53 protein-coding genes and 1 pseudogene (1 of these 54 running past the window's edge) are annotated in these 55,946 nt (G+C 69.1%); 31 read left to right on the top strand and 23 right to left on the bottom strand.

Annotation, left to right across the window (positions count from 1 at the left end):
• Positions 1–589 carry the 3' portion of a Na+/H+ antiporter gene (locus tag WS96_RS29255; protein ID WP_059837299.1) on the top strand. Its footprint begins 1,079 nt before the window's first position, so 589 of the gene's 1,668 nt are visible here — the last part of the coding sequence; its start codon lies beyond the left edge, outside the window; its stop codon occupies positions 587–589.
• Between the two features lie 92 nt (positions 590–681).
• Here WS96_RS29255 and WS96_RS29250 read toward each other — a convergent pair whose 3' ends face one another.
• Together WS96_RS29250 and WS96_RS29245 are read right to left on the bottom strand one after the other, a co-directional pair.
• A complete protein-coding gene (locus WS96_RS29250) occupies positions 682–4,254 on the bottom strand; it encodes an indolepyruvate ferredoxin oxidoreductase family protein (RefSeq protein ID WP_059837297.1) in 3,573 nt (1,190 codons plus the stop codon).
• Between the two features lie 2,517 nt (positions 4,255–6,771).
• Positions 6,772–7,329 carry a DapH/DapD/GlmU-related protein gene (locus tag WS96_RS29245; protein WP_059821967.1) on the bottom strand — a complete coding sequence of 186 codons (558 nt, stop codon included), beginning with the start codon at positions 7,327–7,329 and terminating at the stop codon, positions 6,772–6,774.
• A gap of 362 nt (positions 7,330–7,691) precedes the next feature.
• On the opposite strand from WS96_RS29245, the gene WS96_RS29240 reads away from it, so the two are divergent.
• A complete protein-coding gene (locus tag WS96_RS29240) occupies positions 7,692–8,306 on the top strand; it encodes a glutathione S-transferase family protein (protein ID WP_034208533.1) in 615 nt (204 codons plus the stop codon).
• 32 nt (positions 8,307–8,338) lie between these two features.
• Here WS96_RS29240 and WS96_RS29235 read toward each other — a convergent pair whose 3' ends face one another.
• Together WS96_RS29235 and WS96_RS29230 are read right to left on the bottom strand one after the other, a co-directional pair.
• The gene (locus tag WS96_RS29235) at positions 8,339–9,307 is read right to left on the bottom strand and encodes an ion channel (RefSeq protein WP_059837295.1); all 969 of its coding nucleotides are present in this window, start codon (positions 9,305–9,307) and stop codon (positions 8,339–8,341) included.
• Between the two features lie 166 nt (positions 9,308–9,473).
• On the bottom strand, positions 9,474–10,493 hold the full coding sequence (locus WS96_RS29230; protein WP_059837293.1) for a sulfate ABC transporter substrate-binding protein: 1,020 nt from the start codon (positions 10,491–10,493) through the stop codon (positions 9,474–9,476).
• A gap of 451 nt (positions 10,494–10,944) precedes the next feature.
• Here WS96_RS29230 and dapA point away from each other — a divergent pair, with 451 nt between their 5' ends.
• Positions 10,945–11,838, top strand: a complete 894-nt coding sequence (gene dapA, locus WS96_RS29225; protein WP_059837291.1) for a 4-hydroxy-tetrahydrodipicolinate synthase — start codon at positions 10,945–10,947, stop codon at positions 11,836–11,838.
• A gap of 57 nt (positions 11,839–11,895) precedes the next feature.
• Here dapA and WS96_RS29220 read toward each other — a convergent pair whose 3' ends face one another.
• The 3 genes from WS96_RS29220 to WS96_RS29210 all read right to left on the bottom strand — a co-directional run bounded on the left by WS96_RS29220 (position 11,896) and on the right by WS96_RS29210 (position 13,651).
• Positions 11,896–12,276, bottom strand: coding sequence for a type II toxin-antitoxin system VapC family toxin (locus WS96_RS29220; RefSeq protein WP_059837289.1), 381 nt, complete (start codon positions 12,274–12,276; stop codon positions 11,896–11,898).
• On the bottom strand, positions 12,276–12,503 hold the full coding sequence (locus WS96_RS29215; protein WP_059837347.1) for a hypothetical protein: 228 nt from the start codon (positions 12,501–12,503) through the stop codon (positions 12,276–12,278). The genes WS96_RS29220 and WS96_RS29215 overlap by 1 nt, the downstream gene beginning before the upstream one ends.
• A 95-nt stretch (positions 12,504–12,598) precedes the next feature.
• Complete coding sequence (locus WS96_RS29210; RefSeq protein ID WP_059837287.1) at positions 12,599–13,651, bottom strand: LysR substrate-binding domain-containing protein; 1,053 nt, start codon at positions 13,649–13,651, stop codon at positions 12,599–12,601.
• Between the two features lie 106 nt (positions 13,652–13,757).
• Between WS96_RS29210 and WS96_RS29205 the strand changes: the two genes are divergently transcribed.
• The gene (locus tag WS96_RS29205) at positions 13,758–15,098 is read left to right on the top strand and encodes an MFS transporter (protein ID WP_059837285.1); all 1,341 of its coding nucleotides are present in this window, start codon (positions 13,758–13,760) and stop codon (positions 15,096–15,098) included.
• 74 nt (positions 15,099–15,172) lie between these two features.
• Here WS96_RS29205 and WS96_RS29200 read toward each other — a convergent pair whose 3' ends face one another.
• Complete coding sequence (locus WS96_RS29200) at positions 15,173–15,811, bottom strand: glutathione S-transferase family protein (protein ID WP_034208541.1); 639 nt, start codon at positions 15,809–15,811, stop codon at positions 15,173–15,175.
• A 113-nt stretch (positions 15,812–15,924) separates the two neighbouring features.
• Here WS96_RS29200 and WS96_RS29195 point away from each other — a divergent pair, with 113 nt between their 5' ends.
• Complete coding sequence (locus WS96_RS29195; RefSeq protein ID WP_059837284.1) at positions 15,925–16,845, top strand: LysR substrate-binding domain-containing protein; 921 nt, start codon at positions 15,925–15,927, stop codon at positions 16,843–16,845.
• Positions 16,846–16,863: 18 nt separating this feature from the next.
• Here WS96_RS29195 and WS96_RS29190 read toward each other — a convergent pair whose 3' ends face one another.
• The 3 genes from WS96_RS29190 to WS96_RS29180 are packed head-to-tail and all read right to left on the bottom strand — an operon-like array spanning position 16,864 to position 20,861.
• Entirely contained in the window at positions 16,864–19,089 is a 2,226-nt protein-coding gene (locus WS96_RS29190; RefSeq protein ID WP_059837282.1) for a xanthine dehydrogenase family protein molybdopterin-binding subunit, read from the bottom strand.
• On the bottom strand, positions 19,086–20,087 hold the full coding sequence (locus WS96_RS29185; RefSeq protein WP_059837280.1) for an FAD binding domain-containing protein: 1,002 nt from the start codon (positions 20,085–20,087) through the stop codon (positions 19,086–19,088). Before WS96_RS29185 ends, WS96_RS29190 begins: the two co-directional genes overlap by 4 nt.
• An 18-nt stretch (positions 20,088–20,105) precedes the next feature.
• On the bottom strand, positions 20,106–20,861 hold the full coding sequence (locus WS96_RS29180) for a (2Fe-2S)-binding protein (protein WP_059837278.1): 756 nt from the start codon (positions 20,859–20,861) through the stop codon (positions 20,106–20,108).
• 553 nt (positions 20,862–21,414) lie between these two features.
• Here WS96_RS29180 and WS96_RS29170 point away from each other — a divergent pair.
• Entirely contained in the window at positions 21,415–21,699 is a 285-nt protein-coding gene (locus WS96_RS29170; RefSeq protein WP_059837276.1) for a hypothetical protein, read from the top strand.
• 234 nt (positions 21,700–21,933) lie between these two features.
• On the opposite strand, the gene WS96_RS29165 is transcribed toward WS96_RS29170, so the two are convergent.
• A complete protein-coding gene (locus WS96_RS29165; RefSeq protein ID WP_034208547.1) occupies positions 21,934–22,557 on the bottom strand; it encodes an RBBP9/YdeN family alpha/beta hydrolase in 624 nt (207 codons plus the stop codon).
• Positions 22,558–22,861: 304 nt separating this feature from the next.
• On the opposite strand from WS96_RS29165, the gene WS96_RS29160 reads away from it, so the two are divergent.
• Genes WS96_RS29160 through WS96_RS29145 form a run of 4 tightly spaced genes read left to right on the top strand, consistent with a single transcriptional unit; the run spans position 22,862 to position 25,503 of the window.
• The gene (locus WS96_RS29160; RefSeq protein WP_059837274.1) at positions 22,862–23,803 is read left to right on the top strand and encodes a 2-hydroxyacid dehydrogenase; all 942 of its coding nucleotides are present in this window, start codon (positions 22,862–22,864) and stop codon (positions 23,801–23,803) included.
• Positions 23,804–23,834: 31 nt separating this feature from the next.
• Complete coding sequence (locus WS96_RS29155) at positions 23,835–24,767, top strand: hydroxymethylglutaryl-CoA lyase (protein WP_059821985.1); 933 nt, start codon at positions 23,835–23,837, stop codon at positions 24,765–24,767.
• Positions 24,768–24,793: 26 nt separating this feature from the next.
• On the top strand, positions 24,794–25,300 hold the full coding sequence (locus WS96_RS29150) for a YbaK/EbsC family protein (protein ID WP_034208550.1): 507 nt from the start codon (positions 24,794–24,796) through the stop codon (positions 25,298–25,300).
• A complete protein-coding gene (locus tag WS96_RS29145) occupies positions 25,297–25,503 on the top strand; it encodes a DUF1289 domain-containing protein (RefSeq protein WP_059837273.1) in 207 nt (68 codons plus the stop codon). Before WS96_RS29150 ends, WS96_RS29145 begins: the two co-directional genes overlap by 4 nt.
• Positions 25,504–25,745: 242 nt before the next feature.
• Here WS96_RS29145 and WS96_RS29140 read toward each other — a convergent pair whose 3' ends face one another.
• The gene (locus tag WS96_RS29140) at positions 25,746–26,648 is read right to left on the bottom strand and encodes a DMT family transporter (protein WP_059837271.1); all 903 of its coding nucleotides are present in this window, start codon (positions 26,646–26,648) and stop codon (positions 25,746–25,748) included.
• Positions 26,649–26,760: 112 nt separating this feature from the next.
• Between WS96_RS29140 and WS96_RS29135 the strand changes: the two genes are divergently transcribed.
• Positions 26,761–27,252: an Lrp/AsnC family transcriptional regulator gene (locus tag WS96_RS29135; RefSeq protein WP_034208553.1), complete on the top strand. Its 492-nt coding sequence runs from the start codon at positions 26,761–26,763 to the stop codon at positions 27,250–27,252.
• A gap of 185 nt (positions 27,253–27,437) precedes the next feature.
• Here the strand turns inward: WS96_RS29135 and WS96_RS29130 are convergent, their stop codons facing one another.
• Positions 27,438–28,334 (bottom strand): alpha/beta fold hydrolase, encoded by an 897-nt coding sequence (locus WS96_RS29130; protein WP_059837269.1) that lies wholly within the window; start codon positions 28,332–28,334, stop codon positions 27,438–27,440.
• A 237-nt stretch (positions 28,335–28,571) separates the two neighbouring features.
• Here WS96_RS29130 and WS96_RS29125 point away from each other — a divergent pair, with 237 nt between their 5' ends.
• Entirely contained in the window at positions 28,572–29,531 is a 960-nt protein-coding gene (locus tag WS96_RS29125) for an NAD(P)H-dependent flavin oxidoreductase (protein WP_059837267.1), read from the top strand.
• Positions 29,532–29,644: 113 nt separating this feature from the next.
• Here WS96_RS29125 and WS96_RS29120 read toward each other — a convergent pair whose 3' ends face one another.
• From WS96_RS29120 to WS96_RS29110, 3 genes are all read right to left on the bottom strand, one after another.
• On the bottom strand, positions 29,645–30,607 hold the full coding sequence (locus tag WS96_RS29120) for a LysR family transcriptional regulator (RefSeq protein ID WP_059506450.1): 963 nt from the start codon (positions 30,605–30,607) through the stop codon (positions 29,645–29,647).
• A gap of 183 nt (positions 30,608–30,790) precedes the next feature.
• Positions 30,791–31,867, bottom strand: a complete 1,077-nt coding sequence (locus tag WS96_RS29115; RefSeq protein ID WP_034208557.1) for a porin — start codon at positions 31,865–31,867, stop codon at positions 30,791–30,793.
• Positions 31,868–32,210: 343 nt separating this feature from the next.
• On the bottom strand, positions 32,211–32,702 hold the full coding sequence (locus WS96_RS29110) for a hypothetical protein (protein ID WP_059837266.1): 492 nt from the start codon (positions 32,700–32,702) through the stop codon (positions 32,211–32,213).
• 347 nt (positions 32,703–33,049) lie between these two features.
• On the opposite strand from WS96_RS29110, the gene WS96_RS29105 reads away from it, so the two are divergent.
• From WS96_RS29105 to WS96_RS29080, 6 genes are all read left to right on the top strand, one after another.
• Positions 33,050–34,078, top strand: coding sequence for a bile acid:sodium symporter family protein (locus tag WS96_RS29105; RefSeq protein ID WP_059837346.1), 1,029 nt, complete (start codon positions 33,050–33,052; stop codon positions 34,076–34,078).
• Positions 34,079–34,472: 394 nt separating this feature from the next.
• Entirely contained in the window at positions 34,473–36,317 is a 1,845-nt protein-coding gene (locus WS96_RS29100; protein ID WP_059837264.1) for an EAL domain-containing protein, read from the top strand.
• 413 nt (positions 36,318–36,730) lie between these two features.
• A complete protein-coding gene (locus WS96_RS29095) occupies positions 36,731–37,750 on the top strand; it encodes a LacI family DNA-binding transcriptional regulator (protein WP_059782423.1) in 1,020 nt (339 codons plus the stop codon).
• Positions 37,747–39,027 (top strand): AGE family epimerase/isomerase, encoded by a 1,281-nt coding sequence (locus tag WS96_RS29090; RefSeq protein ID WP_059837263.1) that lies wholly within the window; start codon positions 37,747–37,749, stop codon positions 39,025–39,027. The genes WS96_RS29095 and WS96_RS29090 overlap by 4 nt, the downstream gene beginning before the upstream one ends.
• On the top strand, positions 39,024–39,932 hold the full coding sequence (locus WS96_RS29085) for a carbohydrate kinase family protein (RefSeq protein ID WP_059821993.1): 909 nt from the start codon (positions 39,024–39,026) through the stop codon (positions 39,930–39,932). Before WS96_RS29090 ends, WS96_RS29085 begins: the two co-directional genes overlap by 4 nt.
• Positions 39,933–40,029: 97 nt before the next feature.
• Positions 40,030–40,251: a hypothetical protein gene (locus WS96_RS29080; RefSeq protein WP_034208564.1), complete on the top strand. Its 222-nt coding sequence runs from the start codon at positions 40,030–40,032 to the stop codon at positions 40,249–40,251.
• A gap of 111 nt (positions 40,252–40,362) precedes the next feature.
• On the opposite strand, the gene WS96_RS29075 is transcribed toward WS96_RS29080, so the two are convergent.
• Together WS96_RS29075 and WS96_RS29070 are read right to left on the bottom strand one after the other, a co-directional pair.
• Complete coding sequence (locus WS96_RS29075) at positions 40,363–40,557, bottom strand: DUF2905 domain-containing protein (RefSeq protein ID WP_059782428.1); 195 nt, start codon at positions 40,555–40,557, stop codon at positions 40,363–40,365.
• Between the two features lie 12 nt (positions 40,558–40,569).
• Positions 40,570–41,760: a class I SAM-dependent methyltransferase gene (locus WS96_RS29070; RefSeq protein WP_059837261.1), complete on the bottom strand. Its 1,191-nt coding sequence runs from the start codon at positions 41,758–41,760 to the stop codon at positions 40,570–40,572.
• 13 nt (positions 41,761–41,773) lie between these two features.
• On the opposite strand from WS96_RS29070, the gene WS96_RS29065 reads away from it, so the two are divergent.
• The 8 genes from WS96_RS29065 (at position 41,774) to WS96_RS29030 (ending at position 48,607) form a co-directional block, all read left to right on the top strand.
• A complete protein-coding gene (locus WS96_RS29065; RefSeq protein ID WP_059837259.1) occupies positions 41,774–42,517 on the top strand; it encodes an SDR family oxidoreductase in 744 nt (247 codons plus the stop codon).
• A gap of 75 nt (positions 42,518–42,592) precedes the next feature.
• Positions 42,593–42,997 carry a dihydroneopterin aldolase gene (locus WS96_RS29060; RefSeq protein WP_027785625.1) on the top strand — a complete coding sequence of 135 codons (405 nt, stop codon included), beginning with the start codon at positions 42,593–42,595 and terminating at the stop codon, positions 42,995–42,997.
• Entirely contained in the window at positions 42,994–43,989 is a 996-nt protein-coding gene (gene ttcA, locus WS96_RS29055) for a tRNA 2-thiocytidine(32) synthetase TtcA (RefSeq protein WP_059837257.1), read from the top strand. Before WS96_RS29060 ends, ttcA begins: the two co-directional genes overlap by 4 nt.
• A 135-nt stretch (positions 43,990–44,124) precedes the next feature.
• Positions 44,125–45,486, top strand: a complete 1,362-nt coding sequence (gene glmU / locus WS96_RS29050) for a bifunctional UDP-N-acetylglucosamine diphosphorylase/glucosamine-1-phosphate N-acetyltransferase GlmU (RefSeq protein ID WP_059837255.1) — start codon at positions 44,125–44,127, stop codon at positions 45,484–45,486.
• 54 nt (positions 45,487–45,540) lie between these two features.
• On the top strand, positions 45,541–47,358 hold the full coding sequence (glmS, locus tag WS96_RS29045; RefSeq protein ID WP_059837253.1) for a glutamine--fructose-6-phosphate transaminase (isomerizing): 1,818 nt from the start codon (positions 45,541–45,543) through the stop codon (positions 47,356–47,358).
• Between the two features lie 173 nt (positions 47,359–47,531).
• Positions 47,532–47,852, top strand: a complete 321-nt coding sequence (locus tag WS96_RS29040; protein ID WP_059837251.1) for a helix-turn-helix domain-containing protein — start codon at positions 47,532–47,534, stop codon at positions 47,850–47,852.
• A gap of 69 nt (positions 47,853–47,921) precedes the next feature.
• Entirely contained in the window at positions 47,922–48,389 is a 468-nt protein-coding gene (locus tag WS96_RS29035) for a hypothetical protein (protein ID WP_059837249.1), read from the top strand.
• On the top strand, positions 48,389–48,607 hold the full coding sequence (locus tag WS96_RS29030) for a hypothetical protein (protein ID WP_059837248.1): 219 nt from the start codon (positions 48,389–48,391) through the stop codon (positions 48,605–48,607). Before WS96_RS29035 ends, WS96_RS29030 begins: the two co-directional genes overlap by 1 nt.
• A gap of 85 nt (positions 48,608–48,692) precedes the next feature.
• Here the strand turns inward: WS96_RS29030 and WS96_RS29025 are convergent, their stop codons facing one another.
• Positions 48,693–49,529: an FTR1 family iron permease gene (locus tag WS96_RS29025; RefSeq protein WP_059837246.1), complete on the bottom strand. Its 837-nt coding sequence runs from the start codon at positions 49,527–49,529 to the stop codon at positions 48,693–48,695.
• Between the two features lie 12 nt (positions 49,530–49,541).
• Complete coding sequence (locus tag WS96_RS29020; RefSeq protein WP_059837244.1) at positions 49,542–49,874, bottom strand: cupredoxin domain-containing protein; 333 nt, start codon at positions 49,872–49,874, stop codon at positions 49,542–49,544.
• A gap of 329 nt (positions 49,875–50,203) precedes the next feature.
• Between WS96_RS29020 and WS96_RS29015 the strand changes: the two genes are divergently transcribed.
• The gene (locus tag WS96_RS29015; RefSeq protein WP_034208574.1) at positions 50,204–50,404 is read left to right on the top strand and encodes a heavy-metal-associated domain-containing protein; all 201 of its coding nucleotides are present in this window, start codon (positions 50,204–50,206) and stop codon (positions 50,402–50,404) included.
• A gap of 72 nt (positions 50,405–50,476) precedes the next feature.
• Here the strand turns inward: WS96_RS29015 and WS96_RS29010 are convergent, their stop codons facing one another.
• Both WS96_RS29010 and WS96_RS29005 read right to left on the bottom strand, forming a co-directional pair.
• On the bottom strand, positions 50,477–51,967 hold the full coding sequence (locus WS96_RS29010) for an aldehyde dehydrogenase (protein ID WP_059837241.1): 1,491 nt from the start codon (positions 51,965–51,967) through the stop codon (positions 50,477–50,479).
• An 88-nt stretch (positions 51,968–52,055) separates the two neighbouring features.
• On the bottom strand, positions 52,056–52,607 hold the full coding sequence (locus tag WS96_RS29005; protein WP_034208777.1) for a cupin domain-containing protein: 552 nt from the start codon (positions 52,605–52,607) through the stop codon (positions 52,056–52,058).
• A 454-nt stretch (positions 52,608–53,061) separates the two neighbouring features.
• Here WS96_RS29005 and WS96_RS34670 point away from each other — a divergent pair, with 454 nt between their 5' ends.
• The 4 genes and pseudogenes from WS96_RS34670 to WS96_RS28990 all read left to right on the top strand — a co-directional run.
• On the top strand, positions 53,062–53,244 hold the full coding sequence (locus WS96_RS34670; RefSeq protein WP_006488040.1) for a hypothetical protein: 183 nt from the start codon (positions 53,062–53,064) through the stop codon (positions 53,242–53,244).
• Positions 53,245–53,527: 283 nt separating this feature from the next.
• Complete coding sequence (locus tag WS96_RS29000) at positions 53,528–54,313, top strand: gamma-glutamyl-gamma-aminobutyrate hydrolase family protein (RefSeq protein ID WP_059837239.1); 786 nt, start codon at positions 53,528–53,530, stop codon at positions 54,311–54,313.
• A 28-nt stretch (positions 54,314–54,341) separates the two neighbouring features.
• Entirely contained in the window at positions 54,342–55,679 is a 1,338-nt protein-coding gene (locus WS96_RS28995) for a glutamine synthetase family protein (RefSeq protein WP_059837344.1), read from the top strand.
• A 34-nt stretch (positions 55,680–55,713) separates the two neighbouring features.
• Positions 55,714–55,946: pseudogene (locus WS96_RS28990) on the top strand (aspartate aminotransferase family protein); the annotation flags it as partial.

The raw sequence follows: 55,946 nt of genomic DNA, 5'->3' as shown, positions 1-55,946 counted from the left end.
GATCGCGGTGATGACGGTCGGCGGCGTGCGCGGCGCGGTCACGCTCGCCGGCGTGCTGTCGATTCCGGTCGCGCTGTCCGACGGCGCGCCGCTGCCGGGCCGCGACACCGCGGTCTTCATCGCGTCGGCCGTGATCCTGGGCTCGCTGATCGTCGCGGTGATCGGTCTGCCGCTGCTGCTGCGCGGCGTGCGCTCCACGCGCAACCCGCTCGGCGACGAGGAGCGCCTCGCACGCTCGGCCGCCGCGCAGGCCGCGATCCGCGCGGTCGATTCGTCGCACGACGCGATCTCGGCCGATCTCGACGAATCGGGCGCGGCACGCTGCGCGGACATCTCCGCACGCGTGATGGACCAGTACCGCCGCCGGCTGGCCGCGCTGGCCGAAGACGGCCCCACGCCGCGTGCGCAAGCGCAGCAGGCCGAAACGATGGAGCTGCAGATGCGGATCGCGGCCGTGCGCGCGGAACGCTCGGCGCTGTATCGGCTGCGCAGCGACAGCAAGATTTCCGACGAGACGCTGACGAAGCTGCTTCGCGAGATCGACCTGTCCGAAACCGCGCTGTCGACGCGCAAGAAAGGCATTCTTTGAGCGACCGGCCGCGGCCTGCGCACCGCCGCCCGCGGGCATGAAAAAACGGCGACGCATCGGCGTCGCCGTTTTCGCCTCCGCTCGCGATCGCGTTACTTCGCGACGACGACCGGAATCCCCTTCAGCATCCCCGCGCCCTTCATCTCGTCGAGCGCGTGCTGCACGGCCGCGCTCGTCGCCGCGTCGATGCCGAGCTGCAACGCGAGCTCGCGTTCCGCGCGCTTCACGCCGGCGAGGTTACGCACCTTCACGTGGCCGAAGCCGCGCACGCGCGCGTGCAGGTCGGCCAGTTGCACCACCTGCGCCGCATTGCCGGGCGTCATCGCGGCGAACGCACGCGCGAGCGTGGTCTCATAGTCGTCGACCAGCGCGCGCTCCATCTTGCGCTCGACCGTGCGGCCGAACGGATCGAGCCACGTGCCGCGCAGGCTGCGCACGCGCGCCAGCATGCCGAGCACCGGCCACATCCACTGGCCGAACATGCGCTTCTTCGGCGTGCCGCCGTCGCTGCCGGCCTTCGCGACCGTCGGCGGCGCCAGGTTGAACTTCACGCGGTACGCGTGGCCCGGCACGCCTTCGAACTGCGCTTCGAGCGCCGAGCGGAACGCGTCGTCGGTGTACAGCCGCGCGACTTCGTATTCGTCCTTCACCGCGAGCAGCCGGTAGAACGTCGTCGCGACCGCGCGCGTGAGCGCGTCGTCGCCCTTCGCGCGCGCCGCGTTCACCAGCGCACGGTAGCGCTCGACGTAGCGCGCGCCGCCGTATGCGTCGAGGCGCGCTTCGCGATCGGCGATCAGCTCGGCGAGCGTCTCCGGCGCGGCGTGGGCGGCCACCGCATGCCGCGCGTTCCACAACGCATCGAGGCCCGCCGCGTCGCCGGCCGCCATCCGGCCGATCGAGAACGCGAGCTTGTTCATCGGCACCGCGACGTTGTTCAGCTCGATCGCGCGCATCATCGCGGCGAGCGACACCGGTACGAGGCCGAGCTGCCACGCGTAGCCGAGCATCAGGATGTTCGCGCCGATCGAATCGCCCAAGAACTTCGCGGCGAGCGCCTGCGCGTCGCAGCTCGACAGGTAGCCGTCGCCGGCCGCGTGGCGCATCTTCTCGAGCAGCGCATCCGCGTGCAGGTTCGCGTCGGGGTTCTGCACGAACGACGCATTCGGGATCCGGTGCGTGTTGACGACGATTCGCGAACGCGCGTGGCGCACCGTCTGCAGCGCTTCGGCGCTCGCGCCCACGACCATGTCGCACGCGAGCAGCACGTCGGCTTGCTGCGTGTCGATGCGCACCTGGTTCAGCCAGCGGTCGCTGGACGCGATCCGCACGAACGACAGCACCGAGCCGCCCTTCTGCGCGAAGCCCATGAAGTCGAGCACCGATGCGCTCTTGCCTTCGAGGTGCGCGGCCATGCTGATCAGCGCGCCGACCGTCACGACGCCGGTGCCGCCGACGCCCGTCACCAGCATGTCGAACGGCGCCGCGTCGAGATGCGTCGCCGGCACCGGCAACGCGTCGACGCGCGCGGCGAGCGCCGCTTCGTCGAATGCGGCGCCGGCCGCCTTCTTCAGCGCCGCGCCTTCGACCGTCACGAAGCTCGGGCAGAAGCCGTTCACGCACGAATAGTCCTTGTTGCACGACGACTGGTCGATGCGGCGCTTGCGGCCGAGCGGCGTTTCGAGCGGCTCGACCGACAGGCAGTTCGACTGCACGCCGCAATCGCCGCAGCCTTCGCACACCGCGTCGTTGATGAACAGGCGCTTGTCCGGGTCGGGGAATTCGCCTTTCTTGCGGCGGCGGCGCTTCTCGGCCGCGCAGGTCTGGTCGTAGATCAGCACGGTGACGCCCGGCGTCTCGCGCAATTCGCGCTGCACCGCGTCGAGTTCGCTGCGGTGATGGAACGTCGTGCCGGCCGGGAACTGCCCGTGATGGCCGTCGTACTTCTGCGGCTCGTCGGACACCACGACGAAGCGCGACACGCCTTCCGCCTCGACCTGCCGCGCGATCTGCGGCACCGAGATGCTGCCGTCGACCGGCTGGCCGCCCGTCATCGCGACCGCGTCGTTGTAGAGGATCTTGTACGTGATGTTCGCTTTCGCGGCGACCGCCTGGCGGATCGCGAGGATGCCCGAGTGGAAGTAGGTGCCGTCGCCGAGGTTCTGGAACACGTGCTTCGTGTTCGTGAACATCGCGTGCGCGGCCCAGTCGACGCCCTCGCCGCCCATCTGGATCAGCCCGGTCGTGTCGCGTTCCATCCACGACGCCATGAAGTGGCAGCCGATGCCGGCCTGCGCGATCGAGCCTTCCGGCACCTTCGTCGACGTGTTGTGCGGGCAGCCCGAGCAGAAGTACGGCGTGCGCTTCACCGCATCGGCCTCGTTCGACAGGATCTGCGGCGCGACGAGATCGACGACGCGCTCGCGGCGATCGAGCGCCGGCTTGTGCCGTGCGAGCCAGTCGGCGAACACCGGCAGGATGCGCGACGGACGCAGCTCGCCGAGCTCGGACAGCAGGCACGCGCCGGCCACGTCATGCTTGCCGAGCACGCGCGGGCGCGCGCCTTCGGTGCGGTTGTACAGGTAATCCTTGATCTGCTGCTCGATGACCGGGCCTTTCTCCTCGATCACCAGCACTTCGGCAAGCCCGTCGACGAAGGTCTCGAGCCGCGTCATTTCGAGCGGATACGACAGGCCGACCTTGTAGATCCGCACGCCGGCCGCGTCGAGATCGGCGACCGTCAGGTCGAGGCGGCGCAGCGCTTCCATCAGGTCGAGGTGCGCCTTGCCGCAGGTGACGATCCCGACGTTCGCGTGCGCGCTCGGCGCGATCCACTTGTCGATGCTGTTGGCGCGCGCGAAATGGCGGACCGCGTCGAGCTTCGCCGCGAGGCGCGCCTCGATCGTGAGGCTCGGCAGGTCGGGCCAGCGGTTGTGCAGGCCGCCCGCGGGCGGCGTGAACCCTGCCGGCGCCGGCCAGCGCGTCTGCAATGCATCGAGGTCGACGGTCGAGCCCGACTCGACCGTTTCCGAGATCGCCTTGAAGCCGACCCACGCACCCGAGTAGCGCGACAGCGCCCAGCCGTACAGGCCGAATTCGAGCATGTCGGCGATGTTCGACGGGTTCACGACCGGCATGTGCCACGCCATCATCGCGAAGTCGCTCTGGTGCGGCATCGACGACGACACGCAGCCATGGTCGTCGCCCGCGACGACCAGCACGCCGCCGTGCGGCGACGAACCGTACGCGTTGCCGTGCTTCAGCGCGTCGCCCGCGCGATCGACGCCCGGGCCCTTGCCGTACCACATCGCATACACGCCCTCGACCGTGCGCTCGGGGTCGGCCTCGACCCGCTGCGTGCCGAGCACGGCCGTGCCGCCGAGTTCCTCGTTGATCGCGGGCAGGAAGCGCACGCCGCTCGCGTCGAGCAGTTTCTTCGCCTTCCACAGCTGCTGGTCGACCATGCCGAGCGGCGAGCCGCGGTAGCCGCTGACGAAGCCGGCCGTGTTCAGCCCCTGCTCGACGTCGGCCGCGCGCTGCATCAGCAGCAGGCGGATCAGCGCCTGCGTGCCGGTCAGGAAGATCCGGCCGCGCGTCGCGGTCAGGTTGTCGGTCAGGCGGTAGTCGGACAGGGCAGGCGTGCCGTCGACGGGCAGGCGGGCGGTCATGGGGGGAGTCTCCGGATTGTGCTGTTCTGGGCCGTGCGCGGCGGGGCGTCGGATGACGCGCCGGTGCCGGCAGCGAATGGCTCTATTTTTTCGCGCGCCGCCGAGAATGTTTTTCCTCATCTTGCTCGGACCGGCGCACGGCGAGAAAAACTGCGCAGCTTTTGGCCGACATTTGAGAGAGTTTTCGCGCGGGCGGCAGGAGCGCGGTGGGTGATGCGTCGGCGGTGGTCGACGCTCGGGCGGAAAAGCCTGCGCAGGTCGCAAGGGTCGCCGCCCGACCGGCGATCGGCGCGCGAACCCCGACCGACAAGGGTTTCGGCGGCATCGGCCGTCACCCTCACCAATGAAATGCACAGCGTTCCGAGTGGCCGGAAACGACGGATGTCCACAACGCCGCCCCCTTCGGCCGATCGGGCTCGCGTGCTCACCGTTCGATTGCACAGCATTTCGAGTGGCGTCGGGGCCGGGATGTCCACATCCGGAATCGACACGCGGGACGCTCGGCAGCGGCGCTCACCGTCGAAATTCACAGCTTGGCGAGTGGGTCGCGGCGATGGATATCCACATCGGAAATCGCGGGGTTTCGTCGGTCCTCTGCTTGCGCTCACCGCTCGAATACACAGCGTCGAGCATGGGTTTGGAGGGCGGATAGCCTCGCCGGAACCCGCATGCCGCGCGATTGCCGGCTCGCACTCACCTTTGAAATACACAGGGTTTCAACTGGCTGCAGGGCAGTTGTCCACATCCGGATCTACGTTGCCTCCTGGCCATCCGGGCACCCCCTCACCGTTGAAAACCACAGCGCTTCGAGTGATCGACCGGCCGGATGTCCTCGCCTGAACACGCAGGCCATGCGATTGCCGACCCACTCTCACCGTTGATATACACAGGGTTTCAACTGGCTGCGGTGGCAGTTGTCCACGTGCGGATTTGCGTTGCCTCCCGGCCATCCGGGCACTCTCACCGTTGAAAACCACAGCGCTTCGAGTGATCGACCGGCCGGATGTCCTCGCCTGAACACGCAGGCCATGCGATTGCCGACCCACTCTCACCGTTGATATACACAGGGTTTCAACTGGCTGCGGTGGCAGTTGTCCACGTGCGGATTTGCGTTGCCTCCCGGCCATCCGGGCACTCTCACCGTTGAAAACCACAGCGCTTCGAGTGATCGACCGGGCCGGATGCCCTCGCTTGAAGACGCTGGCCATGCGATTGCCGACTTATTCTCACCGTTGATATACACAGGGCTTCAACTGGCTGCGGTAGCGGTTTGTCCACGTGCGGATCTGCGTTGCCTCCCGGCCATCCGCGCACCCTCACCGTTGAAAACCACAGCGCTTCGAGTGATCGACCGGGCCGGATGCCCTCGCCTGAACACGCAGGCCATGCGATTGCCGACTCACTCTCACCGTTGATATACACAGGGACTCAACTGGCTGCGGTGGCAATTGTCCACGTGCGGATTTGCGTTGCCTCCTGGCCATCCGGGCACTCTCACCGTTGATATACACAGGGACTCGACTGGCTGCGGTGGCGGTTGTCCACGTGCGGATCCGCGTTGCCTCCCGGCCATCCGGGCATCCTCACCGTTGAAAACCACAGCGCTTCGAGTGATGGAGCGGGCCGGATATCCACATGGACGAGCGTTCTCCGATCGATAACCACCGCGCGTCTCGAAGGACGCCGACGACCGTCCATACTGGAAGCGGCTCATCACGCGATCAGGCACCGATGCTCACCGTCGAGATACACAGTGCCCAGAGTCGTTTCGGTGGACGGATGTCCACACGGCAATGCGCGTAGCCGTTGCTCGCAATCTGGCTCCTCGGCCTGACAGGAACATCGCTTCGCGTGGCGTCGGCGGTCGAACGGCCGCATCCTGAAAGGCGACACGCCGATCGCGGGCTCATGCTCACCATTGAATTGCACAGCGCGCAGAGCCGCTGGAGCAAGCGGCCAAGCGCGTCGAAATCCGCGCGTTGCGAACCACGCACCGGCGCTCACCGTTAGAATGCACAGCCGTTCGATTGGGGGCCGGAGCCGGATATCGACATCGCCCGGCCCGCATGCCCGGGGGCGCATACGCGCGCCATCGGCTAGAATGCGCGTCGCCCCGCACGGCGACACTGGCTCGAAACCCGCGTCGGGGCGGGCGCGCAGCCGGATCGGTCGCGGCACTCACCATTGAATTTCACAGCATTTCGCTTCGTCCGGACGCGAGTTGTCCACACCCCGCTTCATGTCTTGCGCAGCATCCGGTCATCCTCACCGGTGAAAACCACAGGGCGCCGAGTCGTTTCGACGCGCGGATATCCACAACCGGAGGCGCGACCGGATCTTCATCTGCCGATCGACGGACGCCTTGGCGCACGAAATCCCGGAAAAGCCGAAGAGGCTTGTCCGGACGGCCTCGACGGCACACTCACCGTTCAATTGCACAGCGTTTCGAGTGCTTTGGCGGCGTGTTGTCCACATCCCGTCGACGCGGCTTCGTCGCGCCGGCACGCCCGGGCGACGTTATTCCGCGATCGACCGGATGACCTTCGCCGGATTGCCGCCGACCAGCGTATTCGGCGGCACGTCCCGGGTGACGACGGCCGCGGCCGCGACGACCGCGTTCTCGCCGATCGTCACGCCGCCGATGATCGTCGCCCCCGCGCCGATCCACACGTTCCGCCCGATCACGATCGGCTTCGCGACCACGCCGTCGCGTCGCCGCGACGGTTCGACCGGATGACCGGACGTGATGAGGCTGACGTTCGGGCCGATCATCACGTCGTCGCCGATCTCGAGTCCGCCCAGGTCGTAGAACGTGCAGTTCTGGTTGACGAACACGTTGCGCCCGAGCTTCATGCCGGCGCCGCCCGTCGCATGGAACGGCGGGATCAGCACGAAACCGTCGTCCACCTGCGTGCCGATCAGTTCGCCGAACAATGCGCGCACGTCCGCCGCATCGTCGAACGTCAGGCGGTTGAGCCGCGCGGTGATCGCCATCGCCCGTTTGATCTCGGCCACCATGGCCGCCGATTCGGGTGTCCTGCGCGGAATGATCGTGGTGCGATCGTCGTTTGCCATGCGTGACGGGTCTCCATTAGGTGCGGGGTTTGCGCGATGCGTCGGCGATCGCGGGCGAACGGCCGATTGCGTTGCCGCGTGCGCGGAGGCTGCGGATTGGGCCCGGCACATTGTAGTGATGCCGCTTTTTCGCCGGGATTTTCTAGAGGTTCAGTAAATAACTAGTTTTTGCATAACTAGTTATTTACTGAACCTCCGTCACATAAGAGTTTCATCGCGTCTTCCGCCGGCTTCACCCCATGCAGCCGACTCGAACGCGCTCGCCGAGCGCCTCTAGCCGAGCGCCCCTGTCCCAACCTCCCGCGCTCGGGTACGCTTGAGCCTCCACCGGATCGACACCTGCACCCAAACGCGGAGGCGCGATGAAGCTCTACTACTGGCCGAAGACCCGGGCATTCCGGGCACTGTGGATGCTCGAGGAAATCGGTGTGGTGTACGAACTCGTGCCGGTCGATCTGCGCTCGCACGAACAGGGCAGCGATGCGTTCGTGCAGGTCAACCCGATGGCCAAGCTGCCCGCGCTCGACGACGGCGGCGCCCCGTTCGCCGAATCGGGCGCCGTGCTGCTCTATCTCGCCGATCGCTGCCCCGCTGCCGGCCTCGGCATCGCCCCCGACGATCCGCTGCGCGGCCGCTTCCTCCAGTGGATGTTCTTCACGCCGACCTGCCTCGAACCGGCGATGGCCGAGAAATTCACCGGCGCGTCGGGCAATCCGGTCGCGTTCGGCTGGGGCAACATCGCGCGCGTGCAGCGTGCCCTCGCGCAAGCGCTCGCCCACAGTCGCTGGCTCGTCGGCGAGCGCTTCACCGCGGCCGACCTGCTGCTTGCGAGCACGCTGAAGATCGCGTTCGACGCGCATCTGCTGCCGCACGAAGGCGTGCTCGGCGACTACGTCGCGCGCGCCGAGGACCGCGACGCGTTCCGCCGCGCGGTCGCGATCGAACGGCGCGAAGCGGCGCGTCTGCTGCACGCGTGACGCGCACCGGCGCGGCGCCCCGCCGCCGTCGATCACGCCTGCGCGGCCGGCCCCGGCGGCGACGCGCCCGCGTCGATCGTCACGCCCGGCGAACCGCGCGCGTCCGTGTCGACGTCGATCGGCACGACGTCGTGAAAATGCGTGTAATCGATGTGCGTGATGCCGTCCTCGTCGTGCATCAGGTCGACATAGCGGTGGCGCCAGCGGATCTCGCCATGCGCCCATGCATGACGCGCCTGCATGACCTGCGCGGTGGTCTCGTCCGAGCCCTCGATCGTGATCAGCAATTGCGCGTCGCGCGCGGCGAGCGATTCGGGCGTCTCGCCGAACAGCGCGCTCGACTCGTCGATCACGTGCATCAGGTTCCAGCCGAGCAGGAAGATCGGATGCTCGTTGCGCACGAGCGGCAGGTCGTGAATCTTGCGCAGCGAATAGCCCTCGTGCGTGCCTTCGACGCGCATCAACCGCAGCTTCGCCTGCGCCTCGGCAATCACGTTCTGGCGGGCATTCGCGGCGCGCACCATCAGCGTCATCCGGCCGTTCAGCGGCCGCACGATCGCGTAGCGCGCGAACAGGATCTTCGCCTGCGGCCGCGAAAAACGCGCGAACACGAGCCCCGTGGCCAGCGCGATGCCCGACATCCCGACGAAGATCTCGAACGTCGCGACGAGGTGCGCATAAACCGTCTGCGGATGCATGTCGCCGTAGCCGACGGTCGCGAGCGTCTCGACGCTGAAGAAGAACGCGCCGCCGAAGCCGGCCGGCGACTGGTTCGCGATCGGCGCATGGCCGAGCAGGTAGAGCGTCGCGAAACCGCCGTTGAGCAGCAGGAACAGCACCGCGAGCGACAGGAAGAACACGGGCCAGCTCACCGTCAGCGCGCGGTGATAGAAATCGCGCCAGCCGAGCGGCGGCATCCCGTACGCGATCACCGGGCGGGTGCCCGACCAGATCTTGCGGCCACGGCCGCGGGAGGCTGGGGAGGACGAATCGACGTTCATCGCGCGGCGCCGGTTGCAGGGAGGCGATGAGCGTAGCACGCGCGGCAGCGGCCGGGAATGCGGAGCGGTTCGGAACGGAAACCCGCCGCGCAGCCGCGAAAAAAAACCGGCCGCACGAGCGGCCGGCTGCGTCGTCATGCGGGCTCGCGCGCGGCGCCCGCCGCGATCACTTCCGATCGACGATCACCTGGTCGAACGTGCCGCCGTCGGCGAAATGGGTCTTCTGCGCGTTCGCCCAGCTGCCGAAGACCTGCTCGACGCTGAATGTCTTCAGCGGCTTGAACTCGGCCGCATGTTTCTTCAGCACGGCCGCGTCGCGCGGGCGCAGATGGTGCTGCGCGATGATCTCCTGCGCTTGCGGCGTGTACAGGTAGTCGAGATACGCCTGCGCGACCTTGCGCGTGCCTTTCTTGTCGACCACCTTGTCGACGACGGCGACGGGCGGCTCCGCGAGGATGCTCGCCGACGGATACACGGCGTCGAACTGCGCGCCCGACGCGCCCGTGTCCATCAGCGCGACCTCGTTCTCGAACGTGACGAGCACGTCGCCGATGCCGCGCTGCGTGAACGTCGTCGTCGCGCCGCGACCGCCCGAATCGAGCACCGGCACGTTGCGGAAGATCGCCTTCTCGAAGTCGAGCGCCTGCTGGTCGGTCGCGCCCTTCTGCTTCTGGAAGCCCCAGGCGGCGAGATACGCATAGCGGCCGTTGCCCGACGTCTTCGGGTTCGCGATGATCACCTGGACGCCCGGCTTCGCGAGATCGCTCCAGTCCTTGATCGCCTTCGGGTTGCCCTTGCGCACGAGGAACACCATCGTCGTCGAGTACGGCGAACTGTTGTCCGGGAAGCGCGCGCGCCAGTCCTTCGGCAGCAACTGGCCGCGCTCGGCGAGCAGGTCGATGTCGTTCGGCTGGTTCATCGTCACGACGTCGGCCTGCAGCCCCTGCAGCACCGACAGCGCCTGCGCGCTCGACGCGCCGTGCGACTGCTTGATCGTGACCGTCTCGCCGGTCTTCTGCTTGTAGGCGGCGGCAAAGCTCGCGTTGATGTCCTTGTACAGCTCGCGCGTCACGTCGTACGACACGTTCAGGATCGACGTGTCCGCATGCGCGGCCGTCGCCGCCACGACCAGCGCCGCCGCCGCGCCCGTGTGCAGCCAGCGGCCGATCCCCTTGATGCTTGCCATCGTGATATGCCCCGTTTCCAGTGGTGGTGAATGTGCGTGACCGCACGCGTACGCGCCGTCATCGAAACGTAAGCGGGCATTCTAGCGGCCGGGCGCAGCGCGCCTTCCAATCAGTCGTGAAAAGCAAATCTCGAATCCTGCTAAACAACGGCCGGGGCTCGCGCGCCCCGCCGACCCGGTGTTAAGATCGCCGCTCAGCCCATTCACGGTTCATCCATGTCCGCTACCCTGCGCTCGCCCTCGATCCTCGCCGCCGTCGCGGCAGGTGCGCGCGCGGCCGGGCTGAAACTGAAAAAACGACTCCTCGACTGACGGGGACGTCGCGTCCCGTCAGGCGAATGCCGGACGGGATGCCCGCAGGTCGTTTCATTCTCCTTGCACGCATGCCTCGCTCCGGCCCCCCGCCGGCGGAACGGTTCCTTCCCACTCCGTTTCCACCATGAGGCTTTGCATGAACACACGTTTCGAAGGTATCTGGCTGCCGATCATCACGCCGTTCCACCACGGCGAGGTCGATCACGCGGCGCTCGCGCGGCTCGCACGCCGTTATGCGGCTGCCGGCATCGCAGGCTTCGTCGCGGGCGCGACGACCGGCGAAGGCGTGCTGCTCGACGCGCGCGAACAGGACGCGGTGTTCGCGACGCTGCGCGACGCGGCGCCCGCGCTGCCGATCGTCGTCGGGCTGACCGCGAGCGCGACGCATTTCGCGGCCGCCCGCGCGCGGGAGCTCGCGGCGCTGCGCCCCGACGGGCTGCTCGTCACGCCGCCCGTCTACGTGCGGCCGACGCAGGACGGCATCCGCCGCCATGTGGAGGCGATCGTCGACGCGGCCGACCTGCCCGTGCTCGTCTACAACATCCCGTACCGCACCGGCGTAAACGTCGAACTGGACACGCTGCAGGCGCTCGCACGCGATCCGCGCATCGCGGGCATCAAGGAATGCGGCGGCACGCTCGACCGGATGAGCCGGCTCGTGCACGACACGCCGCTCGCGATCCTCTCCGGCGACGACAACCAGAACTTCGCGGCGATGTGCGCGGGCGCGCACGGCGCGATCGCGAGCAGCGCGCACGTGCTGCCCGAATGGCATGTGCGGATTCATGCGTGGCTGCGCGACGGGCGGCTCGCCGACGCGCGGCGCCTGTCGGTCGCGCTGCAGCCGCTCGTCGCGGCGCTGTTCGCGGAACCGAACCCGGCGCCGGTGAAGGCCGTGCTCGCCGCGCAAGGGTGGTGCGAGGACGGGTTGCGGCTGCCGTTCGTGCCGGCGAGCGACGAGTTGCGGGAGAGGTTGGGCAGGCTCCGTACGGCGCTCGAGGAAATCGAACCGCACGCTGCGACTGTATGAGCGGCCCGTCGTGCATCGGGGGCCGGCGACCGCCGGCTTCCAGCCCGCCAGATTGTTTCAGACTGTCAGAACCACAGACATGCCGTACCGAGCGAGATGCCCATCGGCAGTGACGAGCTGCAGGGGTTCATGCTGGGCCTGCGCAACGAGCAGCCGATCGAACGGGTCGCGATGATGGCCCGGCAAGTTGCGTACGGCTGCCCCGTGTACGGCCTGGACCGGCAGTTCGCGGAACCCGCTCGCCCGAAGCACGCGAACTAGCCGATCCACGTCGACATCGAGCTTCCCCAAGCCGGCCTTGATCGCGGCTTCCCAGATACTCGCGCTGCTGACGAACCGCTCGTCGGCATCCGCGATCAGCCTGCGTGCTCGGGCGCTGAGCTTCGGGTCATCGGTCACGCCCCAAAAGAAGATATGCGTATCGAGCAGCAACCGCATCAGCGCCCTTCGAAAGCAGCCAGCACGTCGTCGGGCAGCGGTGCGTCGAAGTCGTCCGCAATCCGAACCTGACCTTGCAGGAGCCCGAACCGAATGGGCCGTTTGACGGATACGGACCGATCCCCGGATGCTGGCGGATTCGAGATCGCGGTTTCCTCGCCGGAAATCGGATCGTCGACTTGTTGCAATGGACTGGCCGTGGTGCCGGGAATATTTGCGCGTTGCATGATGACCTCCGCTTTGGATGCCACCACTGTAGTCAAGTCGGCCCGAACGATCCATTCAGCCGAATGGGGGATGCCTGCCGGATCTCGGCGGCTCGTCACGCCGCGAGCGCCACGCCGCCCTCCTCCGTCGCCCCCCGCACCGCCTGCGTCACGATCCGTGCAAGCCGATCGACCGTCGGGGTCGCCGACGACGTGCGCCGCAACAGGATCAGCGGCAGGCTCGGCAGCGCCGGCAGCCCGCACGACGCGGCATCGAGCACGCGCACCGACGCCGGCAGCCCGTAATGCGAGCGCACGGTCAGCCCGAGCCCCGCCGCCGCGGCCGCCCATAGCCCGGCCAGGCTCGGCGTCGTGAACGCGACGCGCCACGGCACGCCGGCACGATCGAGCGCATCGGTCGCCGCGCCGAAGAACCGGCACGGCCGGTCGAACACGACGAGCGGCAACGGCTCGTCCGTCGCCCGCACGGCACGGCCGCCGGCTTCGTCGACGCCGCCTTCCCCACCCGCGTCCCCGCCGCCATCCGGCACACCGAAACCACCGCCCGCCGCCGCGCCGATCCATTGCATCGGCACCTGCGCGATCGCTTCGCCGTCGATCCCCGCCCGCGACACGAGCGCCGCCGACGCCGGATCGCCCCACACGAGCGCCAGATCGAGCTGGTTCGCATCGAGCCGGTCGAGCAGATCGGCGTTGCGCGCCACGCGCGCCTCGATCTTCACCTTCGGATGCGCACGCGCGAACCGCCCGAGCACGTCCGGCAGGATCGCCTCGCCGAAATCCTCCTGCAGCCCGACGCGTACCCAGCCGTCGAGCTTCACGCCGCGCACGGCCGCGGCCGCCTCGTCGTTCAGCTCGATCATCCGCCGCGCGTAGCGCAGCATCGCGTCGCCGGCATCGGTCAGCGCGAGCCCGCGCCCCGCTTTCACGAACAGCGGCGTGCCGGCCTGCTCCTCGAGCTTGCGGATCTGCGCGCTCACCGCCGACGACGAGCGCGCGACACGATCCGCCGCCTTCGCGAAACTGCCGAGATCCACGCCCGCGACGAGGCTGCGCAGCGCCGCGACGTCGAAGTTGGGCCGCGCCAGCGCGGCATCGGCCATCGCGAGCGGCTCGCCGCCGTCGCGCGGAATGTCTTGTTCGGGCATCTCAATCATCCTGTTTCATCGAACGATTCATCCAAAACTTTCCGATTTTCAGGATGAATGTAGGCGGCCAGACTGTATCCGTCAACCTCGAACCGGGCCTGCCGCCATGGATACCTCGTGCATCGCTTCCCCCTCTTCGCCTGCCCGCGACGTGCGCGGGCCGGCCCATCGCTGGCGCGTGCTGGCCGCCGGCGTCGCCGCCAACATGAGCTTTTCGGCCGCCGCGGCCGGCATTCCGACCACGGCCGTGTGGATGCGCGCCGCGTACCATCTGGACAACGGCGCACTCGGCCTCGTGCTCGGCGCGCTCGGCTTCGGCGTCGCGCTGTCCGAGCTGCCGTGGGGAATCGCCGCCGACCGCTTCGGCGATCGCCGCGTGCTGCTGACCGGGCTCGTCGCGACGGCCGCGATGCTCGCGCTGATGGTGGGCACGATCGTCCCGACCGCGCACGCGGCGCCGCCGCTGATGCGCGTCGTCGCGGCGATGGCCTGCGTCGGCCTGCTCGGCGGCAGCGTGAACGGTTCGAGCGGGCGCGCGGTAATGCGCTGGTTCGGCGAGCGTGAACGCGGGCTCGCGATGAGCATCCGCCAGACGGCCGTGCCGCTCGGTGGCGGCCTCGGCGCGGCGCTGCTGCCGTCGCTTGCATCGCACGCGGGATTCGCTGCGGTCTATGGCGCGCTGATGCTGCTGTGCGCGGGTTCGGCCGCGCTCACGTGGCGCTGGTTGCACGAGCCGCCCGACGTGCCCCGTGTCGCGCAGGCGGCCCTGACGCAGGCGGCCCCGACGCAGTCGCTCCTCACGCAGGCAGCCCACGGACAGTCGGCGCCGTCGCAGTCCGCCGCGCAATCGCCTGCGCATCCATCCGCGCGCCCCGCGCGCAGCCCGCTTGCGCGCGGGGCCATCTGGCGCATCGTGCTCGGCATCGGCCTGCTGTGCGCGCCGCAATTCGCGGTGCTCACGTTCGCGACGGTGTTCCTGCACGATTTCGGCCGGCTCGGCCTCGCCGGCATCAGCGCGGCGATGGTCGCGCTGCAGCTCGGCGCGATGACGATGCGCGTCTGGAGCGGCCGCCATACCGACCGGCACGGCAACCGGCGCGCGTACCTGCGCGGCTCCGTGCTCGTCGCGGCCGGGTCGTTCGCGCTGCTCGCGGCGGTGACGGCCGGCAGCCCGCATGTGCCGCTCGCCGCGATCGTCGCGATTCTCGTGTTCGCCGGCATCTGCGTGTCGGCCTGGCACGGCGTCGCGTACACGGAGCTGGCGACGCTCGCGGGCGCGAACCACGCGGGCACCGCGCTCGGGATGGCGAACACGATCGTCTATCTCGGGCTGTTCGCGACGCCGCTCGCGATTCCGCCGCTGCTCGCCGCGAGTTCGTGGAGCGTGGTGTGGCTCGCGGCGGCGTTGATCGCGGGCGCGACCTATCCGCTGTTCGCGGTGAGATAGCCGCCGCCCGTTCCCCCCGTTCCCCCCATTCCGCGCGGGCGGCGCGGCGAAGATACCGGCGCCCGCGCCCCCCGTCAGACCGCCTCGCGCGCCAGCGCACGCCGCGCGGCCGGCCGTTCGGCTTCGCGCTGCGCATGGGCAGTCCATGCGGGATGTCGGGTCATGTCGAGCCCGATCGCGACGCCCCAGCGATACAGCACCAGCAGGAACGGATCGACGATCGAATGCGCGCCCGGTTCGGCCCACGTGCGGCCGTCGGCCAGCAAGGCTTCGATCGACGCGTTCGCGGCCTCGATCGTGCTGCGTCCCTGCGCGCTGATCGCGCCGTGCAGCGCCGGATCGTCGATGAAGCGGCCCGGCCGCCACAGCGCGCCGTAGCCGACGCCATGCACCCAGCCGACCAGCCAGGCGAGCCATTCGTGGCAGCGCGCCTCGCGCAGCGGATCGCCGAGCGGCAGCAATTGCGCATCCGGGTAGCGGCGCGCGAGATACGTGAGGATCGCCGGCGTTTCGGTCAGCACGCGCGGTTCGCCCGGAATCGCGAGCACCGGCACGCGCGCCTTCGCGTTGATCGCGAGGTAGCGCGCTTCGAGGTTCTGCCGCTCCTTCACCGAGACGATCTCGATGTCGAACGGCGCGCCGGTTTCCTCCAGCGCGATGTGGGCGGCGAGCGAGCAGGCGCCCGGCGAAAGATAGAGACGATAGGCGTTCATGGCGGTGTGACCCCGACGGGGCTGTGGAAGACGGAGCCGAGTGTAGGAACGCGTGCCGATGCGCGGCAAACGATGAATTGTCGTGCTCGGACATTAGTGTTACTAATACCCGCATGCGACGCATCCACCTTCCTCCGCTGCAGACGCTGCGCGCGTTCGAGACCGCCGTGCGGCTGCAGAGCTTCACGCGCGCGGCCGACGCGCTCGCGCTCACGCAGGGCGCGGTCAGCCAGCACATCCGCGCGCTCGAGGCGCAGCTCGGCTATCCGCTTTTCACGCGCGAACGCAACGGCGCGACGCCGACGCACGCCGCGCATGCGCTCGCGCTGCAGGTGCGCCAGGGCCTGAGCGTGCTCGAACGCGCGTTCGAGCCGACGCTCGCGGTGCGCCGCCGCCCGCGCACCTGCGACGTGACGTTGAACGTGAGCGTGCTGCCGAGCGTCGCCGAGCGCTGGCTCGCGCCGCGCCTGCCGCGCTTCGCGGCCGCGCATCCGCACATCTCGATCTCGCTGCATCCGGACGTGGCGCTCGCGCCGCTACGCAAGCGCGACCGCATCGACGTCGCGCTGCGCTACGGGCCCGGCGCGTGGCCCGGCGTCGTCGCCGAGAAGCTGATGAACGAGACGGTCTTTCCGGTCGCGAGCCCCGCCTACCGCAATCGCGACGGCATCGTGCCGCGCACGCCGGCCGACCTCGTGCGCGCGACGCTGCTGCGCCATCCCGCGCAGCCGTGGGAGCCGTGGTTCCAGGCCGCGCGGCTCGACCTCACCGAATCCGCGCGCGCGCCGCGCTTCGCCGATGCGAACGCGCTGATCGATGCGGTGCTGAAGGGGCGCGGCGTCGCACTCGCGCGCCGCTCGTTGATCGAACCGGAACTCGCGGCCGGCACGCTCGTGCGCGTGTCGACGGTGCGCATCACCGACGTGTACGCGCACTACGTCGTGTGGCGCCCCGGCCATCCTCGCGAAGCGGCGATCCGCACGTGGCTCGACTGGCTGCGCAGCGAAGTGCGGCGCAGGACGCCGCGACGCTGACGCCGCCTGCCGGCACGCTCACGCGCGCGTCGGCGGCACGACCTTGTCGAGCGTGATCGGCAGATCGCGCACCCGCACGCCGGTCGCGTGATAGACCGCATTCGCGATCGCGGCCGGCACGCCGGTGATGCCGATCTCGCCGATGCCGCGAATGCCGAGCGGATTGAAATGCGTGTCGCTTTCGTCGACGAAACTCACGTCGAGCTCGCCGATGTCCGCGTTCACGGGGACGTGATATTCGGCGAGGTTCGCGTTCGTGAAGCGGCCGTGCCGCACGTCGAGATGCGAGCCCTCCTCGAGCGCGGTGCCGAACCCCCACACCATCCCGCCGATCAACTGGCTGCGCGCCGTCTTCGCGTTGAGCACGCTGCCGACGCTGTAGACGCCGACGATGCGCGGTACGCGAAGCGTGCCGAGCGCGGCATCGACGTGCACTTCGGCAAACACCGCGCCGAACGAATGGGACGCATCGCGCGACTTCTCGTCGCCCGGCTTCGTCGTCGCCTGCGCGTCGATCGGCCGGCCGCCGGCGCGCGCGATCACCGCCGCGGCTGGGTCGCGCCGCGACGGGTCGCCGCGCTGCACGACCCAGCCGTCGTCGACCGTCACGTCGTCGGCCGCGGCGCCGTGCAGCGGCGAGCCCGGATCGGCGATCGCCAGCGCAATCAGTTTGGCGCGCGCCTGCCGCGCGGCCTCGCGCACGGCCGGCGCCACGCTCGCCGCCGACTGCGAGCCGCCCGACACCGGCGCGCGCGGCAGGGTGGAATCGCCGAGCACGAAGCGCACGTTCTGCGGCGCGAAGCCGAGCGCGTCGGCCGCGACCTGCGTCATCACCGTGTAGGTGCCGGTGCCGATGTCCTGCGTGCCCGACGCGACTTCGGCCGTGCCGTCCGGCAAGATGCGCGCACGCGCCGACGCTTCGCTGCGGTTGGCCGGATAGGTGGCGGCCGCCATCCCGAGGCCGATCAGCGTGTGGCCGTCTCGCATCGTGCGCGGCGCGCCGGTGCGGCGCGACCAGCCGAAGCGCCGCGCGCCGACCTCGTAGCACTCGCGCAGCTTGTTGCTCGACCACGGCTTGCCGTCCTGCGGATCGACCTGCGCGTAATTCGCGAGCCGCAGCGCGACCGGGTCCATGCCGAGCCGCCACGCGAGCTCGTCCATCGCCGATTCCAGCGCGAACGAGCCGGACGCCTCGCCGGGTGCGCGCATGAACGTCGGCGTGCCGACGTTCAGCGACACGATCCGGTGCGTGGTCGCCTGGTTCGGCACCGCGTACATGATCCGCGCAGGCATCCCGCACATTTCCGTCCAGTCCTCGAACGTCGACGTCGTGACGATCGAGTCGTGACGCATCGCCGTCAACGTCCCGTCCCGGTGTGCGGCCAGCACGACGCGCTGTTCGGTGAGCGGCCGACCGCCGACCGGGCCGAACATCTGCGGCCGCGTCAGCGCAAGGCGAACCGGGCGCCCCACCTGCTTCGCGGCCATCGCGCACAACGACACGTGCGACCACGACGAACCCTTGCACCCGAAGCCGCCGCCGAGGAACGGCGAAATCACGCGCACCTGTTCCGGCGCAATGCCGAACACGGCGGCCACCGCCGCGCTCGCGCCCGACACGCCCTGCGTCGCATCGTGCAGCGTGAGCGTCGGGCCGTCCCAGTGCGCCATCGTCGCGTGCGGCTCGATCGGGTTGTGGTGCTGCATCGGCGTCGTATAGGTGGCGTCGATGCGCACCGCGCCTTCGCGCAGGCCGGCATCGACGTCGCCGCGCTGCGTGTCCATCGGGCGCCCCTGCTGCTTCGGCGGCACGCGCGCGCCGCGCTTCGCCTGCGCGAAATCGAGCGCGGCATCGTTCGCGCGATAGCGCACCCGCACGGCATCCGCGGCGTCGGTCGCCTGCTCGAGCGTCTCGGCGACGACGACCGCGACGGGCTCGTTGCCGTAGCGCACGGTGTCGTCCTGCAGCAGCGTGAGCCGGCGCCCGGCGGGCGGCGACAGCGGCGGCCGGCCGCCGTTGGGCAGCCGCATCGCGTTCTCGTGCGTGATCACGATCAGCACGCCCGGCATCGCGCGGGCGCGCGCCGTATCGATCGATTCGATGCGGCCGGACGCGATCGTGCTCGTCACGAGCACCGCATGCGCGAGCCGCGCATCGGGAAACTCGGCCGCGTAGTGCGCGCCGCCCGTCACCTTGAGCACGCCGTCGACCCGGTCGAGCGGCTGTCCCGTCACCGTATTCATGCGGCACCTCCCGTCGGCGCGGCGGCCGTTTCGACCGCACGGACGATCGCCCGCTGCGCGAGCGCGACCTTGAACCCATTGCCGTCGAGCGGCCGCGCATCGCGCAACGCGAGCGCGGCCGCCTCGCGCAGCGTCGCGTCGGTCGGTGTGCGGCCCGCGAGATGCGCTTCCGCCTCCATCGCACGCAACGGCTTGTGCGCGACGCCGCCGAGCGCGATGCGCGCGTCGGCGACGCGCGGGCCGTCCATCCGCAGGGCCGCCGCGACCGACACCAGCGCGAACGCGTAGCTCGCGCGATCGCGCACCTTCAGGTAATGCGCGTGGTCCGCGAAGCGCGGCGGCGGCAGATCGACCGCGGTGATCAGCTCGCCCGGTTCGAGCGTCGTGTCGAGATCGGGCCGATCGCCCGGCAGCCGGTGAAACGATGCGATCGGGATCTGCCGTGCGCCGCGCGGGCCGCTCACCTGCACGACGGCGTCGAGCGCGGCAAGCGCGACGCTCATGTCCGACGGGTTCACCGCCACGCACTGCGGGCTCGCGCCGAGGATCGCGTGCATCCGGTTGTGGCCGCCGATCGCCGCGCAGCCGCTGCCCGGCTCGCGCTTGTTGCACTGCGCGAACGCGGGATCGTAGAAATACGGGCAGCGCGTGCGCTGCATCAGGTTGCCGCCGACGGTCGCCATGTTGCGCAATTGCGCGGACGCGCCGGCGAGCAGCGCCTGCGACAGCAGCGGATAGTCGGCGCGGATGCGCGGATGATCGGCCGCATCGCTGTTGCGCACGAGCGCCCCGATGCGCACCCCGCCGCCGGGCAGCGCATCGACCGTATCGAGGCCCGCGATGCGCGTGATGTCGATGAGCGCGACGGGTCGCGCGACGCCGCCCTTCATCAGGTCCAGCAGGTTCGTGCCGCCGCCGATGAACGTCGCGCCGGGCCGTTGCGCCGCGCGCACGGCGCCGGCGACGTCGGTCGCGCGTTCGTAGGAGATTGCTTCCATGGCGCTGTCCTCCGTCGGCTAGCCGTGCGCCGCATGCGCGGCGCGCACGGCGGCGACGATGTTCGGGTACGCGCCGCAGCGGCACAGGTTGCCGCTCATGCGCTCGCGGATCTCGTCGTCCGACAGGCGCGCGGGCGGGCGCCGCACGTCGTCGCTGGCGGCGCTGCCGGCACCCGCCGCGAACTCGTCGAGCAGCGCGGTCGCCGAGCAGAGCTGGCCGGACGTGCAGTAGCCGCACTGGAATGCATCGCACTCGACGAACGCGCGCTGCACCGGGCTCAGCACGCCGTCGCGCACCAGCCCTTCGACGGTCGTGATCCGCTCGCCTTCGTGCATCACCGCGAGCGTCAGGCACGCGTTGATGCGCCGCCCGTCGACGAGCACCGTGCACGCACCGCACTGCCCGCGATCGCAGCCCTTTTTCGTGCCCGTGAGCCCGGCGTATTCGCGCAGTGCGTCGAGCAGCGTGACGCGCGGTTCGAGCTGCAGCGTGTACGCCCGCCCGTTGATGTCGAGATGCACGGGCTGCGCCGGCACCGTATCGCGGCGGGGCGCAGCCGGTGCGGATGCCGCGCGCGGCGGCTGCGCGTGAACGTGCGGGGCGGCGCCGACGGTCGCTGCCGCCGCCGCGGATTGCAGGAAGCGCCGCCGCGCGGCGCTGGACGGCGTATCGTGCGGCAACGGCGGCACCGCCGAATGACCGGGCCCGAGCGGCGACGGGGCCGCATCGCGCGCCGGTTCGGCAGGCGGAGAATCGGATCGATCGCTGGACATGGCTTCTGCTCGCTCCATGGTTGATGGACGCAGATGTGCCGCTCGCGCCCGGATGGCAGCGCGGTCGGCATGCGCATCGGCAACGAGCAATTCCGGTGCCGCGAACCCGTGGAGCGCCGCGCCGATGCACGGTGCCGGCGCCGGTCCGCGGCGCGCACGCGCGACGGCCCGCCGCGTCGCCGGCAAGCGCGCCTACATGACGCCACGCTGGCGCGCGGCTGGCCGTTCGCTGACGAAGCGGCAATAACGACCGGTTTTTTGGGCGTGAGCGGCCGCACGTCGGTCGCAAGTTGCCGGGAGCATGCGCGATGCCGCGCATGACGCCCGCGTCGCCGTGGCCGGATCGCGGCGACGCGCACCGTGTAAATGCGCGCAGCATCCGCGGCCGCTGGAAAATTCCGCCACGCGTGCCGGCGGATCGCCGCGAAGGCATCCGGTCAGCCTGACGAAAACATGTCGCGATCGCGCCCCGACCGCAAACGATTCACCGAAACGTCGCATCGCGGCGGCATACTCGAAAACGTTTCCCGATCAGCCTGCCAGGAGAGAAGTCATGCGTCGCGTTTCCGTCGCCGTCGTTCTGTGTGCCGCCGTTTTCGTCGCCGCGTGCAGCGACGACGCGCCGCACGACGCCCACGCGACCGACACCGCGCCGCAGGCCGGCGCATCGAGCGGCGTCGCCAGCGCGTTCAACAGCGACGCGACCGCGAACGCCGCCGCATCCGACGCCGCGCCGCTCGCGCCGCCCGTCGTGCACTATCCGCCCGATGACGACGACGATGCGAAGTCCGCCGCGAACGCGGCCGCGTCGGGCGCTGCCGCGTCGTCGCCGGGCTGATCCGGCCATCACGCGATATGAGTCGGTCCCGCTCGGAAAGAGCGGCGGGCCCGCGCGGCGAGTCGTCACCGGCACGACGTAACGATCCGCGACGGCGCGAACGGCGCGGTGTCGCGCCGCTTCGCGGGCCATGTCGGGTACAGCCGGCCGAGCGCTTCGAACCCGGCCGCCGTCGGGCGCATCCGCGCGCCGTCGCCAGCGCAACGGCACGGCATGCGCCGCGCCACCCGCCCGTCAGACCGCGTGCGCGAGCGCGCGCTCGACGAGCGCGGCCTCGAAGCCGTCGTCCGCGTCGCGAAAGCGCAGCGGCGCCGCGCAATGCACCAGCGTGTCGACGAAGTATTTCGCGCGCGGCCACGGCCCGAAGCCGGCCGCCGTGTTGATGTGCCCGGCATCGCCGAGGTTCACGAACGCGCTGCCCAGGCGCTGCGCGAGCGCGCGTGCGTCGGCGAGCGGCATCCACGGATCGGTCTCGCTGCCGATCACGATCGACGGCACCGCGAGCCGGCGCGCGTCGAACGGCCCGGCAAACGTGAATTTCTTCGGGCTGGCCGGCGCGACGAACAGTACGCCGGCCACATCGCCCACATGCGGCCACTGCGCGAGCGCATGCGCGGCCGCGAGGCAGCCGAAGCTGTGCGCGGCGAGCACGAACGGGCCGCGCTCGCGATCGAGCAGCGCGCGCACCGCTTGCGCCCAGCCCGCGAGATCGGGCGCATCCCAGTCGTGCTGCTCGACGCGCAACGAGCGCGGGAACTGCCGCTCGAGCCACGTCTGCCAGTGAGCGCCTTCGCTGCCGTGCAGGCCCGGAACGGTGACGAGCCGCGGCGGCCACGCCGATTTGCTGCATGCGCGCATGATTGCCCTCGCTTGCTTGAAGACGAGGTTCGATTGTGGCGTCGGGTCCGCGTCGACCGAACCAATATTTTGTGCTTTGCTTTTGCGCGCGGCGGCGACCGGCGACGGCCCCGCGACGGCGCAATGTGCCGCGAAACCGTAGAATGTGGGCTTCCCGTCAGCTTCACACGGAACCGGCCCGGGCGCGCGACGCGCCGGCCGTCGTCAGGAGACACCCGATGTCCGCTACGTCCGCCGGCGCGCCGCGCCCGGCTTCGCTCGCCATTCCCGTGACGCGCCGCGCCGGCGCGCGCGCCCTCGTGCAATGAAGATCCTGTTCCATTCGCCGCATCAGGATGCCGGCGCATGGCGCGACGAGATCGCGCGTGCGCTGCCGGAAGCCGAACTGCGCGCATGGCAGCCGGGCGATACGGCCGCCGCCGACTACGCGCTCGTGTGGCGCGCGCCGCGCGAGTTCTTCGCACCGCGCGACGGCCTGCGCGCGATCTTCAACCTCGGCGCGGGCGTCGATGCGCTGCTCGCGCTCGAGCGCGCGCATCCGGGCACGCTGCCCGCGCACGTGCCGCTGGTGCGGCTCGAAGACTCGGGCATGGCGCAGCAGATGGTCGAATACGTGACGCACGCGGTGCTGCGCTACCTGCGCCGTTTCGACGAATACGACCTGCAGCAGCGCGAGCGCCGCTGGCAGCCGCTCGAGCCGCATGCGCGCGCGAGCTTCACCGTCGCGGTCCTCGGCCTCGGCGTGCTCGGCGCCGAGGTCGCCCGCGCGCTCGCCGCGCTCGGCCTGCCGGTGCGCGGCTACAGCCGCAGCGCGAAGCAGCTCGACGGCGTCGCTACCTTCGCCGGCGACGGCGCATTCGACGCGTGCATCGGCGGCGCGAAGGTGCTCGTCAACCTGTTGCCGAGCACGCGCGACACCGACGGCATCCTGTCGGCGCGCGCGTTCGCGCGGCTCGCGCGCGGCGCGTACGTCGTCAACGTCGCGCGCGGCGCGCATCTCGTCGAAGCCGACCTGCTCGACGCGCTCGCGAGCGGCCAGGTCGCCGCAGCCACGCTCGACGTGTTCCAGCACGAGCCGCTGCCGGACGATCATCCGTTCTGGCACGCGCCGCGCATCACGATCACGCCGCACAGCTCGGCCGAGACGCTGCGCGCGGAAGCGGTCGAGCAGATCGCCGGCAAGATCCGCGCGTTCGAGCGCGGCGCGCCCGTGAGCGGCATCGTCGACTACGCGCGCGGCTACTGAATTCCGCACAAAGAGCAACCAGGAGACAACCATGACGCTCCCCACCGCCGTCAAGATCGTCGAAGTCGGCCCGCGCGACGGGCTGCAGAACGAGAAGACCTTCGTGCCGACCGACGTGAAGATCGCGCTCGTCGACCGGCTGTCGCGCGCCGGCTTCCGCAACGTCGAGGCCGCGTCGTTCGTGTCGCCGAAATGGGTGCCGCAGATGGCCGACGGCGCCGACGTGATGGCCGGCATCGCGCGCCGCGCCGGCACCGTGTACTCGGTGCTCACGCCGAACCTGAAGGGCTTCGAGAATGCACTCGCCGCACGCGCGGACGAAGTCGTGATCTTCGGCGCGGCGAGCGAGGCGTTCTCGCAGCGGAACATCAACTGCAGCATCGCCGAGAGCATCGCGCGCTTCGAGCCGGTTGCGAAGGCCGCGAAGGACGCGGGCCTGCGGCTGCGCGGCAGCGTGTCGTGCGCGCTCGGCTGCCCGTACCAGGGCGAGGTGCCGGTCGCGTCGGTCGTCGACGTCGTCGAGCGCTTCGCGGCGCTCGGCTGCGACGAGATCGACATCGCCGACACGATCGGCGTCGGCACGCCGAAGCGTACGCGCGAAGTGCTGTCGGCGGTCACGCGCGTGTTCCCGCGCGAGCGCCTGTCGGGCCACTTCCACGACACCTACGGCCAGGCGCTCGCGAACATCTACGCGGCGCTGTTCGAAGGGATCGAGATCTTCCACGCGTCGGTCGCGGGCCTCGGCGGCTGCCCGTACGCGAAGGGCGCGACCGGCAACGTCGCGACCGAGGACGTGCTGTACCTGATGCAGGGCCTCGGCATCGATACCGGCATCGATCTCGCGCAGGTCGTCGCGGCCGGCGATTTCATCTCGAACGCGATCGGGCGCGCAAACGTGTCGCGCGCCGGTCGTGCATTGCTCGCCAAGGCGCAGAGCGCGGCCGACGCCGCGAACTGCGTCTGATCACCTCGTTCCACGGATTCCTCGACATGACGACACCCGCTTCATTCGATTCCCTCCCCGATTCCGCGCGACGCGTCGCGCTGCTGCTGCGCGAGCGCGGCCACGCGAAAGGCATCGTGATGCTCGCCGAAACCGGCAAGACGTCGGCCGAGGCCGCGGCCGGGCTCGGCTGCTCGGTCGCGCAGATCGCGAAGTCGATCCTGTTTCGCCGGCAGGCCGACGGCGCGCCCGTGCTGGTCGTCGCGAGCGGCGTCAACCGCGTGGACGAAAGGAAGGTCGCCGCGCAGGTCGGGCCGGTCGGCCGCGCGGACGCGAAGTTCGTGCGCGACAACACCGGCTATGCGATCGGCGGCGTCTGCCCGATCGGCCATCTGGTCGAACCCGTCACGCTGATCGACGCCGACCTGCTCGCGCTCGACAGCCTGTGGGCCGCCGCCGGCCATCCGCACGCGGTGTTCAACCTGTCGCCGCACGAACTCGTGTCGCTGACGGGCGCGCCGGTCGCGGACGTCGCGTTGCGGGAGCCCGCATGAGCGACGCGACGACGCCGGTCGCCACGGTCGCGTCGCCGTGCACCGACGTCTGCCGGATCGATCCGCGCACCGACTGGTGCGCGGGTTGCCTGCGCACGCGCGGCGAGATCAAGGAATGGCGTACGTCGGATGACGACGCGAGGCGCGCGCTGCTCGCGCGGCTGGACGCGCGACGGCGCCTGATCGCGGGCAGCGAGACATAAAAAAAAAGCCGTTCAGCCTCACGGGCGAACGGCATCGAGATCGGAATCCTGTGAACGTGATCAACGTCACAGCCCGCATCATACGAGCGACGCGAGCGCATCGCATCGGGTGTTTCCCTACAACTTCTTACAGCGCTTTTCGCGGTGGCGCGCGACGCCATTTGGCGTGCAATGTCCGTTCCCGACACGCGCGTTCGACGGAACGCGGCGCGCGCGCAAGCGCGCCGAATCGTCTGACCGTTTCAGTTGCCGACCGCCGCGCGACGCGCGGGCACGATGCGCCAGCCGAGGTTCACGCCGGCCGCCGCGAGCAGGATCAGCAGCGCGCCGAATACCTGCGTCCACGCGAGCGTCTGCCCGAACGCGACGCGATCGACGACGATCGCGACGACCGGATAGACGAACGACAGCGCGCCCGTCATCGCGGTCGGCAGCTTCTGGATCGCGCCGTACAGCAGCACGTACATCAGCCCCGTGTTGACGACGCCGAGCACGATCAGGTCGAGCCATTGCCCGGCCGTCGCCGGCAACGTGCCGAAGTGCGCGAACGGTGCGAGCAGCAGGATGCCGAGGCCGGCCTGCAGCAGCGCGAGCAGATGCGGCGGCGTGCCCTTCAGGTGCTTCGTGACGATCGACGAGATCGCATACAGGAACGCCGCACCGAGCGACAGCGCGACGCCTTCCAGATATTCGCCGGGCACCGCGAGCACCGCCGGCTCGACGCGCACCACGAACACGAGCCCGGCGAACGCGAGCGCGAGCCACACGACCGTCGACGCGGTGATCCGCTCGCGGAACACGATCGCGCCGAGCGCGACGAGCATGAACGGCTGGGTGTTGTAGACGGCCGTCGCCATCGAGATCGACGCGCGCGAATAGGCGGCGAACAGCAGCAGCCAGTTCGCGACGATCGCGACGCTGCCGAGCGTCGCGAGCGCGAGCATCCGCGGCGAGAACAGCGAGCGGCGCAGGAAGCCGAACGCCGCGCAGACGATCGCGAGCGTCGCGGCGCCGAACACGCAGCGGAAGAACACGACATTGGTCAGCGGCTGCTGCGACGACATCACGAGCCAGCCGATCGTGCCGGACATCAGCATCGCGACGATCATCTCGGCGGCGCCGCGGCGCATTTCATTCGAGGCCATCATGAACTCCGTTCAAGAGAGTGGATGACTTCGATTCTAGAAACTTGCTTTCGCCGCAACCACGGCTAAACTGAAGTAAATCAGCCGATTCACCTTCGAAAGCAAAGCGATCATGCCGAAACGCCTTTCCCCACCCGCCGTCGCGGCGCTCGACGCGACCGACCGCGCGATTCTCGCCGCGCTGGCCGACGACGCGCGCATCGCGACCAGCGAACTCGCCCGGCAGATCGGGCTGTCGGCGCCCGCGACCGCCGACCGCGTGCGGCGGCTCGAAGCGCAAGGCGTGATCGCCGCGTTCACCGTCGAGCTCGACCCGCGCGCGCTCGGCTACACGCTGCAGGCGATCGTCCGCGTGAAGCCGCTGCCGGGCCAGTTGCACCTGGTCGAGGAGTTGCTGCGGCGGATTCCCGAATTCGTCGAATGCGACAAGGTCACCGGCGACGACTGCTTCATCTGCCGGCTCTACCTGCGCACGATCGAGCACCTCGACGACATCCTGTCGAAGGTGACCGAACGCGCGGAGACGAGCACCGCGATCGTGAAATCGACACCCGTGCCGCGGCGCCTGCCGCCGCTCGTCGAAGACGAGCACGCGCACCGCTGAGCCGAAGGCGACTCGCCTCGGCAGCCGCAGGCGACTCACCTCGGCAGCCGCGAGCGGCGCACCTCGTCAGCCGCAGGCGATCCGCCTCCCGGCCGCGAGCGCCCCACCTCCCCAACCGCAGGCGATCCGCCTCGCAGGCGGCGCAATCTCCCATCCTCGGACGGCGCGCGCCGCCGCCCGCACCGTCACGCGGCCGGTTCGCGCGCGTCGAAGAATGCGAGCAGTTCGTCGATCAGCGCGGCGGGCGCCTCTTCCGGAATGTAGTGCCCGCAGTCGAGCGCGCGGCCGCTGACGTCGCGCGCGACACGCCGCCACTCGTCGAGCGGATCGAAGCAGCGGCCGACGACGCCGTGCTCGCCCCACAGCACGCGCAGCGGACACGCGACCTTGTTGCCGCGTTCGAGATCCGCACGGTCGTGCTCGAGATCGATCGTCGCCGACGCGCGGTAGTCCTCGCACATCGCATGCACGGCGCCGGGCTGCGCGAGCGCCGCCCGGTACGCGTCGAGCGCCTCCGGCGCGAACGGCGCGAGCCCGGCCGACCGGTTGCCCATCACGCGCTCGATATACGCATCGGTGTGCGCGCCGATCAGCGTCTCGGGCAGCGGCTCGGGCTGGATCAGGAAGAACCAGTGGAAATACGCGGTCGCGAACGCGCGATCGGTTTTCTCGTACATCGCGAGCGTCGGCGCGATGTCGAGCAGCATCATCCGCTCGACGGCATCCGGGTGATCGAGCGCGAGCCGGTGCGCGACCCGCGCGCCGCGATCGTGCGCGCACACGTGGAAATGCGCGAAGCCGAAATGCCGCATCACGGCGACCTGGTCCGCCGCCATCGCCCGTTTCGAATACGGCGTGTGCCGCGCGTCGCTCGGCGGCCGGCCCGATGCGCCGTAGCCGCGCAGGTCGGTGGCGATCACCGTGAAGTGATTCGCGAGCGTCGCGGCAACGCGATGCCAGATCATGTGGGTCTGCGGATGTCCGTGCAGCAACAGCAGCGGCGGACCCGCGCCTCCTTTGACACCGAAAATGTCGGTGTCCTGCACCGTCACGCGAAACGGTGCAAACGCCTCAAACGACATGGTTTGTTTCTCGTTGGTTTGTTATGGCGGCTATTTTAGAAGCGCCGGCGCGTCTTCATGGCGGCGTCGCCACCCGAAACCGTAGAAAGAGAACACTCACTCGATTGCCCGCCCACCGCGGAGTTTGTTAAGCTCGCGTAGAATCGCACGACCGTTCGTATTAATATGAACTTCCGGTCGCGCAGCTACACTCGAATACCGTCCGACCGCAACGCCCCCGGAGACTGGAGACATCACATGGCATTGCCCACCGTCCTGCAGAACCTGACGCTGCCCGTCATCGCGTCGCCGATGTTCATCGTCAGCTATCCCGAACTCGTGCTCGCGCAATGCAAGGCGGGCATCGTCGGTTCGTTCCCCGCGCTCAACGCGCGTCCGGCCGAACTGCTCGACGCGTGGCTCACGCAGATCCAGTCGGAACTCGCCGAGCACAAGGCGAAGCACCCCGATGCGGCGATCGGCCCGATCGCGGTCAACCAGATCGTCCACCAGTCGAACGCGCGGCTCGAGCACGACGTGCGCGTGTGCGTCGAGCACAAGGTGCCGATCTTCATCACGAGCCTGCGCGCGCCGGCGCGCGAGATCGTCGACGCGGTGCACGGCTACGGCGGCATCGTGCTGCACGACGTGATCAACCTGCGCCACGCGCAGAAAGCGCTCGAAGCCGGCGTCGACGGGCTGATCCTCGTCGCGGCCGGCGCGGGCGGCCACGCGGGCACGACGTCGCCGTTCGCGCTGGTCGGCGAAGTGCGCAAGATCTTCGACGGCCCGATCGTGCTGTCCGGCTCGATCGCGAACGGCGGCTCGATCCTCGCCGCGCAGGCGATGGGCGCCGACCTCGCGTACATGGGCACGCGTTTCATCGCGACGCAGGAAGCGCATGCGATCGACGACTACAAGCACGCGATCCTGAACGCGAAATCGTCGGACATCATCTACACGAACCTCTTCACGGGCGTGCACGGCAACTACATCCGCGAGAGCATCGAGAAGGCCGGCCTCGATCCGGACGCGCTGCCGGAATCCGACAAGACCAAGATGAATTTCGGCAGCGACAAGACGAAGGCGTGGAAGGACATCTGGGGCGCCGGCCAGGGCGTCGGCCTGATGGACGATCTGCCGAGCGTGGGCGCGCTCGTCGAGCGGCTCAAGCGCGAGTACGACGACGCGAAGGCGCGGCTCGGCATCCCGCGCTGACGGATGCGGCGGCCGTCGCGGCCGCCATCGGTGCGAGCGCATCGAATCGAAAAAAAGCGCGAACCGCAACGGTTCGCGCTTTTTCATTGTCCCGCCGCGGCGGACGACGCGGGTCAGACCGCGCGCTTCATCCGCGTGATCGGCAGCACGCGCAGGCTCGATTCGATCGACGGGCACAGCGACTGCCCTTCGAAACGCGCGGCCAGGAAGTCGACGAACGAGCGCACTTTCGCGGAGACGTGACGACGGCTCGCGTACACCGCATAGATCGGCGCCTCGTGCGGCGGCACCGAATCGAGCAGCACCGGCACGAGCCGGCCCGCTTCGATGTCGTCGCCGACCACTTCGGTGCCGAGCAGCGCGATGCCCGCGCCGGCGAGCACGGCCGCGCGCAGCCCTTCGAGATGGTTCACGATCAGGTTGCCGTTCAGGCTCACGCGCGACGCGGCGGCCGCGTCGATCATCAGCGAATCGAGCATCGTCGAATTCGAATCGCGCCGCAGGTAGTTGTGGTTCGCGAGATCGGCGATCGTCTGCGGCGTGCCGCGCTTCTCGAGATAGTCGGGCGACGCGACCAGCAGGATGTGCGCGGTCGCGATCTGCCGCGCGACCAGCGACGACGATTTCAATCCGTTCGGCGCCGCGCGCACAGCGACGTCGTAGCCTTCCTCGATCAGGTCGACCACGCGATCGGACAGCGTCATGTCGACGGTCACGTCCGGGAAGCGGCCCGCGTAATCGGTGACGGCCTGCATCACGTGCCGCAGCCCGAACGCGGACAGCGACGTCACGCGCAGCCTGCCCTGCGGCACCACGCTCGCGGCGCCGACGGCCTGGCCGGCTTCGTCGAGTTCGGACAGCGCCTGCACGAGGCGCTCGTAGTATTCGCGTCCCGCCTCGGTCGGCGCGACGCGTCGTGTCGTGCGATGCAGCAGCCGCGCGCCGAGCTGCTGCTCGAGGTGCATCACGTGCTTGCTCGCCATCGCCGCCGACATCTGCATGCGCTCGGCCGCGCCGACGAAGCTGCCCACTTCGACGACGTAGCGAAACACATTCATGCTGACGAGGGTATCCATCGAACTAGCTCGCAATCCCGGGGGAATCAACCAATTACGAGATAGGGTAACAAAGGCGAGGAAACAGAAAGGTCAAGAAAGGCAAAACGGCGCCGCGGGTGGCGGCGCCGTTTCGGGCGGGAAAACATGCATCCGGCACGCGCGTTCGACGCGCGCGGCCGGCGCACCGATCGCGCGGGTGCGTCAGAACTTCGCGCGGATGCCGGCGCCGAACGTGTTGCCGGTCGACAGGCCGCTGATGTGGTCGTTCATGTACGCCGCGTAGACGTCGGTGCGCTTGGACAGCGGATAGTCGTAGCCGACGGCCCAGGTCTGGCGCGTCTGGTCGAGGCCGCCCGCGTCGCGCGAGTATGCATACGACGCCATCGCGTTGCCCACGCCGATCGGCACCGACACGCCGCCTTGCGCGGTGTTCACGTGCCAGCTGCCCGCGACCTGATCGTTCTTCGTATACATGTACTGGCCGAACAGCTTCACGAGCTTCAGGTCGTAGGTCGCGCCGACCAGCGCGATACCCTGGCTCTTCATGCCGGTCACGAGCGCGCTCAGATCCTGCGGGCCGTTGTTGAAGTTCACGTACTGATACATCGCGGTGGCCGCGAACGGGCCGTTCGCGTAGTTGAACTGCGCGCTCCACTTCTTCGAACGGTTGTCGCCGGCCTGGTTGCCGAGCGCGTACATCGCGCCGAAATTCAGGCCACCGAACGAAGGCGACGTATACCCCACCGCGTTGTTCCAGCCCGAATCGCCGACCGCGCCCTGGTCGCTCGGATAGGTCGGGAACGTGCCGAGGCCGAGGAACACGTGGTACACCATCGGCGAGAAGGTGTACGAGTCGTAGAACGGGTTGAACAGGATCGTCGACAGGAACAGGTGCGTCGTCAGGCGGCCTGCCGTCACCGTGCCGTACGGCGAGCTGATGCCGACGTACGCGTTGCGCGCGAAGAACGTGTCGCCCTGGAAGCGGCCGTACTGGCCGTTCTGCGCCCGGAAGAAGCTCTCCAGCGTGAAGATCGCCTTGTAGCCGCTGCCGAGGTCCTCGGCGCCGTGCAGGCCCCAGTACGAGGTCGACATCCCGCCGCCCGACACGTTCCACGCCCGATCGCCGCCCGGAAACTTGGTGGCGCCGACCCACTCGTCGACCTGGCCGTAGAGCGAGACGCTCGACTGCGCATGGACGGGTGCGGCGGCCGCCACGCAGGCGGCTGCGGCGATCAGCTTGACGGACGTGCGCGATGCACGGCGGGCGAATGCTTTCATGGGATCTCCAGGGTTTTGTCGAATAGTCGATGAGTGGTGCGAGCGTTGTTGTTTGGAGCCGAGTGCTTGCGTCGTGGGGCGCAGCCATCTTTACGGATCATTCGCCCGGCCAAAATTGCGCACACTTATTGCGGGTATAGCGCCAGCATTAACTTCGCGGAATGTGTCCATGGCCGGACGCACGCGGCGGCCCGGCGCGAACGCGGTCGCACGGGCGGGCGGCGGCGCGGCATGCGCGTACCGGGCGCGAAAGATAGCGCAATGCGGCGGGAAAATCAGCGGAAATCTGCGCGCGACTGTGGCGAATTCGCATCAGCCGGCAACGGGACGAGCGCCGCAGCGCTCAGTTTCGGTAGAACGAAGAAAAAGAAGGCGAGTGCGCGGACTCTTCCTGCGAGCGGGGCGGCGGCATCGGGCGGCCGCCGCGCTCCTCGTTGTAGCGGGCGACGTCGGCGCGGATCGAGCCGGCCCGCAGCGGGACGTTGCCGCCGCCCGGCGGGCGCGGCATCTGGCGGACTTCGGCGCTGATCGGCCGATACGGGCTTTGCGCGGCGTAATGGCCGTACGACGGCGTCGGGCGCAGCCCCCAGCGGGAACCGGACGCGCTCACGCCGCCGGGACGCACGCCGGCAGGCGCAGGCACGCGGCGCCAGACCGGGCCGCCGCTGGCGGTGCCGGCCGGCTGACCGTACGCACGCATGTCGCCGCCGCCGAAGCCGTGACCGCCGAACCCGTGGCCACCGTGGGGCGGCTGGGCCAGCGCGAGCGGCATCAGCAGCGCGCCGAGCACGCCTGCCGCCCATCGTCCGATCTTCCGTTTCACCCGTTCCGTCATCGTTCCGTGCCCATCGACGCCCGCCGTCGGCTCCTTTCGGCCGACCCAAGGCTTTCAGCAGTAATTTATGAGCGGGCGGAAAGTGTGTCGAGCCAAAAAGTGTTATGTCGCCGGCATCGGTGTAACACCATGTTACTGCTAGGTTTTTTCGCTTCGGCGCACGGTCGCGACAGCACATTGTTCTGCGGTTTCACGCGTGGCCGGGCAGGTGCGACGGCCGGCGCATCATGCGAACGATTCATCAATCGATTCGCACAATGAATTTGTGTAGTGAATCGCCAACCGCGACAATGACGCCATCCGCGCGCGCGACGCGCGCCTTCGCCATGTCCGAATCGAGTTCCCCGATGGCCCGTCCCCGTTTTCTTCCCGACAACTTCACGCTCGCGCTCGTGGGCACCGTCGTGCTCGCGAGCCTGCTCCCTTGCCGCGGCCCGGCCGCCCATGCGTTCAACTGGGCGACCAACGTCGCCGTCGGCCTGCTGTTTTTCCTGCACGGCGCAAAACTGTCGCGCGAAGCCGTCGTCGCGGGCGCGACGCACTGGCGGCTGCACGCGGTCGTGCTGCTCAGCACGTTCGCGCTGTTCCCGCTGCTCGGGCTCGCGCTGAAACCCGTGCTGCAGCCGCTCGTCACGCCGACGCTGTATGCGGGCGTGCTGTTCCTGTGCACGCTGCCGTCGACCGTCCAGTCGTCGATCGCATTCACGTCGATCGCGAAGGGCAACGTGCCGGCCGCCGTGTGCGCGGCATCGGCGTCGAGCCTGCTCGGGATCTTCGTCACGCCGGCGCTCGTCGGGCTGATGATCACGTCGCAATCGGCCGCGGCCGCGTCGCCGTGGAGCACCGTCGGCAGCATCGTGATGCAACTGCTCGTGCCGTTCATCGCCGGCCAGTTGCTGCGGCCCGTGATCGGCGGCTGGATCGACCGCAATCGCGGCGTGCTGCGCTTCGTGGACCAGGGTTCGATCCTGCTGGTCGTCTACGTCGCGTTCAGCGAGGCGGTCAACGAGGGGCTGTGGCACCAGATTCCGCCGCGCGCGCTCGGCGGCCTCGTCGTCGTCAACCTCGTGCTGCTCGCGATCGCGCTGCTGCTCACCGCGTTCGTCAGCAAGCGGCTCGGCTTCAACCGCGCCGACCAGATCACGATCATTTTCTGCGGATCGAAGAAGAGCCTCGCGGCCGGCGTGCCGATGGCGAAGGTGATCTTCTCGGCGAACGCGGTCGGCGCGATCGTGCTGCCGCTGATGCTGTTCCACCAGATCCAGCTGATGGCGTGCGCGGCGCTCGCGCAGCGCTGGGGCGCCCGCGACACGAGCGGCGAGGACGAGGGCGACGCGACGGCCGCGTCCGGCGCGCTGAGCACGAGCAAACGCTGACGCGTCCGGGGGGCGCGATGGCCGCTGCTGGCGGCCTCTCGCCTCTCGCCTCTCGCCTCTCGCCTCTCGCCTCTCGCCTCTCGCCTCTCGCCTCTCGCCTCTCGCCTCTCGCCTCTCGCCTCTCGCCTCTCGCCTCTCGCCTCTCGCCTCTCGCCTCTCGCCTCTCGCCTCTCGCCTCCCGCCTCCCGCCTCCCGCTTCCCGCTTCCCGCTTCCCGCTTCCCGCTTCCCGCTTCCCGCTTCCCGCTTCCCGCTTCCCGCTTCCCGCTTTCCGCTTTCCGCCCCCAGCTGGGCACGTTGCACCGGCAACGCCCATCGCGTCACGAAATCTTCATTCAATTCTCCGCGCGCGCTGCCGTTAAGCTGGGCGTCCCGTCGATTCGGCTGCCCTCGCCCATGCCCGCGCCCCACTCCGATCCCGCTGTCGCCCGCACCACGCGCCTGATCGCGGATCGCGCGCTCGCCGCCGTTTTCCAGCCGATCGTCGATCTCGGCTCGGGGACGGTCGTCGGTTACGAAGGGCTGATCCGCGGGCCACGGGGCACCGACCTCGAGCCGCCCGCCGCCCTGTTCGCGCAGGCCGCGCGCGAAGGCGAAACCATCGCGCTCGAACGGGCCGCCGCGCTCACCTGCCTCGACGCGTTCGCGGCGCTCGGCTGCGACGGCAAGCTGTTCCTCAATTTCAGCGCGGGCACGATCCTCACGCTCGCCGGCGAACGCGAGCGCGCACGCCAGTTCCTCGGCCGCGCGCGGATCGGCGCCGAACGCATCGTGATCGAGCTCACCGAACAGAACGCGATTCCCGATCTCGCGGACATCGGGCCGGCGGTCGCGTCGCTGCGCGACGCCGGCATCCAGTTCGCGCTCGACGACTACGGCACCGCGAACGCGAGCATGAACCTGTGGCTGCGCCTGCACCCGGACGTCGTGAAGATCGACCGCTTCTTCATCCACGACATCGCGCACGACCCGCTCAAGTTCGAGGCCGTGAAGGCGATGCAGCACTTCGCGCACGCGAGCGGCGCGAAGCTGATCGCGGAAGGCATCGAGAACGAATGCGACCTGATCGTCGTGCGCGACATGGGCATCTGCTGCGTGCAGGGCTTCCTGCTCGGCCGGCCGGACGCGCAGCCGTCGCGGGTGGTCGCGCCGGCCGCGCGCGACGCGATCCGCACGCCGCACATCGCGGTGTTTCCGGGCGTGACGCGCGCGGTGCGGCCGGCCGGCACGATCGCCGGGAAGATGCTCGTGCCCGCCCCGGCGCTGCCGCGCGACGCGACCAGCAACGACGTGCTCGACCTGTTCAACCGGATGCCCGACCTGCACGCGGTCGCGCTCGTCGAGCGCGGGCGGCCCGTCGCGCTCGTGAATCGCCGCGGCTTCATCGACCGTTTCGCGCTGCCGTATCACCGCGAGGTGTTCGGGAAGAAGCCGTGCCTGCAGTTCGCGAACGACGCGCCGCTGATGATCGACAACGCGACCACCTTCGAGCAACTCGCGATGCTGCTCGCGAGCCACGACCAGCGCTATCTCGCGGACGGCTTCGTGATCACCGAACACGGCCGCTATGTCGGGCTCGGCACCGGCGAGAGCCTCGTGCGCGCCGTGACCGAGATGCGCATCGAGGCCGCGCGCTACGCGAATCCGCTGACGTTCCTGCCCGGCAACATCCCGATCAGCGCGCACATCGACCGGCTGCTCCAGCGCGACGCCGGCTTTCACGCGTGCTACGTCGATCTGAACCAGTTCAAGCCGTTCAACGACCAGTACGGCTACTGGCAGGGCGACGAAGTGCTGAAGTTCGCCGCGACGGTGCTGGCCGGCGTGTGCGATCCGCAGCGCGACTTTCTCGGCCACGTCGGCGGCGACGATTTCCTCGTGCTGTTCCAGCGCGACGACTGGCGCGAGCGCGCCGCCGACGCGATCGCGCGCTTCAACGACGGTGCGCAGCTCTTCTACACGCAGGCCGACCGGCAGGCGGGCGGGCTGCGCGGCGAGGACCGCCACGGCAACCCGGCGTTCTTCGGCTTCGTGACGATGGCGATCGGCGCGGTCGGCGTGCCGGCCGGCGCGCACGGCGCGAAACGTTACGGCAGCGACGAGATCGCGTCGGTCGCGGCGCTCGCGAAGCGGCGGGCGAAGCAGCGGCCGGACGGGCTCGCGGTCGTCGACCTCGATGCCGGCCGCGCGGCGCTGCGCCATCGCGGCGAACCGCCGGCCGTCGCGATGGCGACGGGCTGAACGGCGGACGGGGGACGGTGGACGGTGGACGGGTGCGCACGGGTTGCGCACGGAAAACGCCCGCGCACCAGGCGACCCGCCCGATGCCCGTCCCGCGCAAGGCCGGGCTGTGGCGCCACGGCTTGCCGCCGTCGCATGCGACGGCCGCGGCACGCCGCACCGTCACGCCGGTCCGCGGCGCGCGCCCGCGCCCGCGGCCGCCGCTTTTTCCTGCGCTCGGGCTGCACCGCCCGACACCCGCCCACTCACCTTGCCTTTTTCTCGTTTTGTTTAGTATTTTTAGTAACGGCGTTTTCGCAGATTAGTGCCTAAACAGCCGTTATTCGCGGGTATTCCCCGGTTATCCGGCCCGAATTCCGCGATAATTTTTACTATACAATCGCTTCCACCCTAAACAAACCGGACCCCGAACGATGGGTACGACCATTCGCGATGTGGCGCGGGCGGCAGAGGTTTCGATCGGCACCGTGTCGCGCGCGCTGAAAAACCAGCCCGGCCTGTCCGAAGCCACGCGTGCGCGCATCGTCGAGATCGCGCGGCAGCTCGGCTACGATTCCGCGCAGTTGCGCCCGCGCATCCGCCGGCTCACCTTCCTGCTGCACCGCCAGCACAACCGCTTTCCCGCGAGCCCGTTCTTCTCGCACGTGCTGCACGGCGTCGAGGACGCCTGCCGCGAGCGCGGCATCGTGCCGACGCTGCTCACGGTCGGCCCGAACGACGACGTGCTGCGCCAGATGCGCCCGCACGCGCCCGACGCGATCGCGGTCGCCGGCTTCATCGAGCCCGAGACGATCGAGGCGCTCGCCGCGACCGGCCGCCCGCTCGTGCTGATCGACCTGTGGGCGCCCGGGTTGCGCTCGGTCAACATCGACAACGCGACGGGTGCGGCGCTCGCGATGCGCCACCTGCTCGCCACCGGCCGCTCGCGGATCGCCTTCATCGGCGGCTCGGCCGCGCACTACAGCATCGCGCAGCGCGCGATCGGCTATCGGCGCGCGTTCTTCGAAGCCGGGCGGTTGTTCGACCCCGCCTACGAAGTGACGATCGACGCGGGACTCGACCCCGACACGGGCGCCGCGCGTGCGATGGAGCAACTGCTCGACGCGCCCGGCCCGCGCCCGGAAGCCGTGTTCGCGTACAACGACGCGGCGGCGCTGGCCGCGCAGCGCGTGTGCCTCGCGCGCGGCCTGCGGATTCCGGACGACATCGCGATCGTCGGCTTCGACGACATCCCGGCCGCCGCGCACGCGAGCCCGCCGCTCACGACGCTCGCGGTCGACAAGGAAGCGCTCGGCCGCCGCGGCGTCGAACTGCTGCTCGCCGAAGCGCCCGAGCGCACCGAGATTTCCCTGCCCGTCGAGCTGATCGTGCGGGCCAGCAGCCAGCCCGCCGGCTCCCCGGCACTCGATCCCGCCACGGTCCAAGAATCATGAACATGCCCCCGGTCCAACCCCGCGCCGCCGCGCCGGTCAGCCACGCACAAGCGGCACCGTTCGTCGCGAGCTTCCGCGACCCGTCGTTCCTGCTGTCGCACGTCGAAGACACGCTGCGCTTCTACGCGGCCCACGCATTCGACCCGACGGGCGGCTTCCATCATTACTTCCGCGACGACGGCAGCGTCTACAACCGCACGTCGCGCCACCTCGTCAGCAGTTGCCGCTTCGTCTTCAACTACGCGATGGCGTACCGCCATTTCGGCGACCCGCGCCACCTCGACTACGCGCGCCACGGGCTGCGCTTCCTGCGCGACGCACACTGGGACGACGCGCTGCAAGGCTACGACTGGGAGCTCGACTGGCGCGACGGCGCGAAGCACGCGACGCTCGACGGCACGCGCCACTGCTACGGCCTCGCGTTCGTGCTGCTCGCGGCCGCCCACGCGACGATGGCCGGCATCGACGAAGCGCGCCCACTGATCGCCGCCACCTACGAACTCGCCGAGCACCGCTTCTGGGATGCGGCCGCGGGCCTGTATGCGGACGACGCGACGCCGAACTGGCACGTGTCGTCGTATCGCGGCCAGAACGCGAACATGCACATGACGGAAGCGCTGCTCGCCGCCTACGAGGCGACCGGCCATCTCACGTACCTCGATCGCGCGGAAAAGCTCGCCTCCCACATCACGCAACGCCAGGCCGCGCTGTCGGGCGGGCTCGTGTGGGAGCACTACCATGCGGACTGGTCGATCGACTGGGACTACAACAAGGAAGACAGCTCGAACATCTTCCGTCCGTGGGGCTTCCAGCCCGGGCATCAGACCGAATGGGCGAAGCTGCTGCTGATCCTCGAGCGGCACCGCCCGCTCGACTGGCTCGCGCCGCGCGCGGCCGAACTGTTCGACGCGGCGCTCACGCACGCGTGGGACGCCGATCACGGCGGCCTCTGCTACGGCTTCGGCCCCGACTTCACGATCTGCGACCACAACAAGTATTTCTGGGTGCAGGCGGAAACCTTCGCGGCGGCCGCGATGCTCGGCGCGCGCACCGGCAGCGAGCGCTTCTGGGACTGGTACGACGAGATCTGGCGCTACAGCTGGGCGCATTTCGTCGATCACCGCTACGGCGCGTGGTACCGGATCCTCACCTGCGACAACCGCAAGTACAGCGACGAGAAGAGCCCGGCCGGCAAGACCGACTATCACACGATGGGCGCATGCTACGACGTGCTCGCGACCCTCGCGCGCACGCAACGCAGCGAGCCGACGCAATGAGCGGCGGCACGTTTCCGGCTTTCGTGTCGGCGGGCGACATCCTGACCGACATGGTGCGCGCAGGCGACGCGCAGTGGACGTCGGTGCCGGGCGGCGCCGGCTGGAACGTCGCGCGCGCGGTCGCGCGGCTCGGCGTGCCGAGCGCGCTCGCCGGCGCGATCGGCGAGGACTGCTTCTCCGACGTGCTGTGGCGCGCGAGCGAAGCGGCCGGGCTCGACCTGCGCTTCCTGCAGCGCGTCGCGCGGCCGCCGCTGCTCGCGATCGTCCACGAGACGCGCCCGCCCGCGTACTTCTTCATCGGCGAAGCGAGCGCCGACCTCGCGTTCGATCCCGCCCGGCTGCCGGCCGGCTGGACCGATCACGTGAAATGGGCGCATTTCGGCTGCATCAGCCTCGTGCGCGAGCCGCTCGCGGGCACGCTGGCCGCGCTCGCGGCCGATCTGCACGCGCGCGGCGTGAAAATCAGCTTCGATCCGAACGTGCGCAACCTGATGACGGCCGCGTACCGGCCGACGCTGGAGAAGATGGCCGCGCTCGCCGACCTGATCAAGGTGTCCGACGAAGACCTGCGGCACCTGTTCGGCGGCGACGGCCCCGACGCGATCGCGGCGGTGCGCGCGCTGAACCCGCGGGCGGCCGTGCTCGTCACGCGCGGCGCGCAGGCGGCGACGCTCCATGCGGACGGCGACGTGCACGAGGCCAGCCCGCCGCGCGTCGAGGTGGCCGACACCGTCGGCGCGGGCGACGCGTCGATCGGCGGCCTGCTGTTCAGCCTGATGGCCGCGCCGCAGCGCGGCTGGCGCGAGCATCTCGCGTTCGCGCTGGCGGCCGGCGCCGCCGCGTGCCGGCACACGGGCGCGCATGCGCCGACGCTCGACGAGGTCGTGGCGCTGCTGGAACGGTGACGGGCAGGCGCGGCGCGGTGATCGGTCGCCGATAAGCGACGCTGTACATGCTGCGCCGCAGTGCTACGATGAAGTGTCCTATTGCGGGAGAGGCACGATGGACACGAACACGTTCACCAAAGGCATCTACACGGCCAAGGCGCATACGCACCGCGCCGACAACGGCCAGTTCCAGGGCTACGTGATCCTCGCGCGGGACGACGGCGACGAGACGGAGAACATGCGCTACGACGTCCACACGACGAGTTCGAGCGAGGAAGAAGCGTTCGAGGAAGCGAAGGCGCTCGCGCACCGGATCCTCGGCGAAATCGAACTGTGATGCGTGAACCGTAACGCGCGAACCGCACTGCGCGCCGTCACGCGCGCGCCGTCATCGATCGTCCCTCGTGCGCGCGCCGCGGCCCGGCCGCGACGCGCCGCCGCCTTCGGCTCAGAGCAGCCGCGCCACCATCGACACCAGCATCGTCAGCACCAGCGTCGACATGAACGGGAACGGATAGCGCCGCCCGCCGAGCGTCAGCGTGACGTCGCCCGGCATCCGCCCGACGCCGAGCTTGCCGAGCCACGGCCAGCAGCGCGTCAGGATCATCACCGCCACGAACGACGCCATCAGCCAGCGCAGCATCCGCCCCTCCGGTCAGAGCGCGTGCGAGCGGTCGCCGCGCGCGAACGCGTCGAGCGTGCCGTCGATCCCGCGCGAAAACGCGATCACCTTGAACAGCTCGCCCATCTCGGCCTCCGAGATCAGTTTCTGCACCGCGTTCGCGGCCGGCAGGAACGCGCGGATGTCGGACGGGTCGATCGCGGCCAGCGCGTCGGTGATGCCCGCGTTCAACAGGAAGCGCGCCTGCGACGTGTAGCCGAGCAGGTCGGCGCCGGTCGCGACGCCCGCATCGTAGATGCCGGTGAATTCGACGTGCGCGGTGATGTCCTGCAGGCCCGGGTACGCGAACGGGTCGTCGTGCGCGTGGTGGCGGTAGTGACACATCAGCGTGCCGCGGTCGCGCTGCGGGTGGTAGTACTCGTGCGCGGGAAACCCGTAGTCGACCAGCAGCACCGCGCCGCGCGCGAGCATCGTGCAGACGGTGCGCGTGAACGCGAGCGCCGCCTCGTGCGTTTCGGTCACGTAGCCGTCGTCGACGTCGAGCGTCGCGAGCACCGGCGGCAGGCCGGCTGCGCCGACCGGCCGGTCGTCGAACACGAACGCGTGCTGCGCGTCGAGCGCGACGCCGCGCTCGCGCCATGCGCCGTCCGCCTTCGCGAACAGCCGCACCGGCATCGCGTCGAGCACTTCGTTGCCGACCACGACGCCGTCGAACCGCTCGGGCAGCGCGTCGAGCCAGCGCACCTTCGCGGCCAGCGCCGGCACCGCGGCTTCGATCGTCTCGCGCTGCCGTTCGCGCAACTCGCCGGACAGGTCGACGATCAGGTATTCGTCGAGCTCGACGCCCGGCGCGTCGAGCGCCGCGAGCAGCCCGGCCGCGAGCTTGCCGGTGCCGGCGCCGAATTCCATCACGCGGCGCGTGCCGCTTGCCGCGAGCGCCTCGGCCACCGGTTGCGCGAGCGTCTGCGCGAACAGCGGCGACAGCTCGGGGGCGGTGACGAAGTCGCTGCCGTCGTCGGCGCGGCGCCCGAACTTGCGCGCGCCGCCGCTGTAATAGCCGAGCCCCGGCGCATACAGCGCTCGCTCCATGAAGCGGTCGAACGGCAGCCAGCCGCCGGCCGCCGCGATCTCGTCGCGCAGTTGCGCGGCAAGGGTTTCGGACTGCGCGAGCGCGTCGGGGCCGGGAGCAGGTAAACTAGCGGGTTCGTGAGCTTTCGGGTTCATCCCGGCATTGTAAATGACCGTTTCAGCCGATACGTCGACCCCACGCGTGGTGCTCGTCACGGGCGCCCTCGGCAGCACGGCCGACGCCGCGTCGATCGGCCGCGCGCTCGCGACGGGTTTCGCACGCCGCGGCTGGGACGTCGCGCTGCAGCGCAGCCACGGTGCGCCGCGCGCGGCCGCCGACGCGCTCGTCGCCGAAGTCGCGGCGCTCGGCCGCCGCGCGGCCGTGCTCGATGCCGATCCGGCCCTGGAAGCCGATGCCGCGGCCCTCGTCGCCGCATGCGGCGACGCGCTCGGCCGGCCCGCGTGCGCGGTGTTCGTCAGCGCCAGCGCAGGCGCCGACGACGCGCACACGGTCGACACCGCGTCGCTCGCCGCCGCGCTCGCGCGCAACGTGACGGCGCCGCTCGCGCTGGCCCGCGCGCTCGCCGATGCGACGCCCGACGCCGCGCGCGAGCACGAAGCGCTGCGCGCGTGCGCGATCCACGTACTGGATCAGGCCCTGTTTCACCCGGCACCGGCGCAGCTGTCGCACGCGCTGATGCAGGCCGCGTTGAACCGCGCGACGTCGGCGCTCGCGCTCGCGCTCGCGCCGAAGGTGCGGGTCGCGGCGCTCGTACGCGGCCACGCACCGCACGCGGACGACATCGCGGCGGCCGCCTGCTATCTCGCGAGCGCGCCCGGCGTGACGGGCGCGACGCTGACCGTCGACGGCGGCGAGCACCTGGTGCCGCCCGCCGCCGGCCCGAATGAATGAACCGCGCGGGCGCGGCGTGACCGCCGCCGCCCGCGCCGCTTTGCGTGCGCGCACGCCAATTTGACTGGGACGACCATGTTTTCCGCTCTCCTGCACCCCCGCCTCGCGGATTGCCGCAGGCTCTACCTGCGCGACTACGAGGTGCACATCAACATCGGGGCCTTCGAACACGAGAAGCGCGGCGAGCAGCGCGTCGTCATCAACGTCGACCTGTTCGTGCCGCTCGCGCAGTCGACGCCCGTCGACGACCGGCTGCATGAAGTCGTCGACTACGATCTGATGAAGCAGAGCGTCGCGCAGTGCCTCGCGCGCGGCCACATCCACCTGCAGGAAACGCTGTGCGATTCGATCGCCGCGCACCTGCTGGCGCACGACGCCGTGCGCGCGGTACGCGTCCGTACCGAGAAACCGGACGCCTATCCGGACTGCGACGCCGTCGGCGTCGAAGTCTTTCGCATCAAGGACGAGGAGCGCGCATGAACGCCCCCCACATGAACGACACGGCGGCCGACGCCGCCACGCTGGACGAAACCGCCGCCCCGGCCGGCCGCCAGGCGCTGACGCGCCGCGAGCAGAAGGAAGCGTACGAGAACAACAAGCTGTTCAAGCGGATCGTGCGCCAGGTCGGCCAGGCGATCGGCGACTACAACATGATCGAGCAGGGCGACAAGGTGATGGTGTGCCTGTCGGGCGGCAAGGACAGTTACGCGATGCTCGACGTGCTGCTGCGCCTGCGCGAGCGCGCGCCGATCGACTTCGACATCGTCGCGGTGAACCTCGACCAGAAGCAGCCGGGCTTCCCCGAGCACGTGCTGCCCGAATACCTGAAACAGGTCGGCGTGCCGTTCCACATCGAGAACCAGGACACCTACAGCATCGTCAAGCGGCTCGTGCCGGAAGGCAAGACGACCTGCTCGCTGTGCTCGCGGCTGCGTCGCGGCATCCTGTACCGGGTGGCCGGCGAGCTCGGCGCGACCAAGATCGCGCTCGGCCATCACCGCGACGACATCGTGCAGACGCTGCTGCTCAACATGTTCTACGGCGGCAAGCTGAAGGGGATGCCGCCGAAGCTGCAGTCGGACGACGGCAAGAACATCGTGATCCGCCCGCTCGCGTACGTGAAGGAAACCGATCTCGAGAAATACGCGGAGCTGCGCGAATTCCCGATCATCCCGTGCAACCTGTGCGGCAGCCAGCCGAACCTGAAGCGCGCGGAAATGAAGGCGCTGATCTGCGAATGGGACAAGCGCTTCCCGGGCCGCGTCGACAACATGTTCAACGCGCTCGCGAAGGTCGTGCCGTCGCACCTGATGGACACGACGCTGTACCCGTTCCAGTCGCTGCGCGCGACGGGCGAAGCCGACCCGCAAGGCGACATCGCGTTCGACGAGGAGCCGTGCGCGTCGGGCGAAGACTCGGCGGCGCCGGGCGCCGCGCAACCGATCTCGATCGTCCAGTTCGACGACCTGTAAGCAGGGCCCGAACACCCGCCGGAAGCGGGCGCCGAGCGCCCTTTCCGGCGTGGCGCGCCCGCCGCGGCAGGCCCGGAACAGCAGGGGCCGCATGCTAAAATGGACGGCTTCGAACTCCCTGACCAAGCGCGCGCCATGAATATCGTGATTTTGGCGGCAGGCACCGGCAAGCGCATGCGTTCCGCGCTGCCGAAAGTGCTTCACCCCCTGGCCGGCAGGCCGCTCCTCTCCCACGTCATCGACACCGCGCGCACGCTGCAGCCGTCCCGGCTCGTCGTCGTCGTCGGCCACGGCGCCGAGCAGGTCCAGGCCGCCGTCGCCGCACCCGACGTCCAGTTCGCGGTGCAGGCCGAGCAGCTCGGCACCGGCCATGCGGTCCGTCAGGCGCTGCCGCTGCTCGATCCCGCCCAGCCGACCCTCGTGCTGTACGGCGACGTGCCGCTCACGCGCGCGTCGACGCTGCGGCGCCTCGTCGATGCCGCGCGCGAGGGCCGCTACGGGATCCTGACCGTCACGCTCGACGATCCGACCGGCTACGGCCGCATCGTGCGCGACGCGTCCGGTTTCGTCACGCGCATCGTCGAGCAGAAGGATGCGTCGCCGGACGAGCTGAAGATCGCCGAGATCAACACCGGCATCATCGTCACGCCGACGGCCCAGCTGTCGATGTGGCTCGGCGCGCTGAAGAACGAAAACGCGCAGGGCGAGTACTACCTGACCGACGTCGTCGAACTCGCGATCGAGGCCGGTTTCGAGGTCGTCACGTCGCAGCCCGACGACGAATGGGAAACGCTCGGCGTGAACAGCAAGGCGCAGCTCGCGGAGCTCGAGCGCATTCACCAGCGTAACGTCGCCGATGCGCTGCTCGCCGACGGCGTCACGCTCGCCGATCCGGCGCGCGTCGACGTGCGCGGCACGCTGCGCTGCGGCCGCGACGTGTCGATCGACGTGAACTGCGTGTTCGAAGGCAACGTGACGCTCGCCGACAACGTCACCGTCGGCGCGAACTGCATGATCCGCAACGCGTCGATCGGCGCGGGCACGCGCATCGACGCGTTCACGCACATCGACGGCGCCGAGCTCGGCGCGCACACCGTGATCGGCCCGTACGCGCGGCTGCGCCCCGGCGCGCAGCTCGCGGACGAAGCGCACGTCGGCAACTTCGTCGAGGTGAAGAACGCGGTGATCGGCCACGGCTCGAAGGCGAATCACCTCACGTACATCGGCGACGCCGACATCGGCGCGCGCGTGAACATCGGCGCGGGCACGATCACCTGCAACTACGACGGCGCGAACAAGTTCCGCACCGTGATCGAGGACGACGTGTTCGTCGGCTCCGACACGCAGCTCGTCGCGCCCGTGCGCGTCGGCCGCGGCGTGACGATCGCCGCCGGCACGACGATCTGGAAGGACGTCGCCGAAGGCGTCCTCGCATTGAACGAGAAGACGCAGACCGCGAAGAGCGGCTACGTCCGCCCGGTCAAGAAGAAGAGCTGAACCTTTTGCGGGCGCCCGCGCGGCGCCCGCGTCGACTGACAGGATTGACCATACATGTGCGGCATTGTCGGCGCAGTTGCGCAACGTAATATCGTTCCGGTGCTGATCGAGGGATTGCGGCGCCTCGAATACCGCGGCTACGACTCGTGCGGCGTCGCCGTGCTCGAGCCGGGCGCACCGAAGCGCGCACGCAGCGTCGCGCGCGTCGCCGATCTCGACGCGCAGGTGCGCGAATCGCACCTCGAAGGCACGACCGGCGTCGCGCACACGCGCTGGGCCACGCACGGCGCGCCCGTCACGCACAACGCGCACCCGATCTTCTCGTCGAACGCGCTCGCGCTCGTGCACAACGGCATCATCGAGAACTTCGAGCCGCTGCGCGACGCGCTGCGCGCGAAGGGCTACGAATTCGTGTCGCAGACCGACACCGAAGTGATCGCGCACCTCGTGCACAGCCTGTACCGCGGCAACCTGTTCGACGCGGTGCGCGAAGCCGTGCACCAGTTGCACGGCGCGTATGCGATCGCCGTGATCCACAAGGACCAGCCGCACACCGTCGTCGGCGCGCGCCAGGGTTCGCCGCTCGTCGTCGGTCACGGCGACGGCGAGAACTTCCTCGCGTCCGATGCGCTCGCGCTCGCGGGCAGCACCGACCGCTTCACGTTCCTCGAGGAAGGCGACGTGTGCGAGCTGTCGCTCGACGGCGTGACGATCGTCGATCGCCACGGCGCCACCGTGCAGCGCGAGATCCGCGTCGTCAGCGCCTACGGCGGCGCGGTCGAGCTCGGGCCTTATCGCCACTTCATGCAGAAGGAAATCTTCGAGCAGCCGCGCGCGATCGGCGACACCGTGCCGCAAACGGAAGCCTTCGACGCGACGCTGTTCGGCGACGCCGCGCCCGCCGCGTTCGCGCAGATCGACAGCCTGCTGATCCTCGCGTGCGGCACGAGCTACTACTCGGGCCTCACCGCGAAGTACTGGCTCGAATCGATCGCGAAGATCCCGACCCAGGTCGAGATCGCGAGCGAATACCGCTACCGCGAGTCGGTGCCGAACCCGCGCCAGCTCGTGCTCGTGATCTCGCAGTCGGGCGAGACGGCCGACACGCTCGCGGCGCTCAAGCATGCGCAGTCGCTCGGCCACACGCATACGCTCGCCGTGTGCAACGTCGCGACGAGCGCGATGGTGCGCCTGACCGACATGCAGTTCCTGACGCACGCGGGCACCGAGATCGGCGTCGCGTCGACGAAGGCGTTCACGACGCAGCTCGTCGCGCTGTTCGTGCTGGCGGCGACGCTCGGCAAGCTGCGCGGGCACGTCGACGCCGCGCAGGAAGCGCAATTCCTGAAGGAGCTGCGCCACCTGCCGGCCGCGCTGAACAGCGTGCTCGCGCTCGAGCCGCAGATCATCGCGTGGTCGGAAGAATTCGCGCGCAAGGAAAACGCGCTGTTCCTCGGCCGCGGGCTGCACTACCCGATCGCGCTCGAAGGGGCGCTGAAGCTGAAGGAAATCTCGTACATCCACGCCGAGGCCTATCCGGCCGGCGAACTGAAGCACGGGCCGCTCGCGCTCGTCACGGAAGCGATGCCGGTCGTCACGGTCGCGCCGAACGACACGCTGCTCGAGAAGCTGAAGTCGAACATGCAGGAAGTGCGCGCGCGCGGCGGCGAGCTGTATGTGTTCGCCGATGCCGACACGCAGATCGTCAACGACGACGGCCTGCACGTGATCCGGATGCCGGAGCACTACGGGCAACTGTCGCCGATCCTGCACGTCGTGCCGCTGCAACTGCTCGCGTATCACACCGCGTGTGCGCGCGGCACCGACGTCGACAAGCCGCGCAACCTCGCGAAATCGGTGACGGTGGAGTAAGGCTGCCTGGCCGGACGGGCCGTCGCCGGTCCGTCCGGGCGTCGCATCGGCGTGCGGCAGGCCATCCGGCCAGGTCGAAATATGTACCACTTAGTGGCATATAATCCAGTGCCACGCCCGGCCGGCTCGACAGGCCTGCTTCCGTACGACGCGTCTTCATGTGGAGATTTGCAGTGGCTAAAACGCGATTCAAGCGCGACGCGACGGAGGCGGTCCACAGCGCCGCATCGGGGCTTTATCGCGCCAACCTGCTCGACAAGAAGACGATGCGCGAATACGACGATCTCTGCATCGAAGCCGCGCCGCAATTCGATCCGGAAGCGATCGCCCGCATCCGCAAGTCGGTCAACGTCAGCCAGAGCGTGTTCGCGCTCTACCTGAACACGACGACATCGACGATCCGCCAATGGGAACAGGGCGACAAGCGGCCGAGCGGCATCGCCGCGCGCATGCTCCAGATCGTCGAGAAACACGGGCTCGCGGTGTTCTCCTGAGCCGGCATTTCCCGAATGCACAGGGTCGGCCCCGGCAGGGCGCGCCGCAACGAATATGACGGAGAGACAATGGTAAGACTGTTTGGATGCGGATTGCTGGCGCTGACGTTCGCGTCGACGGGCTGGGCCGCCGAGCACTACGTCGAGGTCTGGAACCCGCCCGAGGCGCGGCAGCCCGCGGCTCGGGCGCCGGATGCCCGCACGCCGGCCGCCCGCCCGGGCGCCGACGCGCGCACCGGCAAGAGCGCGGAGAAGCACGCGAGCGCCACGCCGAAAGCCGCCGCGAAACCGCACAAGCGCCGCGTCGCGCAGGCCATGAAAGCCGGCTCGCACCGCCCGGCCGCCGCCGCGCCCGACACCCCGGCCGCCCCGCGTCCCGTTGCGCAACCCGCGCCCGGGCGTCTCACGGTGATGCAGCCCGCCGCGCCGGACACGAGGCGCGCGCTCACCTTCTCCGACATCCCGCGTCAATACACGCCGGACGGCAACGTGCTGCAGGTCGGCACGCAAGGCCGCTCCGCGAAGGTGACCCGATAATGGAAGCGCAGACCTACCGCGGCTACCAGATCTGGGGGCATGCGATCCTGCAGCAGGAGGAGATCATGCAGCCCGAGCGCTTCGCGGCGAGCGGCACGATCACGCAGAACAACCGGCTCGTCGAGGCGTCGGGCGTGCTCGGCGTGTTCGACACCGAGGACGAAGCACGCGATGCGGGGCTCGAATGGGCGCGCGCGTGGATCGACAACCACTGCTGACCGGCACCGGCGCATGCATCCCGAATGCAAGAAGGGGCGTCCATGACGCCCCTTCTTGCATTCGGACCCGGAAGCCCGGCAACACTCACGCCGCGGCGTGCGGCGGCCTCGCCGTCTGCCGCGGCCGGCCGACGAGCCGTGCGAGCACGACGATCGCCGCGAGCGTCGCGACGTACGCGGCGATCTGGATGCCCGCCGGACGCGCGGTATAGCCGATCAGCGTATGCAGCGCCTTGCCGACGAGGCTCGACTCCTTGAGCAGCCACGACGTGTCCCAGACCGCATCGCCCCACGACGGCACGAGGCCGGCGGCCAGCAGGAAGCCGACGCACTGGCTCGCCATGCCTGCGGCGAGCAGCACGATCAGCCCATTGGTGACGGAGAACAGGCGCTTCAACGGAATCTGCAGCAGGCCCGCATACATCGCGTAGCCGAGCCCGGCGCCGCCGAGCACGCCGAGCAGCCCGCCGGCGATCATCTGCGGCGTCTGGCCCGGATCGCCCGCCGCGATCCCGTACAGGAACAGCACGGCCTCGGACCCCTCGCGCAGCACCGCGACGCCGACCACGATCGCGAGCCCCGTCAGCGGCCGGCTGCCGGCCGCGACCGCCCGCCCGACCTCGCCCATGTGCAGCGCCATTTCGCGGCCGTGCCGGCTCATCCAGATGCAGTGCCACGCGAGCATCAGCGTCGCGACGAACATCACGCCCGCGTTGAAGACTTCCTGGCCCATGCCGGACGCCCATTGCGAGATCACGTCGGCGAACGCCGCGATCAGGCCGGCGCCGACCACGCCGCCGACCAGCCCGCCGCCCACCCACCAGCCGCGCCGCGGCACGCCCTTCGTGGCGGCCATCACGATCGAGACCACCAGCGCGGCCTCGAGCACTTCACGAAAGACGATCAGGGCAGTAGACAGCATGTCGGTATCGGCTTACTTGACGGTCAGGTGCGTCTTCGACTGCGCTTCGTGATACTCGTCGTGGAACTCGTAGGTCCCGGCCTTCAGCGGCCCGACCAGGATCTCGACCGACTTGCCGGCCGGCACGACCTTCTCCGCCTTGAAGTCGTCGCTTTCGAATTCCGCGGGCGTCGCATCGAGGTTCTTCACGACGAACTTCACCTTCTTGCCGGCGGGGATCGTCACGCCATCGGGCGAAAACTTGTGGTCCTTCAACGTCAGGTTGACGACGTCGTCGGCAGCGAAGGCGGACGCGGCCGAGGCGCCCAGCAGGGTCAGTGCGAAACCGATAGCGAAACGGGTCATGTGCGTAATGAACGGAAATATTGAAGGGAATCGATACTAAGATCGATTCGCATTTTCACCTCGGAGTACCCTCACTCCGCTCATGGGAATCGTGCGCCGTCGATTCCGCACGCGCTTTGTCGCGCAAGGCGCCGACGGATTTCGCCGATAATGTGCAGTCGTCAATCGGGAAAAATTCGGACTGACGGGCGCACGTAAATGACTATTCGTCAGACCTCAGCATTACAAATGGCCAATGCGATGCCATCATCGCATGCGACGCTTGACCTTCCCACCGTGGCAAGCTTCATGCTGAACGTACGCGTCAATCATTCACCGGAGAAAACACGATGGAATTCGAAGTCCAGGACATGACCTGCGGCGGCTGCGCCAACGCGATCACGCGTGCGGTGACGGCCGCCGACCCCGCCGCGAAGCTCGACATCGACGTCGCGGCGAAGATCGTCAAGGTCGACTCGGCGCAAGGCGCCGAGCGCGTACGGTCGATCATCGAAGCCGCCGGCTTCCATCCCGCACTGCGCAGCGCGTAACGCGCGCCGCAGGCCGCGGATGCAACTGCGGGCGCAGCGCCGGACGGCGACGCGCCCGCACCCGGCGGCCCGTCAACGCAGCCGGATCAGCGTCGACTTCAGTTCGGTGTACTTCTCGAGCGCATGCAGCGACTTGTCGCGGCCGTTGCCCGACTGCTTGTAGCCGCCGAACGGGAAATTCATGTCGCCGCCCTCGTCATAGCAGTTCACCCACACGGTGCCCGCACGCAGCCGGCGCGACACGTCGTGCGCGGTCGTCAGGTTCGACGTCCACACGGCCGCGGCCAGCCCGTATTCGGTATCGTTCGCGATCCTCACGGCTTCGTCGACGTCGTCGAACACGATCACCGACAACACCGGCCCGAAGATTTCCTCGCGCGCGATCTTCGCATCGGGCTTCACCTCGAACACCGTCGGCTCCACGTAGAAGCCGCCCGTTTCCGCGTTCACGCGCGCACCGCCGGTGACGAGCCGGCCTTCGCTGCGCCCCGCTTCGATATAACCGAGCACGCGTTCGAGCTGGATGCCGTCGACGATCGCGCCCATCGATACCGACGGATCGAGCGGATTGCCCGGCACGTACGCACGGGCGGCCGCGACGAGCTTCTCGATGAACGCGTCCTTGATGTCGCGATGCACGAGCAGCCGCGAGCCGGCCGTGCACATCTCGCCCATGTTGTAGAAGATCGCGCCGGCCGCCGTTTGCGCTGCGCGGTCGAGATCGGGGCAGTCGGGCAACACGATGTTCGGCGACTTGCCGCCGAGCTCGAGCCACGCGCGCTTCAGGTTCGACTGCGCCGCGTACTGCATGATCAGCTTGCCGACCGCCGTCGAGCCCGTGAACGCGATGCAGTCGACGTCGCGATGCAGCGCGAGCAGCTTGCCCGGTTCGCCCGCACCCGGCACGACGTTGAACACGCCGGCCGGAATGCCGGCCTCGAAGGCGAGCTGCGCGACGCGGATCGCGGTCAGCGGCGATTTCTCGGACGGCTTCAGCACGACGCTGTTGCCGGCCGCGAGCGCGGGACCGAATTTCCATGCGGCCATCAGGATCGGGAAGTTCCACGGCACGACGGCGGCCACCACGCCGACCGGCTCGCGCGTGACGAGGCCGACGAGATGATGATCGGCCGGCGCGACTTCGCCGCCGACCTTGTCGATCGCCTCGGCGAACCATTCGACGCAGTATGCGGCGCCGGGCACGTCGACCGTCGTCGTGTCGCCGATCGGCTTGCCCGCGTCGAGCGTTTCGAGCAGCGACAGCTCGTCGAGATGCTCGCGCATCAGCGCGGCCCAGCGCAGCAGCACGGCCTTGCGCGCACGCGGGTTCAGGCCGGCCCACACCCCTGCGTCGAACGCGCGGCGGGCCGCCGCGACGGCGGCGTTCACGTCCGCTTCGCCGCAGTCGGCGACCTTCGCCAGCACGCGGCCGTCGATCGGGCTCACGCAGTCGAAGGTCCTGCCGCCATGCGCGTCGCGCGACGCGCCATCGATGAATGCGCGCCCATCGATCTCGAGCGACGCCGCCTTGTGTTGCCAGTCAGCCAAAGTCAACTTGTTCATCAGGATGCCTCAATGGTTTGGCATTCGCGATGCGGCGCGCCGCGCGCCTGGCGCGCAGCCGGCCGGCGGCGAATGCGGTGACGCGCGGTCAGAAGGTCGCCGGCGAATTGGCCGACACGACCTCGCAGAGCAGTTCCGCGCTGGGATTGCGAAAACGGTGCGGCAAACGGCTTTCGAAGTAGTAGCCGTCTCCGGGGTCGAGCAGCCACGTCGCGCCGTCGACGGTCAGCTCGAGCCGGCCCGACACGACGACGCCGCCCTCGTGCCCCGCATGCACCAGCATCTCGGGCCCCGTGTCGGCCAGCGGCTGGTAGATCTCGCGCAGAATGCACATGTTGCGATCCTTCACGTTCGCGCCGACCAGTTGAAACGCGAGCGACTCGTTGCCGAGGTTCGGCATCTCGTCGCGACGCGACACGACCGCGCGCGACTCGACGAGCTCGAACGTAAAGAACTCCGCGAGACTCATCGGAATGCATTCGAGCAGTTTCTTCAGCGACCCGACCGACGGGCTCACGCGCCCCTGTTCGATCAGCGAGATCGTGCCGTTGGTGACGCCGGCGCGTTTCGCGAGTTCGCGCTGCGACAGGCCATGCTTGTTGCGCACGAAACGCAGGCGCTCGGCGACTTCGGTGGACATCGATTCGGTTTCGGACACGATAAGTGCGATGACAAAGTGAAACGACGCATGGGACAGCCGTTGAATATTCTAATCACTTTATGCCGCACATCAGCGGGGAAAACCCTGAAAGGCGTTCGAAATAATGAACGACGCGTCGACCATTCCTTTTGCGAATCTTTTGTTCGCACTGCTCGGGAAAGCCCTGATGCAGGACCATTAAAAAACATTTGACGCCGTTATTGGCTCGTATATGCTGGCTCTCAGGTCAGCGTCATCAGGCTTTCACAGGCGTCGAAAAGCGTTATCGCAATGCAACAATCGATGCCCGTAACATAAATGACGCAGGACCGGCGCCTCGATTATTTTAAACGCCCCGCGCGTCGAAACGATCAGGTGTTCAATACTTTCAACAAACCAGTCGAGTGTAATCGTGAGAGTCCGTGGCCCTCTGGTGAGGTGGGATCGAGGCGATGTGCGAAGTTTGCGCAGCGCCGTTCCCGCTTCCGACGGCAGTTGCGGCTGGCATAGTCCTCGCCTGCTTCACCTGTCGATCTACACCATCCTGTCCCGTCGTTCCGTTCGGCGCCACAACGCCGTTTCCGCACGCGCATTCGTTGCCGTCGATACCGACGAAGTGGCGTCGCTGCTGCCGTAGCGCCTCTCCTTTCTTCACGTCGTTCGTTTCGTTCGTCGATTCGCCAACCGCATCGTCCGTGCGGTGACGGAACGCGTTCGCGCATTCGTTGCGGCGTCGCGTATCGCGATGAAACGAACGACGGCCTGACCGTCGCGCGCAGCGCGGATCGCCACGCCATCCCGTTGCGCCCATTCACCAGCGGCCCTGCGCTCGACGCCGGGCTGCGGGGTCGTGTCGCGCCCGCGTTTTGCCGCATTCGGGCCGACGCGCGTCACGTCCCTACGGATTACTGATTGACGTCATGGAAAGGAAACCTCTCGTCGGCATCACCGCCGACCTCACCCAGATCGGCGCGCACGCGTCGCATACGGTCGGCGACAAATACGTGGCCGCGATCGTCGACGGCGCGCATGCGCTCGCGATGGTGCTGCCGGCGCTCGGCGAACGGCAGTCGACCGCCGACGTGCTCGACGCCGTGGACGGGCTGCTGTTTACCGGCAGTTACTCGAACGTCGAGCCGCATCGGTACGGCGGCGAGCCGAGCGAGCCCGGCACCAAGCACGACCCCGCCCGCGACGCGACGACGCTGCCGCTCTTGCGCGCGGCCATCGTCGCGGGCGTGCCCGTGCTCGCCGTATGCCGCGGCTTCCAGGAGCTGAACGTCGTGTGCGGCGGCACGCTGCACCAGCGCGTGCATGAAGTGCCCGGCTTCGCCGATCACCGCGAGGACGACGACGCGCCGATGGATACGCAATACGGCCCCGCGCACGTCGTGCGCCTGACGCCCGGCGGCCAGCTGCATGCGCTCGCCGGCGGCCGCGACGAAGTGCACGTGAACTCGCTGCACAAGCAGGGCGTCGCGCAGCTCGGCTCGGGCCTCGCCGTCGAGGCCGTCGCGCCGGATGGCCTGATCGAGGCCGTGAGCGTCGTCGACGCACCGGCGTTCGCGCTGGCCGTGCAGTGGCATCCGGAATGGCGACACGCGCAGGACCCGCTGTCGAGCGCGATCTTTCGCGCGTTCGGCGATGCGTGCCGCGCCCGCCGCGCCGAACGCACGTGCGCCATGGCCGCCGCCGCGCTCGCCTGAGCGCGCCAACCAGACAACGAGAACAGACATGCAAGACATCGAAGGCTTTCTGAAGCAGCACCGGATCACCGAGATCGAAGCGATCATTCCCGACATGGCCGGCATCGCGCGCGGCAAGATCACGCCGCGCAACAAGTTCACGTCCGGCGAGTCGATGCGGCTGCCGCAGGCCGTGATGGTGCAGACCGTCACCGGCGACTATCCGGAAGACGGCTCGCTCACCGGCGTGACCGACCCCGACATGGTGTGCGTGCCCGACACGTCGACCATCCGCCTGATCCCGTGGGCCGTCGACCCGACCGCGCAGGTGATCCACGACTGCGTGCATTTCGACGGCTCGCCGGTCGAGATCTCGCCGCGCTACGTGCTGCGCCGCGTGCTCGACCTGTACAAGGCGAAGGGCTGGAAACCGGTCGTCGCGCCCGAGCTCGAGTTCTATCTGGTCGACATGAACAAGGACCCGGACCTGCCGCTGCGTCCGCCGGTCGGCCGCACGGGCCGCCCCGAAACGGGCCGCCAGTCGTATTCGATCGAGGCCGTCAACGAATTCGATCCGCTGTTCGAGGACATCTACGAGTACTGCGAATCGCAGAACCTCGACATCGACACGCTGATCCACGAAGTCGGCGCCGCGCAGATGGAGATCAACTTCATGCACGGCGACGCGCTGTCGCTGGCCGACCAGGTGTTCCTGTTCAAGCGCACGGTGCGCGAGGCCGCGCTGCGTCACAACATGTACGCGACGTTCATGGCCAAGCCGATGGAAGACGAACCGGGCTCGGCGATGCACGTGCACCAGAGCATCGTCGACGAGGAAACGGGCCAGAACCTGTTCACGTCGCAGGAAACCGGCGGCGCGACGTCGATGTTCTACAACTATCTCGCGGGGCTGCAGAAGTACACGCCGGCGCTGATGCCGATCTTCGCGCCGTACATCAACTCGTATCGCCGCCTGTCGCGCTTCATGGCCGCGCCGATCAACGTGCAGTGGGGTTACGACAACCGCACGGTGGGGTTCCGCATCCCGCATTCGGGCCCGGCCGCACGCCGCATCGAAAACCGCATCCCGGGCGTCGACTGCAACCCGTACCTCGCGCTCGCGGCGACGCTCGCGGCCGGCTATCTCGGCATGACGCAGCGCCTGGAGCCGACCGAGCCGCTCGTCAGCGACGGCTACAGCCTGCCGTACCAGTTGCCGCGCAACCTCGAGGAAGGACTGACGCTGATGGCCGCGTGCGAGCCGCTCGGCGAGATCCTCGGGCACAAGTTCCTGAAGGCGTATTTCGCGCTGAAGGAAACCGAATACGAAGCGTTCTTCCGCGTGATCAGCTCGTGGGAACGCCGCCATCTGCTGCTGCACGTGTAAGCGTGCCAACCGCATACGGAATCACGGAGGAAACATGACTTACCGCAACGAATCGGCCTGGATCCAGCCGGCCGCGCCGACCGCCACGGCCGCCGCGCCGCGCGCGACGCAGGCCCGCTCGACCGCCGAATACCGCGCGCTCGACGCCGCGCACCACATCCACCCGTTCTCGGACATGGGCGCGCTCAACCGCGCGGGCAGCCGCGTGATCGTCAAGGCCGACGGCGTCTACCTGTGGGACTCGGACGGCAACAAGGTGATCGACGG

This window comes from Burkholderia sp. MSMB1835 (assembly GCF_001526365.1).
GTDB lineage: Bacteria > Pseudomonadota > Gammaproteobacteria > Burkholderiales > Burkholderiaceae > Burkholderia.
The sequence above is the reverse complement of the archived record's forward strand: the minus strand, read 5'-3'. Positions and strand labels throughout refer to the sequence as shown.

Coding starts and splice junctions, on each gene's coding strand:
- WS96_RS29250 (WP_059837297.1), bottom strand. CDS start 4,254: ATGACCGCCCGCCTGCCCGTCGACGGCACGCCTGCCCTGTCCGACTAC.
- WS96_RS29245 (WP_059821967.1), bottom strand. CDS start 7,329: ATGGCAAACGACGATCGCACCACGATCATTCCGCGCAGGACACCCGAA.
- WS96_RS29240 (WP_034208533.1), top strand. CDS start 7,692: ATGAAGCTCTACTACTGGCCGAAGACCCGGGCATTCCGGGCACTGTGG.
- WS96_RS29235 (WP_059837295.1), bottom strand. CDS start 9,307: ATGAACGTCGATTCGTCCTCCCCAGCCTCCCGCGGCCGTGGCCGCAAG.
- WS96_RS29230 (WP_059837293.1), bottom strand. CDS start 10,493: ATGGCAAGCATCAAGGGGATCGGCCGCTGGCTGCACACGGGCGCGGCG.
- dapA (WP_059837291.1), top strand. CDS start 10,945: ATGAACACACGTTTCGAAGGTATCTGGCTGCCGATCATCACGCCGTTC.
- WS96_RS29220 (WP_059837289.1), bottom strand. CDS start 12,276: ATGCGGTTGCTGCTCGATACGCATATCTTCTTTTGGGGCGTGACCGAT.
- WS96_RS29215 (WP_059837347.1), bottom strand. CDS start 12,503: ATGCAACGCGCAAATATTCCCGGCACCACGGCCAGTCCATTGCAACAA.
- WS96_RS29210 (WP_059837287.1), bottom strand. CDS start 13,651: ATGCCCGAACAAGACATTCCGCGCGACGGCGGCGAGCCGCTCGCGATG.
- WS96_RS29205 (WP_059837285.1), top strand. CDS start 13,758: ATGGATACCTCGTGCATCGCTTCCCCCTCTTCGCCTGCCCGCGACGTG.
- WS96_RS29200 (WP_034208541.1), bottom strand. CDS start 15,811: ATGAACGCCTATCGTCTCTATCTTTCGCCGGGCGCCTGCTCGCTCGCC.
- WS96_RS29195 (WP_059837284.1), top strand. CDS start 15,925: ATGCGACGCATCCACCTTCCTCCGCTGCAGACGCTGCGCGCGTTCGAG.
- WS96_RS29190 (WP_059837282.1), bottom strand. CDS start 19,089: ATGAATACGGTGACGGGACAGCCGCTCGACCGGGTCGACGGCGTGCTC.
- WS96_RS29185 (WP_059837280.1), bottom strand. CDS start 20,087: ATGGAAGCAATCTCCTACGAACGCGCGACCGACGTCGCCGGCGCCGTG.
- WS96_RS29180 (WP_059837278.1), bottom strand. CDS start 20,861: ATGTCCAGCGATCGATCCGATTCTCCGCCTGCCGAACCGGCGCGCGAT.
- WS96_RS29170 (WP_059837276.1), top strand. CDS start 21,415: ATGCGTCGCGTTTCCGTCGCCGTCGTTCTGTGTGCCGCCGTTTTCGTC.
- WS96_RS29165 (WP_034208547.1), bottom strand. CDS start 22,557: ATGCGCGCATGCAGCAAATCGGCGTGGCCGCCGCGGCTCGTCACCGTT.
- WS96_RS29160 (WP_059837274.1), top strand. CDS start 22,862: ATGAAGATCCTGTTCCATTCGCCGCATCAGGATGCCGGCGCATGGCGC.
- WS96_RS29155 (WP_059821985.1), top strand. CDS start 23,835: ATGACGCTCCCCACCGCCGTCAAGATCGTCGAAGTCGGCCCGCGCGAC.
- WS96_RS29150 (WP_034208550.1), top strand. CDS start 24,794: ATGACGACACCCGCTTCATTCGATTCCCTCCCCGATTCCGCGCGACGC.
- WS96_RS29145 (WP_059837273.1), top strand. CDS start 25,297: ATGAGCGACGCGACGACGCCGGTCGCCACGGTCGCGTCGCCGTGCACC.
- WS96_RS29140 (WP_059837271.1), bottom strand. CDS start 26,648: ATGGCCTCGAATGAAATGCGCCGCGGCGCCGCCGAGATGATCGTCGCG.
- WS96_RS29135 (WP_034208553.1), top strand. CDS start 26,761: ATGCCGAAACGCCTTTCCCCACCCGCCGTCGCGGCGCTCGACGCGACC.
- WS96_RS29130 (WP_059837269.1), bottom strand. CDS start 28,334: ATGTCGTTTGAGGCGTTTGCACCGTTTCGCGTGACGGTGCAGGACACC.
- WS96_RS29125 (WP_059837267.1), top strand. CDS start 28,572: ATGGCATTGCCCACCGTCCTGCAGAACCTGACGCTGCCCGTCATCGCG.
- WS96_RS29120 (WP_059506450.1), bottom strand. CDS start 30,607: ATGGATACCCTCGTCAGCATGAATGTGTTTCGCTACGTCGTCGAAGTG.
- WS96_RS29115 (WP_034208557.1), bottom strand. CDS start 31,867: ATGAAAGCATTCGCCCGCCGTGCATCGCGCACGTCCGTCAAGCTGATC.
- WS96_RS29110 (WP_059837266.1), bottom strand. CDS start 32,702: ATGACGGAACGGGTGAAACGGAAGATCGGACGATGGGCGGCAGGCGTG.
- WS96_RS29105 (WP_059837346.1), top strand. CDS start 33,050: ATGGCCCGTCCCCGTTTTCTTCCCGACAACTTCACGCTCGCGCTCGTG.
- WS96_RS29100 (WP_059837264.1), top strand. CDS start 34,473: ATGCCCGCGCCCCACTCCGATCCCGCTGTCGCCCGCACCACGCGCCTG.
- WS96_RS29095 (WP_059782423.1), top strand. CDS start 36,731: ATGGGTACGACCATTCGCGATGTGGCGCGGGCGGCAGAGGTTTCGATC.
- WS96_RS29090 (WP_059837263.1), top strand. CDS start 37,747: ATGAACATGCCCCCGGTCCAACCCCGCGCCGCCGCGCCGGTCAGCCAC.
- WS96_RS29085 (WP_059821993.1), top strand. CDS start 39,024: ATGAGCGGCGGCACGTTTCCGGCTTTCGTGTCGGCGGGCGACATCCTG.
- WS96_RS29080 (WP_034208564.1), top strand. CDS start 40,030: ATGGACACGAACACGTTCACCAAAGGCATCTACACGGCCAAGGCGCAT.
- WS96_RS29075 (WP_059782428.1), bottom strand. CDS start 40,557: ATGCTGCGCTGGCTGATGGCGTCGTTCGTGGCGGTGATGATCCTGACG.
- WS96_RS29070 (WP_059837261.1), bottom strand. CDS start 41,760: ATGAACCCGAAAGCTCACGAACCCGCTAGTTTACCTGCTCCCGGCCCC.
- WS96_RS29065 (WP_059837259.1), top strand. CDS start 41,774: ATGACCGTTTCAGCCGATACGTCGACCCCACGCGTGGTGCTCGTCACG.
- WS96_RS29060 (WP_027785625.1), top strand. CDS start 42,593: ATGTTTTCCGCTCTCCTGCACCCCCGCCTCGCGGATTGCCGCAGGCTC.
- ttcA (WP_059837257.1), top strand. CDS start 42,994: ATGAACGCCCCCCACATGAACGACACGGCGGCCGACGCCGCCACGCTG.
- glmU (WP_059837255.1), top strand. CDS start 44,125: ATGAATATCGTGATTTTGGCGGCAGGCACCGGCAAGCGCATGCGTTCC.
- glmS (WP_059837253.1), top strand. CDS start 45,541: ATGTGCGGCATTGTCGGCGCAGTTGCGCAACGTAATATCGTTCCGGTG.
- WS96_RS29035 (WP_059837249.1), top strand. CDS start 47,922: ATGGTAAGACTGTTTGGATGCGGATTGCTGGCGCTGACGTTCGCGTCG.
- WS96_RS29030 (WP_059837248.1), top strand. CDS start 48,389: ATGGAAGCGCAGACCTACCGCGGCTACCAGATCTGGGGGCATGCGATC.
- WS96_RS29025 (WP_059837246.1), bottom strand. CDS start 49,529: ATGCTGTCTACTGCCCTGATCGTCTTTCGTGAAGTGCTCGAGGCCGCG.
- WS96_RS29020 (WP_059837244.1), bottom strand. CDS start 49,874: ATGACCCGTTTCGCTATCGGTTTCGCACTGACCCTGCTGGGCGCCTCG.
- WS96_RS29015 (WP_034208574.1), top strand. CDS start 50,204: ATGGAATTCGAAGTCCAGGACATGACCTGCGGCGGCTGCGCCAACGCG.
- WS96_RS29010 (WP_059837241.1), bottom strand. CDS start 51,967: ATGAACAAGTTGACTTTGGCTGACTGGCAACACAAGGCGGCGTCGCTC.
- WS96_RS29005 (WP_034208777.1), bottom strand. CDS start 52,607: ATGTCCACCGAAGTCGCCGAGCGCCTGCGTTTCGTGCGCAACAAGCAT.
- WS96_RS29000 (WP_059837239.1), top strand. CDS start 53,528: ATGGAAAGGAAACCTCTCGTCGGCATCACCGCCGACCTCACCCAGATC.
- WS96_RS28995 (WP_059837344.1), top strand. CDS start 54,342: ATGCAAGACATCGAAGGCTTTCTGAAGCAGCACCGGATCACCGAGATC.